We start from the raw sequence: 47,603 nt of genomic DNA, 5'->3' as shown, positions 1-47,603 counted from the left end.
GCAGTCAAGGCTGGCCGCGTTTTACGCGGCCACCGCAAGGCTTGGGCCTTGACCGACCCGAGTACGGCGGCATGCTCCGACGATCGGGGGTGCAAGGTGCACCGAGGGCTGGCGCAACTGGAAATACCCGACGCAGTCAGCTATTGTCGTCGTGCGCGGGCGACCTCGTGGCGAAGCGTGGTGCATCGGCTGAAAGCGCCGCCGGGCCGCCTTATTCGAGCCTTGCCGGACTGAGGCGCCCGCGCGCTCTTTCCTTTGGCGGGCGCGGGCGCCAAGCCTCGACGAAGTGTTCGTAACCCTTAGCAGTCAAGGCTGGCCGCGTTTTACGCGGCCACCGCAAGGCTTGGGCCTTGACCGACCCGAGTACGGCGGCATGCTCCGACGATCGGGGGTGCAAGGTGCACCGAGGGCTGGCGCAACTGGAAATACCCGACGCAGTCAGCTATTGTCGTCGTGCGCGGGCGACCTCGTGGCGAAGCGTGGTGCATCGGCTGAAAGCGCCGCCGGGCCGCCTTATTCGAGCCTTGCCGGACTGAGGCGCCCGCGCGCTCTTTCCTTTGGCGGGCGCGGGCGCCAAGCCTCGACGAAGTGTTCGTAACCCTTCTGGGCCTGCTCGGCGACACGCATCTCCTGGTTCCGAAGTTCCTTGACATTGTAAGCATAGGTCGGACCGCGGCGGTTGCCTTTCTTCTGCGGCTTGCCGGCCTGCTCCAAGCTGCGCATCTTGTGGGCGACCAGACTGGATCGCGCCCAGAGGTAGTCCTCTTGCTTCGTCAGCATATGCCAGACGAGCACCGTCAGCTTGCGCGCCACGGCGACGGCGGCAACCTGATGGCCGCGCCTGGCCCGGATTCGGACAAAGAACGCATGGAGCGGCCCCGGCGTCTTGGCGGCCGCCCAGGCGGCTTCCACCAGCATCGCGCGGGCATGGCTGCGTCCGACCTTGCTGATCCGCCCGTGATGTGCAGCACCGAGCCCCGACTGGCGCACGCGTGGGTTCAGGCCGAAATAGCTCACCAGCTTTTGCGGGCTGGAAAAACGGCCGATGTCACCGACAGCCGCCACTAGCCCGCCGGCCACCGCGAGATTGACGCCAGTGATTGTGAGCAGCCGTTTGATTGCCGCATCGTCGAGTGCGCTCTCGGCAATCTCCCGGTCAAGCACGCGGAGATCGTCACCCAGCCTGTCCAGTTCCCGGATATGGCGTTGGATCGCGGCGCGCTCGTCATCTGGCACCGGCTGACGGGTGAGCCAGGCACGACCGAGGCGCCCGAACAGGTCGGCATGAGGGCACCGCGGAGTCAGATGGGCATAGAGGATCGAATGCACCTCGTTCTTGATCCGGGTCCGATGCCGCACGACCTGGTAGCGCCGCGCGACCAGCCTGCGCATTCGCTCGGTGGCGGCATCCGGTGTCCAGATCTCCGGCAGGTAGCCGGCTGCGTACAAGCTGGCTAGCGTGCCGGCGTCGATCTTGTCGGTCTTCACGTGAGCGTGCGCAATCGCTTTGACCTGCAGCGGGTTGGCGATCACCACCCGCTTCACGAATGGCGCCAGCACCCGCGACACCGCCATGCAGTTGCCAGTGGCCTCGATGACCACCTCATCGGTGGCCAGAAGAGTTCTGCCGAAGCCTTCCAGCGCCGTTCGCGTCATGTCAACCCGGCCCACATGCCGCAGCTGACCGTCTTCCCAAATCACCACCTCGCCAAAGGTGCGGTGGGTGTCGATTCCGATTACACGTCGCATTCCTCTGTCTCCTCTCGATCAGTCAGAGGGGAGCGGCGGGCGACACGACAACTACGGATTCGCGCTCACAGCGCAACCGGGCGAGTCGCAGAGGCGGCCAGCTACAAACACGAGCTCGCAACTCAACGTGTGCATCGGCCTGCCCGCACCTTCGTGCTCCCGGTGCCTCTGTCCCGGAAGGTCGCACCATACGCCGCGCATCAGAAAAGCGCAGCCGGACATCGGCACCAAGAATCTCATACCAGTTACGAATCCGATCGAGAGCGTCTTTGCCACCGTTCGCCACCGCACGGTGCGCACGAAGGGCTCCCTGTCGTCGAAGACCGCCAGGCTGATGGTCTTCAAGCTGGTCATGGCCGCCGCCAAGACGTGGCGACGATTGAAGGGACAAAATCAGTTGCCGAAACTGCTCGCAGGTGCCAGATTCCAGGATGGGATCGAGGTTATCGAAACGAAGCCGCAAAGCGCCGCTTGATCAGCCTCGTCACCCAAATTCCAGCATAGCTCCTGAACCAGCACCGCAAGGCTGTTGATGCCGGCCCTGAAGTCGATCGGCTCGCTGAATGTCAGCGCCTAGCCTGAACATGACCCAACACTCCGATTACCGCTGCCAACGCATCCACATCACCTCATTTCAGTGCTAGCTTCACCCCGTTCGGCAGTGATGCGTTCACCTTGGCTGGAGAAAAAAGGGGCAAATCCTTTTCGGTTCTGACCGCCGCACTTCATCGCAAGTCGCCGGCAAATCCAGCGCAGCCGTGCTAGTCTGTCTCGATAAGGCCCGATCCGTGGCGCTCTGAATCCGAACCGGGATGAACGCCGGTGTGGGAAGCGGCGGGCTCGGCACCGGTTCCTTCTTCGCAGCCGCTGTTTGCGTCCATTTCCACAACAGGTTAGCATTGAACCCATGTTCGAGCGCAAGACCCGATACCGACGCGCCTGACTCAAGGCAGGCCGCGACGAGGCGGTCTTCGATACCGGGTTGTATCGGCGTGGCCCGTTGCGACCCACAAGCCGCACACGCAGTTTCTGATCCATCTTCTTCCATGGCTTGGCGTCCACCTCTTTTAGGTGGACACCTTGTATGGGGATTTCGTTGTCAAGGGGCCTTGGCACCGGTTTCGCGGCAAAGCGGTTAGGATCGCCATCACAGAACGGTTGGTTACTACCCGTGCGTTGATCCGCGAGCATCAAATTCGAGGGGAGCCTGCCTTTGGGCGCATCGCATCGCGCCGCAACCTTGTATTCGGTGGGTCTTCAAAAGACCCGGACCATGAAGCAGTCGTTGGCTTCAGCAGCAAGGCTCCGAGGCGGCGGGCCCATTCTCATGACGGCAAATAACGCCATGGTGTCCATCGGGACACCGCCACCTCGAATCGATACACGCGGGCTCTTTAGGCGGTTGATCCGTCAAGCGCCCTGCAGTGTGTTCAATTCATCGGGCGCAATGTGACGCCTGTCGGGATTTCGCCGACGGTAACCAATCGCCAGAGCGCAATGAGCAACTTGCGTGCGAGCGCCACGATCATCGTCGTTTTGCGGGCACCTTGTGCCGCTCGTGCCTGGTACCATTGCGTTAATTCACTATTTTCTTGGAATCTCAGGAAGCGCCAAGCCAATTGTATCAGCCCGCGTCGCACCCGGGCATTGCCTGCTTTGGCCAACCCCTTCTCGCGTCGTTTCGATCCGCTCTCGTCGGGGGAGCCTGTCAGACCAGCGTAACGCGCCACCGCCCGCCGGTCTCTGAGGTTGCGGCTAAGAACCTCGTGGACCAGCATGTCAGCTGTCTCAATCCCGACACCAATCACGCGCGCCAATAGTACAACCATTGCGTTATGCCCCGAGCCAGGCGCCTGCTCAAGCTGGGCAATTCTGGCTTTTTCAATCGTCGTGATTTGATCGCGCAGCATTGAAAGCCGAGCCATGTCGCGCCGCATCTCTTCCAGGATATTCGGCGGAAGCGGCTGTCCTTCCGGAGTGCGCAGGTCCGGCAATTTCTTCGGCGCCCGGCGAAGCTCGGGCTTGAAGCCACGGATGCCGAGCCGAGCCAGCGCCCCTTTCATGCGATTGACTATCCGCGTTTTCTCGCTGACTAGGTTCTCCCGCTCGCGGCTCGGCCGCTTGGCATCCTCTTCCGCCAGTGATGGGATCGCCACCATACCGCAGTGGCCACGCTCGCCACGCAGCCAGCCGAGGAACACGCGCATCAGCATGGCCGTGTCTAGCCTGTCGGTTTTCGCCCGTCGATGTTCACGGTTCACGGCGACGCTGGTCGAATGGATGACGTGAGCCTCTACGCCTCGCGTCTCCAGCCACCGGGCCAGCCAGAAGCCATCTCGCCCAGCCTCGAAGGCCAGCGCGACCCGGTCCATCGGTATCCCAGAAGCCTCAGCCTCCGATCGCCAACGCATGATTAGCTCGAGCAAAGCATTCGGATCGGGATCGAGTTTCTTGAGGGGGTGCCGCTGTATGCCGGGAAGCATTCCGGCCACCAGCCAGCTATTCTGACTCATCTCTATAACGATGAGCACAGTGCGCGCTTGATCTAAAACAGTAATTGATCGGCTGAGATCTTCGACTTTGGACATGGTAGGCTATCCTTCGGGTTGATCGCACGACGATGGTGCCACCTCGCCGCTTTCCCGCATAGCTTCTCATGTCTCAGCACACTCAACACCAAAAGGTACGGAAATTCTGCCAGTGTCGCGGCGGCTTTGAGTGGAAGCGGTCGAAAACTCATCGAGGTGCGCGGCGACGAAAAACCGAGCCGCATCAAGCCGGATACACGTAAGCAGTTGTCACCATTGATCCTTAGCCAACCAACCTTTTGCAAATCGGGCGTGGCCTATATATGTCCAGACATGCGCCAATCTTCGGCGACTATCAGCTCTTACCCGGCGACACCCTGCGCTGGTGCGGCGAGGTAACGGCTTCCAGATTGTGGCTATTCGCCAAGGGTCGGAAATGGTGTAATCGACCAACCGATCAAGTCGACGGCATGTCGAAGTATGGCCTCGGTCTGAGTGGGGTTAGATGAACTGGCGATGACATGTCCCAACCAATCTCGGTAGTCCCCCATCCTGATAATCGGTGTCTTGGGTTCAACATACAATTTGACCTCCTCGATACCTGGTATAGCAGCCGCCCGGCTAACGCCATTGATCCAATCGAGGGTGCCATCGCGATCAGGAAGCAGTATCCGCGCGGCCGCAGCATGCGAACGAGTTCTCCGCAAATCCGATTCCTCGCCGATAACAAGCTTGAGGTGCTCCGTGACAAGATCGATTCCATAAGCAAGCTGGACCAGTTGAGGATCGGGGAAGCCACCTGCCCGCGGATTGACTTCAATGACGACTGGGCCACGTTTCGTCCACCGGAATTCAATCCCCGTTGGCCCCCAGCCAAGCCCGAGAGCTCGCAGACAGCCTAGCGAAATATCGACGATACGCTCGTGCTCATGATCCGCCAGCGGAGCCGGGAAGGCGACCTCACTATAGACAAAGTGCGGTGCAGGACCAAAGCTAGCGGCAGCAATTGCCAATACCTCATTTCCCATTATTTTGGCATAATAATGAGAACCTTGCGCGAATTCTTCGACCAGGATCCTTGGCGAGGATCGCCATCTGTGCTTGCCGCCCAACAGATAGGTCGTATGTTCGGCTACCTCTTCAAGGTTGCGGCACAATCGGACACCGCTGCTGCCGATGCCCACGGCCGGCTTAACAACCAGCGGTAGGCCGATCTCCGCAGCAGCGCGTTCTACGTCCGTTGCATTCTCCACCAAGCGATATGCAGGTATTGGAACTCTGGCTTTCTCCAGGAGCTGACGTTGAGTGAATTTGTTGCAGCATCGTTCAATGGATACGGGGTTCGGTCCCGGTAGATCGAAGTGCCGGCAGAGGTTGCCAACTGTCGCATAGACCGACTCGTTGACAGAGGTAATGCCAGCAATGTCATAGGTCTCACCTAGCCGGGAACATTCGCGGATCAACGCATCGTAATTGCTTGTATCAACAGGGATTGCCTCACATCCCGCGGCAAGATAGCTGTACTGCGCTGGATCAGCCGACAGGGTAATTGGATGAAGCCCAAGACGCTGGGCTGCTTGAACGTAAAGCAGACCATTACCCGTTGAATATTGTATATCGCCTTCAAGCAGGATGAGGGCTCTTCTTGCCATTTGCGTTGACCTCCGTTGCGTGGCGTGCGGCAGTCGTGAACTTAGCATTCTCAGCGATTTGCGGTTGTAAAGATTCTGTAAAGTTATCTGAAACCTTGGCTGGCCAGTTGGAGGCTCGATTTGCCCTCGTTTTGGATTGAACGAGTAGCGATGGTGATTGAAAGCGTTCGGCGAACAATTTACGGCTGTGACGGCCCACCGATTCGACCGGTGGCGATTCTATTGCTTTGTGGTGATGCGGGCGCGGTCGCCAGTATACGAATTGCGCCTCGGTGCCGACGTTACGATTTGTTTGATGCCGTGCACAGGGGCCCAACAGCTACGGCTTCCAGCCCTGTGGGACTGTCAGAGACCATGGGCGGGTGGATAGCGCCCTGCTCTTTGACAGAGTGGAGTTGTTCACCCACCACTCTGGAAACAACCATGCTTGTAGTATCTGACCCACCCAGTGAGGCAACACGACAAGGGGCGCTTTGGTGGATACTGATCACGCCATTGCGGATTCGATGCCGGATCCAGGATCGAGAAACGTCCGCCGCCATCGCTAATTCAGACACCGATAGCCACCCGGGAATGTGGTGAGAGCGGGCTGGTGTAGACTGCCTCAATACGCGATGGCCTTGTCGGACGACCTGGACGGTGCGCACAGGAACGTAGCTGCGGCGCGGTGAGCGGAAACCTTCCTTAGTCAGTCTGGCCGCTATTGCCGTGTCGTCGAGCCCTTGATGAGCCAGTTCGAGCAGCGGACCTCCATCTCGGCGCCGCGAGACAGGGCGCTCAAGGCATGAACTCTCGGCTCGACCTCGCGTTCGGTAACTTCACCGCCTCGCCAAACGATGCGGATCGTAATCCGATCTCGGACCACCCGGATCTCGACCGTTGAAGACGCCGCGTGGGTGACCTCGACAAAGCCAAGCCGATCCGCATCCCGCTGCGGCGTGACCGCACCGCTCTTGATCGCCTTGCGCCGCCAGCCGAACAGCTGCGAGGTCGCCAGTCCAGCCTCGCACGCGATCGCCGACACGTTCGCATCGGGCTTCAGTGTCGCCTCGAGCAGCCGCGCCTTCGCTTGCGCCGACCAGCGCCGCCGCGGACGCTGCGGGCTTGCCTCCAGCCGGTTCGGAACCGCCTCAAGAACATGGAAACTTCTATCATCAGACATAGGCCTAGACATAGAAATTGACAGCGCAAGCTCCTCGGCTCCTTCAGTGTCATCATCTCTCGCCGTGCCAGATGGGATCAGCTTCACGCTTACACTTCAGATAATGCGGCAGAGGGCTTTGTGCCACGACATTGCTCAGGCGACAGGCGCGCGCGGGCATGCGGGACATGCATGCGCTACACGATACCCGATCCCGAAGATTTCACACGCCTGAGCGAAACCGAAGACTGGATGGAGGCGATTCCGGGAATCTTAGTCAGCGTCCCTGTCAGAAACGTCTCATACTCTTTTAAACCGGGGGTCAAAACGCGAAGGAGGTAGTCGTTGTCGCCCGTCATCAGCCAACAGTCGACAACTTCAGGATGCTTCATGATCTCGGTCTCGAAGGCGACGAGTGCGGAATCGATTTGGCGCTCCAGCTTCACAGACATGAAAATCGCGACTGGCAGACCCAGCTTTTCCTCGTCGAGTGTTACCGAGTATCCTGTGATGATCCCTTCGGATTCCAATCGGCGCAGGCGCCGCAGGCATGGGGACGGGCTGAGGCCCACCCTGTCGCTCAGATCCTGGTTGGTCAGTCGGGCATTGGACTGCAATTCACGCAGGATCTTCCGATCCGTCGGATCTAACTTGGCAGATGTCACCTGTAATCAGAGCCTTTTCGGGCGGTTTCTGTCTCAGGCATGGCAACTCTATGAGGGAATAGCAAGGAAATAGCGCCAAAGGTTCCGTATATTGCCGGGAAACACACTGCAGCAAGAGAACCGTGAAATGGCCATGGCAACCCGTGACCTCAAAATGCTCCGCCGACTAGAAAAGAAGACACTCTGGCTCGCCTGCTGGATGATCGACCAGGCGAACCGGCGCGAGAAGGTGGATGGCGTCAAGGTCGGTGGCCATCAGGCATCGTCAGCCTCTATGGTTTCGCTGATGACGGCGCTCTATTTCGACGTGCTGCAGCCGCAGGACCGTGTGGCCGTCAAGCCTCACGCCTCACCGGTCTTCCATGCGATCCAATATCTGATGGGCAATCAGACGCTCGAAAAGCTGGAGAACTTTCGTGGCTATCACGGCGCCCAGTCCTATCCTAGCCGCACCAAGGATGTGGATGATGTCGATTTCTCGACTGGTTCGGTCGGGCTCGGTGTCGGGATCACGCCTTTTGCATCATTGATCCAAGACTACATCGCCGCGAAGGGTTGGAGCACCACCGGCGATAGACCTGGCCGGATGATTGCGCTGGTCGGGGACGCCGAGCTCGATGAGGGTAACATCTACGAGGCACTGCAGGAAGGCTGGAAGCACAGTCTGCGCAATTGCTGGTGGATCATCGACTACAACCGCCAGAGTCTCGACGGCGTGGTGCGCGAGGGCCTGTACGATCGAATAGAGACGGTGTTCAAGGCGTTCGGTTGGGATGTCGTCACACTCAAATACGGGGCGTTGCAGCGTGCTGTCTTCGAAGAGCCCGGCGGCGAAGCACTCAAGGAATGGATCGACGCCTGCTCTAACCAGCTCTATTCGGCGCTTTTGTTCCAGGGCGGTGCTGCCTGGCGCAAGCGCCTGCTTGACGATCTCGGTGACCAGGGCGAGGTGAGTGCGCTGATCGATGGGCGTTCCGACGAGGAGCTATCGGAGCTAATGAACAACCTCGGGGGACACTGCCTCGAGACGCTGAGAAAAACCTTCAACGGAATCGACCACGACCGTCGGACAGCCTTCATTGCTTACACCGTAAAGGGTTACGGTACGCCGCTCGCCGGCCACAAGGACAATCATTCCGGGCTGATGACCTCTGCGCAAATGCAGGCCTTTCAGGAACAAATGAAGGTCCGGCCAGGCCGCGAATGGGAGCGGTTCGAGGGGTTGGACGGCTCGGCGGCCGAGATGCAGGCTTTCCTCGACTCCGTACCATTCTTTGCCATGGGTCGCCGGCGCTACCAGGCGGAGCGCATTGAGGTACCGCAGACCGTTGCCGTCAGCCCAGCCGCCGTGCGCGAGGAGATCTCGACCCAGGCCGCCTTCGGCCGCATACTCGACGGGATTGGCAAGTCCGACAGCGAACTAGCGGCCCGCATCGTCACGACCTCACCCGACGTGACGGTTTCGACCAATCTCGGCTCGTGGGTCAATCGCCGCCAGCTTTTCGCGCGTCGGGAGCTTGCGGACCTGTTCCGCGACCAGCGCATCCCGAGCGCGCAGAAGTGGGATTTCTCGCCCAAGGGCCAACATATCGAACTCGGGATCGCGGAGATGAATCTATTTCTGCTATTGGGCGCAGCCGGGCTTTCCCATTCCCTCTTTGGCGAGCGGCTACTGCCGATTGGTACGCTCTACGATCCCTTCGTGTCGCGCGGCCTCGATGCCCTGAACTATGCGTGCTACCAAGACGCCCGCTTCATCGTCGTCGGTACGCCGTCTGGCATCTCACTTTCAAGCGAGGGCGGTGCGCACCAGTCTATCGCTCAGCCGCTAATCGGCATGAGCCAGGACGGGCTAGCGAGCTTTGAGCCGGCTTTCGCCGACGAACTAGCCATCATCATGGCCTGGGCATTCGACTACATGCAGCGCGACGGGGAGGGCGATCCGGACGAGCGCACATGGCTGCGCGATGAGACGGGCGGCTCGGTTTACCTGCGCCTCAGCACCCGCCAGATTGAGCAGCCGGGCCGCAAACTCAACCCACATTTCGCCCAGGAGCTGATCGATGGGGCGACCTGGCTGAAGGAACCCGGGCCCAATGCCGATCTCATCGTCGCCTACCAGGGGACGGTGGCGACCGAGGCCATTGCTGCAGCTGGGATGCTAGCCGACAGGCGGCGCGATATCGGCGTATTGTCCATCACGTCGGCCGATCGCCTTAACGCCGGTTGGCAAGCCGCCCAGCGAGAACGTGCCCGCGGCAATCTGCATGCACTGAGCCATGCTGAGCGCCTGCTTGGCAAATTGCCCCGTCATTGCAGGATTGTCACCGTCATCGACGGCCACCCAGCGACGCTCTCTTGGCTGGGTGGGGTGATGGGTCACCAGACAGTCAGCCTTGGGGTAGAGCATTTCGGGCAGACTGGCACGGTGAAAGATCTTTATCGGCACTACGGGCTCAATGCGGGGTCCATAGCCGAGACGGCGGCGAGCTTAAAGTGGTAACCATGATATGGTGTGTCGACCGGCCACCCGCGCCTCGGCAGCGGAGAGTGCGCACATGCGGGTAGTTCATAGCCGTAGTGAGGCATTCGAGTTCGAACTCGAACCAGGTAGCTGGCGCTGCCGGCGCCGATCAGATGGCCCGTCATCCCTGAGCTTGCAGTCGATCGAATGAATGCTCGATCATATCCAGCATCAGCGTCCACGCCTGGAAGGCGAGGTCGAACATCGCTTTTGCCCTCTCACGGCCGTAGAGCTTGACCAGTGCGGCCGCACTCTTGCTAAAGCCAATGATCAACTGGCCGCCGTTGCCGGAGTGAAGAGCGCAAGTTGCCATCGTTCATATTATGATGCGTCATTGGGTTCGCCTGGGCCCAGGAAGGTGAGTGAACAGGCCAATCTGCTGAAAGGGAAACGACGACGTCTGCCTTAGGGGACGTCCGGATCGATCGTCTTCAACTTGTGAAACCCGCACTCGGCACCCATTTCCTGGTGAGGACTTGCGTCGATCGCTTGGCGGGTGATGGCGAGCACACGATCGCCGCGGAGATGAACGAGGAAGAGATCAGCGGGCTGCATGAGGTCGAGGTTCGCGATGCCAAGGGCAAGCCTGAGACCGTCGCGGTCGAGATCAAATACCGCCGCATGCATGTCCTGCCGCCGATCGGCAAGCAGAAGCGCTATCCCGCCCTCACGGTGCTGTACGCCCAGGAGCGTGAGGAACCAAAGCATCGGCCAAGGATCGACTGGAAGCTGATCACCAATCTGCCCGTGCATTCCCACGACGACGCCATCGAGAAGCTCGACTGGTACGCTATGCGCTGGAAGATCGAGACCTTCCACAAGATCCTGAAATCCGGTTGCAAAGCCCAAGAGGCACGGCTGCGAACTGCCGAGCGCCTCGTGAAGCTCATTGCTGTCTTCTGCATCCTGGCTTGGCGGGTGTTTTGGATGACCATGATCAACCGCTCACAGCCGCACGCTAAACCGGACCTCGCAATAACCGATGTCGAAATGAAGCTCCTCGATCATCTTCTTCCCGACAAGGATCCGACAGCCTCCCATGCCGGAACCTTATCGAGTTATCTGGTCAAAATCGCGCAATTGAGTGGCTATCTCGCGCGTGCCAGCGACCCGCCGCCGGGCAACACCGTCATGTGGCGCGGCCTTACGCGCCTCACGGACATCAAGCTCGGCGCAACCATCGGAGCCGAACTTATGGATAATTGAAAGCCTCACCGGACGCTTACCCCTTATCGCTGTTCACCGGAAACCAACGCTACGCCCTCTTTGACCCACTCATTACGCTCGGCATATATTTTCGAACTCAGTGAAAGTCGAGCCGGTGGCCTGCAAGTTTCACGCCGCATTGGCCTTCGTCAACCCTAGCGCTTGCCGCTCGAACAGGCGGCGGTAGATGCCACCGTCGAGCTGGATCAGTGTCGCGTGGTCTCCTTCTTCGATGACACGGCCACGGTCGAAGACGAGCAGCCGGTCAAGCGCGCGCACCATCGAGAGCCGGTGCGCAATGACCAGTGTCGTCCTGCCGACCATCAGTCGTTCCATCGCGTTTTGGATCAGCACCTCCGACTCCGAATCGAGGCTTGAGGTCGCTCGTCGAGGATCAGGATCGGCGCGTTCGCCAGGAAGGCGCGCGCGATCGCCACCCGCTGGCGTTCACCGCCTGAGAGTTTCATGCCGCGTTCGCCGACGAGCGTACCATAACCCTTCGGTAGGCGCGCGATGAACTCACTCGCACTGGCGAGCCGCGCCGCCTCCTCGATCTCGGCTTGGCTGGCGCCGGGCCGGCCATAGGCGATGTTCTCGGCAAGCGACCGGTGGAACAGGATCGGCTCCTGCTGCACGATCGCGATCTGCGAGCGCAACGAAGCCTGCGTCACCTTCGAAATATCCTCCCCATCGATCAGGATCCGGCCGCTGCTCACATCGTAAAACCGTTGGGTGAGCTTCACGAAGGTGGTCTTGCCGGACCCGGAGGGACCCACTAGACCGACCCGCTCGCCGGCCTTAATCGACACCGAAAAGTTGTTATAGAGGGGCGGTCGATGGTTGCCGTATTGGAAATGAACGTTCTCGAAATCGATGCGGCCATTGGTGATCCGGATCGACTTGGCTCCGGGGTGATCGGCGATGCCGAAAGGTTGGCTTTGGATTTCGACCAGCTCCTCCATATCGTTCACCGAGCGCTGCACGTTGCGGACATACATACCCACATCGCGCAGATAGCCCTGCAGCACGAAAAAGGAGGTGAGTACGAAAGCGATATCGCCCGGGGTTGCACGGCCGCGGGACCACAGAAGCAGGGCATAGCCGATCACCGCCGCCCTCAGCGCCAGGAGCGTGATGCCTTGGGTCGTGCCGTTGATCGTCTCCCGCACCCACGTCCGGCGCGTCCGATGCCGCCACTTCGCGATGATCTTCGCGAGGCGATCATCTTCTCGCACCTCGGTGCCGAAACCTTTGACCACCGCGTTGCAGCTAATCGCATCCGCGAGCGAGCCGCCGAGCCTTAGCTTGACGTATGTGATCATATCGCGCATAGATATGATCACATTGCGCAGGCGCCTTGAGACTGATCATGAGCGGCCCAACACCTATAGGCGAGCTGATCCTGCCCGATTAGTGCGGAAGCGCACGTCCGCCTGATCTAGATTTCCGAAATCCAGCAAAGCGCTGCTCGGCGACAGGCCGACGGTCGGACGATGACCTCCCTCATTTTATGGTGGATCATGATAGATGAAGAAGAAGCGTGCGACTTCTTGGGCAAAAATCCGGACATTGAGGTGTTGGAGGCCTTCGTCATCGACGTAAACGGCGTTCCGCGCGGAAAGTGGATCCCACGAGAGCGTGCAGTTGAAGTACTTGTCAGCGGTATAGCGATGCCACGTTCTGTTTACGCCCTAGATGTATGGGGTCGTGATGCAAAAGCAGCAGGCCTGGCTAACGGGACCGGAGATCCGGACGGCATCTGCCGCGCCGTCCCAGGAACCTTAGCCCGCGTGGATTGGTTGAGGCGGCCCACGGCACAAGTCATGCTCAGCATGTACAATGCCGACGGCGAGGGATTTTTCGCCGATCCGCGGAATGTCTTGACGAGAGTGCTAGAGCGTTTCGCCCGAATGCAGCTAACGCCCGTCGTCGCCACAGAATTGGAATTCTACCTAATCGATCCGGTGCGGTCTGCACTCGATCCGGTTCGTCCGCCGAATACTCGGGAGGGGCGCTGGCATACCGGCCAGACGCAGGTGCTCTCAGTGGCGGAACTGCAAGATTTCGAGTCTGTATTCAGTGAGATATCAACTATTTGCCGACAGCAGAACGTGCCTGCCGACACCACGCTGCGTGAGAACGGGCCGGGTCAGTACGAAATAAATCTTAATCATGTGCCCGATGCATTGCGCGCCGCCGACAACGCGGTCTTGCTTAAGCGAATAGTCAAGGGGGTCGCTCGCAAGCACGGACTTGATGCCACGTTTATGGCGAAGCCTTACGGCACACAAGCTGGCAGCGGCATGCACGTCCACTTTTCCATAGTGGATAGAGATGGACGCAACATCTATGTCGGTGATGATGGTCCGTCGGCCGAGCTCATGCACTCAGTCGGCGGGTTGCTCGCCTACATGCAGGAAAGTGTCGCGATGTTAGCGCCGCACGCGAATTCGTATCGCAGGCTGACGCTAAGCGAGAACGCGCCGACATTCGCATCATGGGGTCTCGATAACCGCTCTGCCGCTGCGCGCGTGATAACCTCGAGCAAGCCGGCCACTCGCATCGAGGCCAGAACGAGGTACGGATTTGTGCTAATACTGCAGGCCGCTCTTGTGGGGATGAAAGAACGCGCCCAACCGGGTGGCCCAATATCGGGAGACGCCCATTCGCCGGACATCGAACCTTTGCAGCGAAATTGGCATGCGGCGGTGCAAAGCTTCTTGAAGTCGGGCTTTGTATTGGCGGCTTTCGGGTCCGATTTCCGCAATCTCTATGCAGCCTGCAAGCAGCAAGAACTGCAGGAGTTTTCTCTTCGAGTGACGGACGTGGAGTACGACGCCTACATAAGGATCGTTTAAATGACGGTTGCGGCGGTTGCTCAAGATAACCCCGGCCACGCCCTGTCCTGGTACGCAGCGACGGCGAACGACAAGCAGGTCCGACCATCGCTTCAGGGGTCTGTTTCCGCCGATGTGTGCATTGTTGGAGCCGGATTCACCGGCATTTCCGCAGCACTGCAGCTCTCTGAAAAGGGCTACAAGGTCGTGGTGCTCGAAGCCCAGCGAATCGGTTTCGGTGCCTCGGGCCGCAATGGTGGGCAGATCGTCAATGGATATAGCCGCGATCTCGAGACTATTGAACGCCGCTATGGCCCGGAAAAGGCCCGGTGGCTGGCGCTGATGTCGCGCGAGGGCGGCGACATCATTCGTCAGCGCGTTCAGACATACGGGATCGATTGCGATCTGCGTCATGGCGGATTGTTCGCGGCGTTCACCGCCAAGCAGGTCCGTGAGTTCGAAAGGATCAAAGCAGGTTGCGAGAGCTATGGCCTCAACGGCATGGAGATCGTCGCGCCCCAAGACATCGACCACTACGTGAAGAGCAAACGCTACGTCGGTGGAATGATCGACAGGATGGGCGGGCATATCCACCCCCTCAATCTGGTGCTTGGTGAGGCTGCCGCGGCCGAGCAGCTTGGAGCACGGATCTTTGAGAATTCCCGCGTGGTTCGATTGTCTCTGAGAGGCAAGCCGATCGCTGCGACTGAATGCGGTCAGGTTGAGGCACAATATCTCCTTGTTTGCGGAAATGCCTATCTGGGCGATCTTGTGCCTTCGATCTCGGAGCGCATGATGCCGGTCTCCAGCCAGCTCATGGTGACAGAGCCACTCGATCCGGCGCTGATCCAGCAGTTGCTGCCGTCGGACTACTGCGTCGAAGATGCGAACTTCGTGCTCGACTACTACCGGCGGACCAGCGATAACCGCCTGCTTTATGGTGGCGGCATCGGCTATGGCGGCCAGGATCCGTTAAACCTCACGGGCATCATTCGCCCGAATATGATTAGAACGTTCCCTGAATTAGCCAATGTGCGAATTGATTTCGCTTGGAGCGGCAATTTCGCCCTGACGCTGACGCGCATCCCGCATGTCGGCCGCTTGGCGGAGAATGTCTATTTTTCGCACGGCGACAGCGGTCACGGGGTGACGACGACGCATCTGCTCGGCAAAATCCTTGCGAAGGCCGTGGCCGGGCATGCAGAACGGTTTGACGTGTGGGCATCATTACCGAGCCTGCCCTTTCCCGGCGGGCGTGCGTTTAGGGTTCCGCTGACCGTTCTCGGCGCGTGGTGGTACGGCCTGCGCGACCGCCTTGGGATCTGAGCAATGAGAATGGGAATCCTGCAGACCGGCTGGGGCCGGAGCAGCTCATCGGCTCATCGGGCAATTCGGCGACTATGACCAGCTGTTCGCGGCCCTACTTGACGGCGGCGACTTCGACTGCACGACCTATCGGCACGTGGTCGCGTCTTCCTGCCGACGTGAAGCGACGGACCGTGCTTCTCGTCGAGGACACCTTCATGGGTGCTTTCGATGGCGATGTCGTTCATGCAGCGCGCGACCTCCTGAGGGCGCTGGGCTACGAGGTTCATCAGATTACGGCGCGGCCCAACGGGAAACGCCTGCACGTTCTTGGAATGCTCGACCGCTTCACTCGGGTTGCGAGTTCGGCACGAGCCTACCACAGACGCTTGCTCGAAACGGGCCTACCTGTCGTCGGCATCGAGCCTGTCGCCGTCCTGATGCATGAGGTGGAGTATTGAATGGATTCAGCGACCGACTCCGACGGCGTCGACCGCCGGCCACGAGTGCGCTCTCTCGAGTCCTTCCTTTCGGCAGAGATTGAGGCGGGCAACATTGCTGCGCGAGAGCCGCGATCCGACGTCCCGTCCTATGACCTTTTTCTGCACTGCACGGAAAAGACGGCCAATCCACGCGCCTGCGCACAGTGGAAGCGTATCTTCTCGACGTTCGGCCTTCGCATCGAAACACCCACGACCGGATGTTGCGGAATGGCCGGCCTGTTCGGCCATGAACGGGAGAACGCTGCACTCTCGGAGCAACTCTTTGCGATGAGCTGGGCGGGGCGACTTGCCGACAAGGGCAAAAGTCGCGTTCTTGCCACCGGCTTCTCGTGCCGTTGCCAAACCAAGCGCTTCGTTGGCTTCAGGCCGCGCCACCCGGCCGAGGCTCTCGTCAAGCACCTGGCCGGGAGAGGACGCACCTGCTTCGCTTCCGCTCGATCCGCGAAGTTCTTGCGAGATCGGATCTCACATCGCCCACCTGTCGCCGCGGTGACGGCGACGCCCCATCCCTAACACCCGGAGGAAACACCATGACTTCGCACGCCACTCAGATCGCCAATTCGTCGCTCCCTGACGAGGTCGCCGCGATCCTCGGCCGCTGCGTCGACGCTACCGACCTTGCGGCTGGTGAGCTCGCCGTGAAATCCCCGATCTCAGGCGAAATGCTCGCCCGACTGAAGACCGTCGATGCCGCAACCGCCGACGAAGCCATTGAAAACGCCCATTCGGCCCTCCTCGAGTGGCGACTGGTGCCGGCACCGAAGCGCGGCGAATTGATCCGCCTTCTTGGCCTGGTGGGCCCGAAGCTGGGATTTCGGCCATCACTCGAAACCTGTTCATTGTGGGTGTTCTTGCCCGCATTTTCCTGCAGAAAATCAGGAAGGACCCAAGATGAACGAGGCTGGCACCCTCAAAGTGTTCATTCACAGCGTTCCCTTTGGGTATCCGCGCCGACGTTCTCCATCCGTTCGGCGACTTGGCCTATTTCGCAGCTTCGGGCCGATCAGGCCCGATAAGAGCGCATTTATGTGCCCGGCGATACAAATCCGGCTTTTGCGGAACCAGAACGAGCTCCGGGCAAAGCCGCTTCGCCTCGTTGATCGGCATGACATTCTTGACGCCATACGCTTTGGCTTCGCGGCTGCATGCGATCACGGCCATTCTGTCCGTTCCCTCGAAGGGAACGACACCGACCGGCCGACCGCGCAGGCGTCGGTCGCACTGCTGTTCGACCGACGCGAAAAAGCCGTCGAAATCCAAATAGAGCCGTTCGATGGTTTCCGGCTTTGCGCATGGTTGCTCCTGTTGCATGAACAAAAGCAGAACGCCCGCCGCTGGGTTCCCCGTCAAGAGGAATTTTTTCTTATGCGCAATTTGTCTGGCGCGCTCCTGCAGCATCCATGAATCGCAGGGCGTGATCAGTCAGGCCGAGAGACGTGCGGCTCCCCGCCGTCAAAACGGGATGCTGGACCACCGCAAGCTTATGATCGAGCAAAACCCTGAGACGGCCCCACGGCAATTCGAGTTCTTCGCCGCACGCGATTAACTCCATGTCAGCCAGGGCACTGCGCCGTTGATCATCCGTCATAGGCGGCGCTGCGTGCCAGTCTATCGAGCTCATTTCGTTTTCCAGACCTGATTTTCGTCCGCTTCCTACCTGCGGTATTCCGCGCGGGACAGCAATTTTTTTCACAAGTAGTGTGGTGAAAATCCAACGCTTGGTGCCCGCAGAGAAATGCCGCTCTCGACCGGCTACAGCCATCCGCGCTTGCTTGCGCCGTGGCTACCTCCCGCATCATGTCCATTAGGGAATGATGGTGAAAACCAGGTACTCTGGATAGCTGGTTCCCGTGGAATGGTTATAAAAATTCCGGCTATGTCACCGATGAGTGCCGCGTTTTTGCTTAGCATTTCAGTATAAGTGTGGCGCCGTGGAGCGTATAACTGCAGGCGGGAGGGGAATGTTCATGCGCATACGCCGCGTAGTAATAGAAAATTTCCGGGGTGTGTCCAGCGGGGTCGTCGATTTGCCGGGCCACACGCTGCTCGTAGGTGACAACAATGCCGGCAAGTCCACGGTGTGCGAAGCGCTAGAACTCGCGCTCGGCACGGAGCGACTTTTCCGGCGTCCGATCGTTGATGAGCACGACTTCCACAACGGCGAGTATCTGCACGATGGGAAGCCGGTCGTCATCCGCATCGAGGTGATCCTCCTCGGGCTGCCCGAGGAAACGCAGCGCAAGCTTTTTTCGAAGACGCGGCCCTGGAGTGAATCCAAGGGCGGCTTCGTCGACGTGCAGGGCGTTAAGCCTTCCGATCTGGACGGAGACGATATCGAGCGCGCGCTGCCCGTCGTCTTTATGGGTTGGTACGATCGCAAACTCGATGATTTCGACGCAAGGACCTACTTCGCCCATCCACCGACCGGAAAACTCGAAGAGGAAGCCGAAAGGCCGGGCGACGGCCTCGAAGCATTTGGGCGCGAATGGAAACAAAAATGCGGGTTTATCTATCTTCGCACGCTCCGGACAGGTCGCCGAGCGCTCAGCCTCGAACGCGGACGCTTCTCGATACGATCCTGCGGCTGGGCGACACGGGCAGAGAGTCGATGTGGGAGGATACCGTTCGCCGCCTGCGCGAGTTCACACCTCCCATCGGCTCCATCTCGCAGCTCAAAACGATCCGCGATCAGGTGCGCAAGCGCATGCAGCGCTTTATCGGCCTTGCAGATCATGAAGACGCAACCGCCTTCTTTGCCTCCGATCTGACGCGAGAGAACCTGCGCGAGGTCGTGCAGTTCTTCGTCCGCTCGAAGGGAAGCGACTACGCTGTGCCGTTCCACCGGCTTGGAACCGGCTCGATTAATACCCTAGTGTTTGCGCTTCTCACCCATATCGCCGATCTTCGCGGCAACGAATCCGTTATATTCGCAATGGAGGAGCCGGAGATCGCTTTGCCGCCCCACACGCAGCGACGTGTAACGCGCTACCTGCGCGCGAAGATGGGGCAGGCGATCGTCACCTCGCACTCGTCACATGTCATCAACGAGTTCGAGGTCGGTGAAATCTTGGCGATCGGCCGCTCAGAGAAACATGTGTTGGAAGGAACGCCCCTTCCCAAGGAAGGGATCAGATACAAAGCAATCCGGCATCACAAATTGCAGCTCGCCGATGTCGTTCTGTCCAGAGCCGTTATCGCAGGGGAAGGACCGACCGAGGTCGCGACTGTTATGGCGACCTCCGAAGCGCTTGAAAAGTATGCGCCCAAGGGAAGCTACGAACCATTGGACCTGACCGGCGTCACCCTCTTCGATGTGGGCGGGCAAGGTGATGTGCCGAAATGGGGACCTGTGTTTTCGAGTTTACGAAAGCGGGCTTTCGCTTTCCACGACAGGCCCAAGACCGCGTGGACCGACGATCAGAAAACGAAACTCGCCCTTTTCGAGGTCAATTGCGAAACTGCTTACAACGGTATCGAGGCGCTTCTCGCCGCTGAGGTTTCCATCGGGGCTCAGAAGAGTTTCCTCGCCGAAGTGTCCACATGGCCCGACTACCCACAGCATCGCGGCGCCCTGACAGCTGCTTCAACCGACGCGGAAGTGCGCGACAAGACCAAGGCCGTGCTGATCGACCGCAAGGGCGATGCATTCGCCCGCAGTCTGATCGAACATTGTCCGGCGCTGGACGCGTTGCCCAAGACGATTGTCGATTTCCTCAAGCAGGTGCATGAGACTATGAAGCTGCCCTCGTTGGAGGATGAAGCCGAGATCGCGACGGTTTCACGCTCCGCGAAGCCGCAGCGCGATGCCGGCGCGGCGCCGGAGGGCGGCACTCCTGGATGAAGTTTGAGATCGATCAGAAGCGGCGAGACGTTATTGCCGAGCCCGGACATGTGCTTGTGTTGGGCGGCCCCGGTTCGGGTAAAACCACGCTTGCGATTTTAAAAGCTCAAGCGCGCATGGCGAAACTCTCGCCGGGCCAGAATGTGCTGTTTTTGAGCTTCTCGCGCGCGGCCGTCCAGCAGATCCTTTTGCTCTGCAAGGACATTCTCTCGTCGGAGGAACTGCGGCGGATCGAGATCAAAACCTATCACGCCTTTTGCTGGGACCTGCTTCGTGCGCACGGGCAGGCCTTGCGCGGATTTCCGCTTGTGATGATGACACCGGGAACCGAAAGCGTGATGCGCACGCAATTTTCCGGTGATTGGCGGCGCGAGCGCCGCAGGCTTCTCGATGAGGAAAGCCGCATCTCCTTCGACGCGTTCGCCCATGCCGCAGCCCGCTTGGTGGAGGAGAGTAAGGTGCTCCGCGGGAGCGTCGCTGATCTCTACCCGTTTGTGATTCTTGACGAGTTTCAGGACACCGACGACGACCAATGGCGTTTGGTAGATGCGCTGGCAGCAGCGACTAATTGCGTGTTTCTCGCTGATCCCGATCAACGCATTTACACCTTTCGCGAAGGTGTTCGCTCCGAGCGTCTCGATGTTCTTCGCGGCAAGATCACGCTCAAGGAGACAGACCTCCAGACCGACAATCACCGCAGCAAGTTATCTGACGTCCTTCGGTACGGAGACGCTGTCGTGCGCGCCACGGCACCCACGCCGGCATGCCGTGACGTGTCCGTTGCATCCTACCGGCCGTTCGAAAACATGTTCAACTCCTCCGTCAGCTTTTATGTCGCGACGCTGCTTGGCGAACTGCGTCGTCGCGGTATCACCGAGCCTACTGTGGCTGTCCTTGCGCCAAGTAATGATCTGGTCGCCGACATTTCGGATGCGCTTTCCGCGCCGCGAAACTTCAGCGGCAAAGCCTACGGTCCTGTAGTGCACGAAATCGCATGGGACGCTGAGCTATCGGCTGCTGCCGCACTTTGCGTGGCATCCCTCCTTGAGCAACGATCTGATTTCTGTGCTGCCACCCGCAAAGCCTCGCTTTCGCAGGCCGCCTCCTATTGGCTGCAAAAGAAGGACTGGTGCGAACAACGGCCGCGCGACGGGGCGATCTCAAGCGGAAAGCGCGCCGCAACATTGCAGTCGGCCTGCGTGCAGATCGACACCGGCAAGGCAATTCGTGCTAGCGCCGCAGGTCTTCTGGCGGGCCATGCCCCGCCTCTTACGGGCGACCCAGTCGTTGACTGGGCAGCCTGCCGAGCCCTGCTGGCAGTTCATAAAGACTTGCAGGAGCTCGCATCGCAATCCCGCATGGTAGGCGTGGCCAGCGCCGTCGACCCAATCGCGCTCGCGCTTGGCCGCGTCTGGGCCGCCTCCGGAGACTACGCCGGTGCTGTTCGCATCGTCTCCGGGATTCTCGACCAGCAGCGTCTGATCGGTGCCGACAAGCCGCCGCGTGGTTGTGTCGTCATGACCCTCCATAAATCAAAAGGCAAGAATTCGACGGCGTTGTGATCATAGAAGGATTCCGAGGGGGAGAGCTCCTGCGGCCTCGCGAAGCGCCGGACTTTGCGGATAGCAGGCGAGTCTTGCGCGTTGGTGTCACGCGAGCGCGTCATCTGGTGCGGATAATCAGGCCGCAAGGTGCACCTTCATTCTTCGGGCCGTAGATATGCTCTGGGAGCGAGAAGGTGTCCCGCGAAAGGGCTGGAGCTGCGACGGGGTCACGGACCTGGGCACGGCCGACGGCCGCTGCCAGATGTGCGGGCGCGAGGAGATTCGCTACGTCCATCATATGTCACACGCACATTATCCCGAGGGGCTCGATGTCGGGTTCGTTTGCGCGGAGAAAATGGAGGACGACTACGTCAATCCACGACGGCGCGAACAAGACCTCAAAAACGTCGCCAGCCGCCGGAAGCGGTGGCTGACGCGCAAGTGGAAAACATCGCGATCGGGCAATCCTTTCATCAAGACAGACGGCTTCCACATCGTGGTCTACCCGCTCGGAGACGGTTCCTGGGGTGGTAAGATCACCGACCTGCGCAGCGATCACGTGGTTACCAACACCAGACGCTATGCCGATGCCGACAAGGCTAAGCTCGGAGCCTTCGACGGCATGATATTCCTCAAGGGGAAAATGGCCGATATCTCCGGGAGGGAATGATGGCGCACAAGGACGTTGGTCGCGCCCCTTGTGCATCGACTCCTTATTGAGCGGTACCTGAGTCACAGGTACGCAGTAGAGACTGCGACTTGCAACCATCGCGCCAAGGGCGACCTTCGACTTCACGTCTTGCGGCTTCGCCGCCGTAATAGAGCTAATTCTCCATCACGATTGTAATGACCGCGCTAGCCGGGCATGATCGTTGCAAATGCTTTGATTTCACTATCGTCCGGGGGGAGGATATATGTCTAAGAAAATACTTGTTCCATCGACCTCATCCCCTGCTATCGTAAACCTACCCGACATATCAGCACATTCGTCACCGATGCTCGAACTGCTGACAAGCGCGCTTGGCGTGCCGCGCAACGTGCTGGCCGACGACGAACAGATCGAACATGCATGGTCGCAGTTGCCGCGCCTCATCAAGAGGATTCCACCGGAATTGCGAGATGAACGCATCGTTAAAATGTGCGTAGCCGTCGCCAGTGGGCTTTTCGACGCCGCGATCAACTATGTCTGGAATGCCGCGATTTTGGAATTGCGCGAAAAGGTCCGGCGCTTTGGAATCGCGGTCGTTCCGCAGGTACTTGATGACAAATCTTTCGATGACGACGCTCTCCTCGATCTCAAGGACGCAGAACTTCTCGACTTATGCCTAAAGCTCAACCTCATCGGGGACGACGATTACTTCTTTCTCGATCAATGCCGGGCAACACGAAACAGTTTCTCCGCCGCTCATCCCGCCGAAGGGATCGTTGACGAGGACGAATTTCTCGCATTCCTGAGCCGGTGCCAGAAACACGCCCTTTCAAGCGCCCGTAACCCGAAGGGCGTCGATACCAAGACCATGCTGACGGCGCTCAAAACAGCCCGTTTCAAGAAGGATCAGCGGGAGGAATGGGAGCGCAGGGTACGCGAAACATACGACGCACAGCGGGAACTTATTTTCGTGATGCTGCATGGCATTTATTGCGATCCGGCCTCCGTGGAGCAAGCCCGGCTCAATGCTCTTTCGATCTGCGAGGCGTTCGGCGACGAATTCAGCCCAAGAACCCGCTCGGCTCTCGTCGACCGGCATCAGGAATACAAGGCCAAGGGTGACGAAACTCGGCAAAAGGCCTCGCTCCAGTTTTTCGAGAAGCTGGGACAGCTTTCGCTCCTGAGCGAAGCCGAGGTGCATAGCATCTTCACTGCCGCGAGCCGAAAACTCCTGACGGTTCACAACGGTTGGGACAATTTTCACAACGAGCCGCCATTCGCCGAACGGCTTGCCCGTCTCTCCCGAAAGAACCACGTGCCAGAGAGCGCCCAGACCACATTCGTCGACGCTGTCGTCACGGCCGGCACAGGCAGCGAATACGGTACGTCCCACGCCGCGATGCCATATTACCGAGAAATGGTGACATCGTTCTCACCGAACGAAGCCCGGCTGATGCTCGAAATACCGGCCGGTTCGTCACTCGTGGCTCGCCGCATCAAGTCGAATAAGCCATGTGAACGACGCTTTCGTGCACTAGTCGCCCTCGTTGACGCGAAGACCGTGCCAACAGCTGCCAAGAGCCTGTACAAGAAATGGCTTCCAACGGCTTGAGGAGCGTAGCGGGAGTTCAAGACCTTTCGCAAGCATGAGGTGAATATGTCTTTGGAATTATTCGTCAAACCAGCAAGATTGTTCGACACTGGCCATCGACGTCAATTCGCAAAACTTGTTCTGAGCGGTGGGCAGGTAATGTCTGATGGCCTCCCGGAGCGCGTCGCGAGTGCGCACTATCTCGCATTCCTTACTATCGACGGCGAACCGGTAGGAACTAACGCGGTGAAGAACAATCGAGTCCATCAACGAACCATCGAAAGGGACTCCGGAGTCGAACTTGCCGACGACGAATATCTCGGCGAGGTTGGTTGGCTATATGTTATCGAAGCGCGCCGCCGGATTCGCCTTGGCGACCTACTCACTTCGGCGATCTTGGCTGCTGCCGGCGGTCACGGCCTTTTCGCGACCATTCAATCCAAGAATATCGGTGCCCGCCTTCTTCATGAGAGGCATGGCTTTTATCAGGTTGGCAAATCGTGGCCGTCTAGCGAGCAGAAAGACATGGTGAATCTCTATATACGCGGTGGAAGGCGCGGTTGACGATCAACTGACCGGCAAAGGTCTACGCTCGTTTCGCCGTAAGCCAATAAAGGCTGCTGCGAGGATTCGGCAGGTTAAAGAAGGTCAAATCTTAGGCGCGAGCCAGTCCTTCGGGAGAACTTTAGTACCAAGCAAAAGGTTTTCACAACTAGTGCCGGGTCCTGTCACCAGAGGTGGTGTAGCTCGGCGGCAACGCAGCCGCTCGCGAGCGCGCCCTCAACAGCGCCGTAGAGAGCGAGCGGCTGGATCGGAGCGCTCTTCGACGCCGCTCAGCTTGAGATTGCCGCTCCTCGTGCAATTTCCAAACAGGACATTCTCCGGTCAACAGTGAGCCCCGCTAGCGCGGGCCGAAGTTCTTTCGCCTGATGGAGAAAGGGGGCGCTGCCCCCTCTCCCCTGCAAGGAGAAAATCGGTCTCCCCGTCCTTCCTTCGCGTGGGCCTAGCCCGCGCTTCGTGCAGGATCGCGCGCGGATCCGCATAGCGGATCCAGCGCGCCCCTTCGGCTTCGCCTCGGGCGGGTGATCCCCCTCCGATTTGTCTCCTTGCCCCCCTCTCCCCCGCTGTTCCGCACGAGCTCGGGAGCAGGAGCGGGGCTCCTGCCCCTTCGGGCAGGAAACCGCTTCGCGGGAAAAAGGGAAATCAGGAGAAATCATCATGACCGAAACCATCACCATTCCATTGAACAAGCTGGACGTGGACCCGAAAAACGTCCGCAAAACCTATAGCGCCGAGGGCATCAAGGAACTGGCCGCGACCATCCGAGCCGACGGTTACAGGCTGTTGCAGAACCTCATTGTCAGGAAAGGCGACAAAAAGGGCCGCTATTTCGTGACGGCTGGCGGCCGCCGACGCGCCGCACTCCTCCTTCTTGCCGAGGCGGGCGAGATCGCGAAGGACTTTCCCGTTGAATGTAAGCAGCGTGAGGCCGAGGACGCTACGGCGATCAGCTTGACCGAGAATCTGCATGAGCCCATGCACCCGGCTGACCAGTTCGAGGCATTCAACGCCCTTGCCCAAGAGGGCAAAGCAATCGCTGATATCGCCGCCCGTTTTGGCACGACCGAAACGATTGTGTGCAAGCGGCTGGCGCTCGCTCGCGTGTCGCCGGTGCTGTTGCAGATGTTCCGCGACGAGGACATGAGTTTTGCGCAGTTGTCAGCCTTCACCGTTAGCGACGATCACCAGCGGCAGGTTGAGGTATGGAGTGCCCTGCCCTCTTGGAACCGTGATGCTTTTTCCGTCCGGCGCGCGCTCACCGAGGAATTGGTTGCCGCGACGGACAAGCGTGTCCAGTTCATCGGCGGGCTGGCCGCCTATGAAGCGGCGGGCGGCGCCGTAAAGCGCGACCTGTTCGATGAACGCAACGCCGGTTATGTCACTGATACGGTGCTGCTGGAAAAGCTGGTGGCCGAGAAGCTTGAGGCGGCGGCCGAGGCGGTGCGCGCTGAAGGCTGGAAATGGGTGGAGTGCTGCACTTCCATGCCGGAAGGGCTTCACAGCATGGAGCGCCACTATCCCGAAGACGTGAGCCTTTCCGAGGAAGATCAGGCAGTACTCGACGCCGCGCAGGCAGAATATGACGAGCTTGCCGAACTGATCGAGAGCGGTGCCGCCGACGACGAGGCCGAGGCAAAGCTTGAGGAAGTCGAAAAGCGGATTGACGCCCTGACCGCCCGCACGGAAGCCTATAACCCCGAGGCACTGGCGATCGGCGGCGCTTTTGTAATGCTCGACTATTACGGCAGGCTCTCTATCGAGCGCGGTTTTGTGAAGCCGGACGATGCCGAGGCAACATACGAGGACGAGGCCGACGAGGGCTCGCCGTGTATTGCAGGCAGAGCAAAGCCCGCAATTCCGACCGTCACGCATTCGGCGGCTCTTATGGAGGACCTGACGGCCCACAAAACCGCAGCGCTGCGCATTGAACTGGCGAACAATCCTGACGTTGCCCTTGTCGCCGTGGTGCATGCCATGCTGTTGCAAGTGGCCTATCCGTACAATTCGGAGCAAAGCGCGCTTCAACTGTCGATCACCCATGAGCGGTTGAAGCCTTCGATGAAGGACGCCGAAAGCTGCAAGGGTCTTGCGGCGTTCAATGACCTGTCCGAAAACTACGGCCATCACCTGCCGGGCAATCCCGCCGATCTGTTCGATTGGCTGCTAGAGCAGCCGCAGGACACGCTTCTTTCGCTGCTGGCCTTTGGCGCCGCCCATGCGGTCAACGCGGTGGAGAAGAAGTTCACCGACCGCAAGAAGGGCATTGAGCAGGTCAATCAGCTAGGCCGAGCACTCAATGTCGACATGTCCGAGTGGTTCGAGACGACCGGCGACAGCTATTTCAAGCACGTCAACCGGACCACCATCGAGCTTTCCGTGGCCGAAGCTAAGGGCCGGGAGGCGGGGCTTTCCGTCAAGGCAGCGGCCAAAAAGACCGAAGCCGTCATGATCGCCGAGCGACTTGTCGCCGGTAGCGGCTGGATACCCGACCCTGTGCGGATCGCTGCCGCCGACGACGCGAGGCCTGTCGAGCACGAAACGGACAACGAGGATAACGAGCCGTTCCCCGAAGCGGCTGAATAGACATCAGCCGCAGGCCCGGTTGCGTCTTCTCCCGCGCGACCGGCCCCCTTCTATCAAAGCGCGGTCGAGGCCGCCGCGGAATGAATAAGGCCGGTTTATCCGGGCCTTATTTTCATTTTGAGGGGAGGCCCGAGCCCCCTCCCCTCAAACTCCCCTCCCGCCCTGGATAGCCGACATGGCTCGCCATGCCGGCTCTTTCCTCCTTATCGAGCCAATACGGTATACCGCCACAAAGGCGTGTCGAAATGTATTGCGCCTGAAAAGCACGGAAAATCAATGAAATCCGCCTACTGCGAGCCATCAGGCTATTCCGGCTGGCGGCGCGTGTAGCACAATTCTTGCGCCAAAACGGTTATTCCGGTTATGCTTCGCAAATCATCGGAATCAGCATGATTCCGACGGTGCGCATTCTAACGTTTTAAGACGGAGAGAAGACCGGCCCAGAAAAGAAAAACCGCTCCCGAACGAAAATCCGGAAGCGGGTTTGCAGTGAAAAAATAAGCCAAAACCTTTCTCGCAAACCCTCCCTTCCTTGTCAACTGAGAAACACCGCTTCGGTGAACGGGGAAGCTTTGCCTGGTCCCTAACAAAGGAGACGAGGACATGGGTGACCCCCATACGGATCGGCGGCCAAGCGGTCGCCGAATGACGCCACAGCGTGCCGATTACCGGCGACTGGCACAGTTGGCCGAGATCGGAACGGTGACGCGCGGCCAGCTTGCCGTGCTTGCACAAAACCTCACTTGCACAGGATTGATCAGCGCGACCGAAAGCCATCTTTTGGTGACTCTGGTCAACACGGCCCCGGCCGAGGCCTTTGACAAGTCCGGCCGTCCGATCATCTTCAAGTCCAACCAGCAGCTCGGCTTCGAGATTGGCCGCTCAGTCGGTCGTGTGAGCCGTATGCTGTCCAGCCTTTTCGACGCTGGCTTGATCACGATGCAGGATAGCGGCAATTACAAGCGTTACCCGGCGCGAAATGGCGATGGTGCGATTGTAGACGGTTGCGGCATCGACATGCGGATCCTCATCGCCCGCTATCGCGAGCTCGACCATCTCGTGCGGCAGGCCAAGGCCGAAAAATCGGCCGCGAGCGCAGCGTTGCGGCGCTACCGCGGCGCGCTGCGCAACCTACGCTATGCTCTGGCAACAGTTACGAGGCTGTCGGATCGCGCCCTGGCTCGCATTACGGGCCGCGTCGAACGGGTCGTCGCCCTTGTCGGCGTTGCCTCCAAGGCGCCGAGCGCCCTTCTCCGGCGTGCCTCGGCACTTTTCGACTGGTTTGTGGAGCGCCTGTTGCAGCTTCCACGCCGTTCAAAATCTGCGTCGGAAACAGAAAATCCGACATGCACGTATGCCGAAAACGGCATGCACAAACAGACTACAAACCCTGATCCTCTTGAAGAGGGTAATGATAATCGGCGTTCGGCTGACGCCGAACAACTTCATTTGCTAGAGGCTGGCTCCGCCAGCAAGAGGGCTTATGAACCAAGCCTGGGGGGCGGCTTGTGCCAAGTCAACGGGCGAAGGCGCCAGCCGCAGGCGGTAGTGGCATTGCAAGACCTGGTGCGGGCAATACCGGCCTTAAAGGCCTACGGCTTTGCCCTGCCCCGCAGTTGGGCCGATCTGGCGCGGCTCGTGCCGCAAATGTGCCGCCTGACGGGCATTTCCGATGATGCGCGCCGCCGCGCCGTCGAACAGATGGGCGAGCAGCAAGCAGCGGTCGCAATCGCGGTGACGCTGCAGAAATACGACCAGCAGGAAGTTAAATCGCCGGGCGGCTACTTGCGGGCTATGACGGACCGCGCCACAGCCGGCGAGCTTCATCTTGCCCGCTCGATTTTCGGGCTGGCAGCCCGTAATTCCATGGAGGCATTGAATTGAGATTTCGAACGATATTGGCGGCCGTGGCCGCAATCTGGTGCATGGATGCGGCGGCCGAGCCGTCGGCATGGTCCGGCCAGGCGCGGGTAATCGACGGCGACACGATCAGTATCCGTCAGCAGCGCATTCGGATTGCTGCGATCGATGCATGCGAACTCGACCAGACCGGCTTGAAGGACGGCCAGACCTGGCGTTGCGGTGTCATTGCTCGCAGTTTCCTTCGAAAGATGATCGACGGACAGCATGTCCGCTGCGAAATCATCGACCAAGACCGGTATCGCCGATTGGTCGGGCAGTGCTTCATCGGCGATGCCGATGTGGGCCTCGCCATGGTGAACGCCGGGCTAGCCGAGGCGATGCTGCGATATCTGCCGTCTTCCCATCCTATCAGCCTGGTCGAGTACGGCGAGGCCGAGAACCGCGCGCGTGGCAACGGTTTGGGGATCTGGTCGGCTGAGATCGAAAGTCCGCATCGCTATCGCCGCGCCAAGTCCTCAAAGATGCCTTAACCGCAGACGCCAAATTGGTGCTATGGAATGGCAAATGACGTGAGCCATATTGCTTCGTGTTTTGGCGCAAAACCCGGCAAAGCTCGTTGCATCGGTTCAGATAATAGCTAATATAGGCTCATTTCTTGTCGTGTCAGGTCGACAACGAACAGGGGGAATGTTGCCAAAGGAGTCATATCTCACGCCTCTGCGGTGGTTGCTTTTGACGCTCGTTCGCACGTCGACGCGGTTTGCGCAAAGCCGGAGAGCGCAAAAATTTCCCCGCCTGCGGCTTCCTCGCGCGCCAAATTTTTTCGCCGCCCGGCCTCTTCCGCTGCGCTCCAGCCTTCGGTGCACACCGCTTTCCGCCGTGCCATGTGAACGATCATCGCAACCACCAAAGAGGAGTGACTGACATGACCACCACCAACTACATCCAGTTCGATGCTGACGACCTCGACGCCGCCAAGGGCAAAGGCCTCATCTCCACCATCGAACGCGACCTGGACATCAACGCTGTGCCGTTCAGCTCGGATAACGAAAAAGCACCAACGCATCGCGTCTATGCCAAGTCGCCGCGCGGCCATGACATCGAGGTCGGCGGCATCTGGAAAAAGAAGAACGCGGAGGGCAAGCCCTACTACACGCTCTCGATCAAGCGCCTCAGCTTCAACGCCAATCTCGGCCGCTTCCCGGGCCAGGACGACCCGACTCTGCAGGCGATCATCGAATGGGAACCCCGCGATTAATCGCAGTAAAGCGCCCGGCCAAAAGCCGGGCGCCCACTTCAGAAACGCCGAAAATCACCCCAAAGTGCTGGATTTTCAGCACTTTTCTTGCTAGGGTGCAAAGCAACTGGAGTTTTGCTGATGAACATTCATTCCGCACGTCCGGATCGTTCTCCGGAGGCCATTGCCAAGCGCAAGAAGGCCACCGATCAGGCGCGCGCTGCCAACATCCGGCAGGGCTACACCCACGATCCTGTTCTCGAGGCGGCCAACGCCCGGTATGTCGCCGGCGAGATCACGTCGGAAGAATTTCGCGAGCAGATGCGGGCGCGTTTCAAGCGCGCCTGACGCTCCAACTCTGATTTGAACAAGCCGCCTGCGATCACGGGCGGCTTTTTTCATGAGGAATCGTATTGGCGGACGAGTCAAAGGGATCGTACACCTACCCCGACACGCCCGGCGATCCAGATCGGACTGGTGTCCTACGCAACAAGTTCGGGCTGACCAGACACTCCGAGCTGGGACCGGCCGACTATGCCATGACGCATATTCGACAGAGTGAGATTGCGGAGGGCCGCGGCCCGAGCGGCAATTTCGACAAGGAACATCTGAAGGCCATACACGGGTATATTTTTCAGGACGTTTACGAATGGGCCGGTGACACGCGCAACGAAAGCCCGATCGTCGACGGCCAGCGCGTCGAGCCGATCGGCAGCCTTTCCAAGGGCAGCACCTCATTCCTGCATGGCTCACGCATCGACTTCGGACTGGACGAGGCCTTAGAGCCTGAATCAAAAAGAATGGCTTGATATCAGGCTCTTGCGAGCCTGCGTGTGAGCAGGCGAATGTGGGCGACGTATATCCAGGCTTCTGCGGAAGCGATGGATTTCTCCCAGTCCTTGGCGAGCCTGCGGCATCGCCCCAGCCATGCGAATGTGCGCTCCACGACCCAGCGGCGCGGCAGAACCTCGAAGCCTTTGGCTTTATCCGTCCGCTTGATAATCTCCAGGGTGAACGTGCCGATCTTTTGCATCGCGCCCTTGAGCTTCGGTCCGGCATAGCCGCCGTCGGCGAAGACGTGTCGCAGCCACGGCCAGCGTTCGAGGATGGTCTTGAGGGCAGCCGGTGCGCCGTCCCGGTCCTGGATATCGGCGGCGTGGACGACGAGCCCGACCATCAGGCCGATGGTGTCGACAACGATGTGACGCTTGCGCCCGTTGATCTTCTTTCCCGCGTCGAAGCCACGAATTCCGCCGCTTTCCGTGGTCTTGACCGATTGACTGTCGATCACGCCCGCCGTCGGACTTGCTTCCCGACCCTCAGCCTCGCGTGCCGCCATGACGAGGCTGTTGCTGATGGTCCGCAACAGGCCCTCCTCACGCCAGCGATAGAAGTACTTCTGCACCGTTGAAAAGGGTGGGAAGTCTTTCGGCAGCAATCGCCACGCACCGCCCGACGAAGCCAGATAAAGAAGCGCGTTCACGACCTCGCGCAGGTCCGTCTTGCGCGGCCGGCCGATGCGGTTCGCTGACGGCATCATCGGCTCAATCAGCGCCCACTCCGCATCGGTCAGATCGCTTGCGTAGCGGGCGCAACGCCGCTCATAATGCGCACGGGTGATTTCAGTCCAGGCCATCGTGATCTCCATCGAATCTCGCAAATCCGACGGAATCACAACCTGCTGAAATCACTCAACTCTTTTTGGAACGGACACTTAAAGCCGATCCGCGATCCCAATGTTCTTCGCACTGGTACCCCGGAGCAATTCGCTGAGCGTGCGGGCCAGGTGCTCGCCGAGCTCAATTACGTGCATCCATTCCGCGAGGGCAACGGACGCGCCCAGGAGGCGTTCATTGCCGAACTTGGCCGCCATTACGGCCATGAGGTGGATTTTGCCGTCATCAGCAAACCGCGGATGATCGAGGCATCAATCGAGACCACAAACGACCCGTCCAGTCCGGCAATGAAGCATGTGCTGGAAGACTCTATCAATCCGAACCGCCGCGAAGCGCTTCGCGCTGCATTTGCCGACCTCGAACGGTGCGGCGAGAAGCCGTTTGAACACAATATCCGCACGGCACGGCCGGGAGAGGAAATCACCGGCCAAATCCTCGGCCATGACGATAGAGTCGCCAGTATCGTCACAGATGAGCGGATCATTGCCGTCGACCGCGCAGACTTGCCCGAACACTTGTCCGACGACAATACAGAGGTCTCTTTTACCGCCCGCTCTGACTTTACCCGCCTGGGACGCGAGCAATGGGCCACCGAGGCACACATGCGGCCCCACCAGGCCGAGCAGCCACAGCGGGACAGAAGCGCTGGGCTGAAGGCCATCGAGGCCGAAATGGCGGCGCGGCGAGACCGTGAGCGAGACGACGACGATCGCGGTTGATGACCCCAGCCCCTACAACAAGCTGAATTCGTCGAGCTGGTCGATTTCCGATGCGTTTCGGCGCCGTCTCTGTCCGTTGGGTGATTTGACGGACAAGCTACGATAGCCCCTCCCCCATGCAACCGCTGTCGCGGTCCTCCACTCCGTTTCGGCCCTACAGGTGCATGGGCTCGCTTCGGCTATCTCCGTTCTTTGCCGTCAACCAACGGAATGGAGACGGCCATGCAGAGCATCAAGGACACTTACCAACGGATCACCGATACCATCGTCGAGCGGCTTGAAGCCGGCACCAAGCCCTGGATCCGCCCCTGGCGCGGCAGCGTCCGCCACTCACTCATCCCGCGCCGTACGACCGGCGAAGCCTATCGCGGCATCAATGTCCTAATGCTGTGGGTGTCCGGTCAGATGTTCGGCTACGAGGAAAACACCTGGATGACCTATCGCCAGGCGCAGGATCTTGGCGGGCAAGTCCGAAAGGGCGAGAAAGGAACGCTCATCGTCAAGTACGGCACGTTCACACCAAAGGAGCGCGAAGACGACGAGGATCGCTCGATCGCCTACCTCAAGGGATACACCGTCTTCAATGTCGAGCAGATAGAGAACCTGCCTGACCGGTTTGCCAGCCCGGCCGAGGAGCTGCCGAGCGTTCCTGTTCCGCACCTGGAAACCGTCGAGGTTTTCGTCAGAAACACCAACGCGAAGGTCAACTACAGCGGCACAAAAGCCTGCTATCGACCGAGCAGCGATGACATCCTCATGCCGGGCCGTGACCGGTTCGATAGCCAAGTTCACCTATATTCGACCCTGCTGCATGAGCTCTCGCACTGGTCCGGCGCAAAGCATCGCCTGGACCGTGATCTCAGTGGCCGATTCGGAACGGAAAGTTACGCCGTGGAAGAGCTCGTCGCTGAGCTCGCGGCATCATTCCTTTGCGCCGACCTGGGCGTGGCGCATGATCCGCGCGACAACACAGCCGCCTATCTGGCGAGCTGGCTCGCCGTCCTTAAGAATGACAAGAGGGCCATCATCACGGCCGCTGCGAAGGCACAGGCCGCTGCCGACTGGATGCACGCCCAGCAGTTGCATGTAAGCCAGCCTGAGGTGCAGGGCGGGTCGCTGTAGACGCTCTGTGCCGACTCATTTGGCTTGACCATAGAGACGATGATGACTGCTCATTGTCGTTTGGCACGTATCAGTTGGTACCAGGCGCTATTGGCGCCCTCGGCTCCGATAATTGGTCCTCTCTGTTGCTACATTCCGCGCGATCGTTGCCGACTCCGGAGAAGTTGCCGATTAGCGAGTACTAATAATTCTCTGTGAGCAGCGGGCCCGCCCCCGCTTGCCCGCCACAGATCGGGCCCCCTCAACCCGATCGGGCCCGCGCTCTCCGCCCGAGGCGCGGGCTTGTTTTAGAACGAAAGCAATCGAACTGCTGCAATCGTCATTGCAGGACAACATTCCCGGATGGGGGTGATTGCCAAGGCGCCGTCCCCCTGCCCTGCCCAGTATCCGAAACTTTCGGTGGGGTCTCTTGGCCAACATAAAGTTTCACGTGACCTCGTTTCCCCCTAAGTGGAAGGCGTGAGAGGCCACTTGTGACGGCTTCCAGCACGGTCTGATGATCGGCGATATACTTGCGAAGACTGACTGACGGCTGCAGAAAGCAGGAAATTTGTCCGCTGACAAAATCGGCAAATTGTGTAGCCTAATCAATTGCATGAATCGGATCACGTGATTCCGCTGCGGCGAGGCCGTTAATCTTTTGTTAACTTAAAATTTCTTGCCGGATCGAACGAATCGGACATAATGACGGTTGCTTAGCGTCTTTTCGCCAAAAATCGTTTTTAGAGAGTCTCGATCGAATGAACGTGAGTTCGCCCGTTCCCACGAAAATCCCGTTGCTGTTCGAGAAAAGCATTCTCGAACAGGGCGACCAGATATCGAAGAAGCTGCACCTACTCTCGATGCAGCGCTTCCCTCCCCATGCAAAGAAGAATCTTCGATCGTTCTCGCTGGCCGAGGTTGCCACTTATCTTGGGGTCTCCCAAAGCCATCTGAAGAAACTGCATCTGGAAGGCAAAGGCCCGGTGCCTGAAACCTCAACGTCGGGCAGGCGGTCGTATACTGCTGAACAGATGCTTGAGCTGCGCCAGTATCTCGACCAGTACGGGCGATCCGACGCCCGAATGTATGTTCCCCATCGGCGGGCGGGCGAGAAGCTTCAGATCCTAGCTGTGGTCAATTTCAAGGGGGGCAGCGGTAAGACTACCACCGCTGCCCACCTCGCCCAATACCTTGCGCTGACCGGGCACCGTGTCCTAGCTGTCGATCTCGACCCGCAGGCGTCGCTTTCCTCATTGCATGGGTTCCAGCCTGAACTCGACCAGACGAAATCGCTTTACGACTCGATTCGATATGACGACGAGAAGGTGCCTCTCTCGGAAATAATCAAGCCAACAAATTTCCCGGGCCTCGATATCGTCCCTGCGAACCTAGAGCTGCAGGAATTCGAATACGACACGCCTCTGGCAATGACGGACAGGTCTTCGAATGTGGGCAGGGCGTTCTTCACGCGCATCTCGACGGCATTGACGGAGGTCGACGATCGCTACGATGTCATAGTCATCGATTGTCCGCCTCAGCTTGGGTACCTGACGATCACCGCACTGACCGCGGCGACGTCAGTGTTGATCACGATCCATCCGCAGATGCTCGATGTGATGAGCATGGGCCAGTTTCTGCTGATGCTCGGGAACATCCTCGAGCCGATCAGGGCGGCGGGTGCCGAGGTGAATCTGGAGTGGTATCGCTATCTTGTTACTCGATTCGAACCCACGGATCAGCCGCAAGCGCAGATGGTGGCGTTCCTGCATACGCTGTTTGGCGAATTCATTCTCAAGAACCAGATGTTGAAATCAACGGCGATTTCCGATGCGGGGATTACCAAGCAGACCCTCTATGAGGTCGAGAAGAATGCGATGACCCGTTCCACATACGAGCGGGCAATGGATGCGCTGGATGTCGTAAACGGCGAAATCGCCGACTTGATTCATGAAGCATGGGGGCGCTGACTTTTGTCCGCTGACAAAATCGGATCTTTTCCGAATGCATTCAATGGACTAGGCGCTATCTGGAGGTAGACAAATATGGCGCGTAAGAATCTTCTTGCAGGCCTCGCAGAAAAGGAGGCCGACGACCAGGTGTCGTCCGCCTCCAAGGCGGCATATCCGATCCGAGGCGCTTCGAAATCCATGATCCGCTCGGTCAACGAGTTGGCCAAGCAAGCGGATGCGTATCTTGAAGGCGAGCATGTGGTCGAACTTGATCCAAACGTTGTCGACGGGTCGTTCGTTTCCGACCGCATGGGCGACGACAAGGAGCAGTATCAAGAATTGCTGGAAGCGATCCAGGAGAGGGGGCAGGATTCTCCCATACTTGTTCGTCCGCATCCCCGTACCGACGGCCGCTACATGATCGTTTTCGGCCATCGCCGCGTCCGAGTTGCCTGCGAACTGGGGCGGAAGGTGAGGGCTGTCGTCAAGGAGATCGACGACAAGACTCATGTCATTGCCCAGGGTCAGGAGAATTCCGCCCGGGCAAATCTCAGTTTCATCGAGAAGGCGATGTTCGCAAAGCGCCTTGAGGACCTGGGATATGACAGAGACGTTATTTCCTCGGCACTGGCCTCGAACGCCGCTGCTGTCTCGAAGATGGTGTCAGTTGTCACAAGGATTCCGGCATCCGTCATAGGCAAGATTGGATCAGCTGCGTCTGTCGGCCGCGAGCGGTGGGTCGAGCTGTCCCTTCTTGTCGGCAAGAAATCCGACATAGTTAATGAAATCGTGTCCGAACCCGAATTCGGTGAGCTGGAAAGCAACGGACGTTTCGAAAGGTTGCTTGCGGCCCTGAATGCGAAGGGGAAGCCCGTTCGCAAGGCCAGTATGAAGCAAGAGGCGCAATCCTGGGCTGCCGAGGACAAATCAGTTAGCGTCAGTGTCAAGAAGGCAGGCAAGGCCGTTACGATAGCCGTGAAGGAGACGGATGGCAGCCGCTTTGGAACGTGGATTTCTGACAATCTGGGCGACCTTTATGAGGCGTTCAGGAAGTCGGAGAGAACAGCAACAGGAGACTGAACCGCAAAAGAAAAAGGCCCCCGACGGCGAACCGTGGAAGCCCTTCTCGATCTTTAGCAAGCCGAGAATCTCATTTCCACGAATCAGTGTCAAGAGTTTTAAGCGTCGATTCGGCGGACGGATTTCTTTTGCCTAGTTGAAGGCGAAGGAAGAAATGGAGACGGGTATTGCAACGACGCCCTTTGGGCGGCGGCGGATGTCGCTTGCCATGCTGGCAGCGCAAAACGAGTCACGGGAGATCCCCAAGGGCAGGGTCGTCGACAAGTGGCAGATCTACCGGAACCTCTGCGAGGGCAAGAGCATCATCGGCATCGGCGATCGCGCCCTGGCCGTCCTGAACGCGTTGCTGTCATTCTATCCTGACAGTGAGCTGAGTGAGGAAAACGGCCTCATCGTCTTTCCCTCGAACGCACAGCTGTCCCTCAGGGCGCACGGCATGCCCGATTCCACATTGCGGAGGAACCTGGCGGAACTGGTGAATTGCGGTCTAGTCATCCGTCGGGACAGCCCGAACGGCAAGCGTTATGCACGCAAGGGCAGGGGTGGGGAGATCGAGGAAGCATTTGGCTTCTCGCTGGCGCCGCTGCTGGCCCGTGCTCAAGAGTTCGAGGCGGCGGCCGAGCGTGTTCGCGCCGACAACAGGGCGCTCAGGCTTATGAGGGAACGCATTACGCTACACCGCCGGGATATCCAGAAGTTGGTCGAGGCGGCCGTTGAGGAAGACGTGCCGGGCGACTGGGGAGGCCTGTGGAGGCGTTTCCGCGGCGTTGTGGAGACAATTCCGCGCCGAGCCCGCATTGCCGAGCTTGAACCTATCGTGGCCGATCTGGCCGCGTTGCGTGACGACGTGGATAAGCTGCTGGAAATCCATATGGAATCCACGATTTCGAGCGGCAATGAGTCCCAAAGCGAGCGGCAGCAATCTGATTCAAATACCGACTCTATTTTTGAATTTGAACCTGCTTTGGAGAAAAGCGGGGCGGCGGCCGAGCCACTAACGAGGACCGCAGAGCCCGTGAAAACCTATCCGCTGGGGCTAGTGCTGAAGGCCTGCCCGGAAATTGCAGACTACGCCGTCGACAGCATCGGCAACTGGCGCGATCTCATGATCACCGCCGCCCAGGTGCGGGGATATCTGGGTGTCTCGCCGTCAGCGTATGAGGATGCCTGCCATGCCATGGGTCAGGAGATCGCCGCGGTGGTGATTGCCTGCATTTTGCAAAGGGCACAGCACATCAATTCCGCGGGCGGCTATCTGCGGGTGCTAACCGAGAAGGCGAGGGCAGGGGAGTTTTCGGTCGGGCCGATGCTGATGGCCGCATTGCGAGCGAACGGCGTGACAGCAAAGATGACAGGGTAACCGTCGGCGGATCGGTTCGCACTGATGCTGGGGCTTGCATGGCGCATCATGTGAGGCTATATTGTGCCTCACATGGAATGGAGAGTGAAATGCTAGCGTTCGGAAATGTCGCCGACGTGTTGGGGCTGCCCGTTAAAGAGGTGGCGGCGCGGTCGCCTTTCGGGCTGATCTCCCGGATCGAGAATGGACTTCCCATTGGGGCGCTCGAGCGCGTTGCACGTCTTCTGGCGCCTGGCGATGCTCAGTTCAAATACCGGCTGATCCCCAAGGCGACCTACGAGCGGCGCAAGATGGTACATCGCCTCTCGTCGGACGAGGGTACACGATTGGCCCGCGTGGCGCGCGTCTGGGGCCTTGCTGTCGATGTCTGGCAGAACGAAGAGGAAGCGCGCGATTTCTTGTTTCGGCCGCACCCGATGATTGAGGACAAGCGACCGATCGACGTCGTTATCCTGAGCGAGTTTGGCGCCGAAATGGTGGTCGATATCCTCGGAGGTCTGAAGTACGGCAGTGCTGCGTGACGGCGCAGACTCTCGATCGCACGCTATCGTCCTTTCGCATCGGCGATCCGGCCGGCACCTACCCGATCTTCGACGCGACCGGCTCGACAATCGCGCCAGGGCGATGGAACACGCCCGGAAGTCCTATCATCTACACCAGCGAGCACTATTCGACGGCCCTGTTGGAAAAGCTGGTGCATGGCAGCGGCCGACTGCCGCCCAACCAGCACTATATCGAAATCACAATCCCGCGCGGACTGAGCTACGAGGTCTTTTCCCAGCCGTCATTGCCCGGCTGGGACACGATGCCGGCGACGGTGAGCAAGGGATTTGGCGAAACCTGGTGTTTAGAACGGCGCAGCGTCATCCTGCTGGTACCGAGTGTCGTGGCGCGTCTTGATTGCAATGTGCTGATCAATCCGGCGCATCCGGAGTTTTCAAGGATCCAGACAAGTCTGCACCAGCCCGTCTACTGGGACCGGCGGCTGTTTGGCGCGTAACGGGGAGGGGCTTTCTGTCGCCTACAACCCCGAGGCCTTGGTGAGATTGACGCGGAACCGGTCACGTCGGCGCTGGTATTTGCGCGTCATCTCGGCCGAGGCGTGGCTGAGCTGCTTTTGCACATAGCGCTCGTCGACCTCGGCCGACGAGGCAAGGCCGGCGCGCAGCGAATGGTCGGAGAACTTTTTGGCTCCGTTCGCCTTCCGACCGGTCGCCGCGCACGCCGGCGGCAAGCGCGGCTGTCTCGCAACCAATAGTCTTGGAGCTGACGCCGCAAGCTGCGATGTGTCGGATCGATCTGCGACTCAGACGATTATCCGCGCCGCCCGCCCGAGCGTGCGTTCGGCATCGTTGTAATAGTTCGACGCCTGCTGCACGGAGCGATGCTGTGACTGCTGCATGGCTTCGGGCAGCGGAATGCCGCGGCGGGCGGTTTCGGTGAGGTAGCCGGAGCGAAGGCCGTGGGCGGAAAACGCCATCGGATCAAGCCCGGCCTCGGCGATGCGGCGCTTGAGGATCAGATTGACGGCCTGCGGCGTCAGCGCGCGCTTTTCGAGGTTGCCCCAACGGTCGATGCCGCGGAAGACGGTGCCCTCGGTGATCCCAGCGTGCTCGAGCCAGCCTTTCAGGGCCAGCACCGGCCGGCCGACGAGCAGCACGAAAGCGTCGCTGTCGGCCTGCGTCGTCTTGGTCCGGCCGAGCCGGATCGACAGACAGGGGAGTTTTTCGCCGTCGGGTGCTTTGGGATCGGCCGGCACCGGCTCTTCCTCGACCAGCTGTTCGACGCGCAGAGCAGCAATTTCGCTGCGGCGGCGGCCGCCGGAGGCAAAGGCGGTGATGAGAAGGGCGCGGTCGCGCACGTCGACGAGACGGTCGCCGGCGCAGGCCTTCAGGACGGCGGTCAGAATGTCGGCGGTCACGGCTTTCTTGCTCTTGCGGCCGCGCGGACGGGCGCTGGCGCGCACCGCCAGTTTTATCGCGCTCTGCAGCCCCGGTGCGTTGAACTTTCCATGCAAACCGCGCCATTTGGTCAGCGTCGACCAGCTCGACAGCCGCCGGCGCACGGTCGCCGGCGCATGCGGGCCGTCGCTGCGCAACAGCGCTTGCGCCTTCAGCACGGCGGTCACCTCCCCCGGCATGCCGTGCGCTGGATCGGTTGCGCGCCGGGAAGAGTCCCACAGATGGTGGGCGACGAATTTGATCAGCAGTGCTTCCGGCGCCGGCCAGGGCAGCGAAGATCCAGTGGCGGCGAGCGACCAGGCCTCGAGATAGCCGAGGTCGGAGGCGAGAGCGCGCAAAGAATTTGCGCCGATGCCTTCCCTGGCCAGGTGGCGCAGGGTTGCGACGTCGTCGTCGGTCAAAAGCCCGGCCAGAACATCGCGGCGGTCGAAGGGCAGCACGGAGTCCAGCGCGTCGAGGGCTTCGGCCCGCCGCGCAACGCTGGCGGACTTCGCTACGCCGAAGAGCGGGGCCGCGGAGTCAGCCATTGGCGAGGGGTCCGAGGATCTCGACGCCTTCGGCCCGTGCCGCCGCGGCCAGCTTGCGGTCCAACGTGGCGAGCGGCAGCGTTCGCTCCACCGCCAGTGACAGATAGGCGGTATCGTAGGCGCTCAGCGCGTGGCGTGTTGCCAGCGCCAAAACAGATCCGTCACCGCCCGCTCCCACATCCTCGAGCGGCAGGCGCCGCAACCGGGCCATCGCCGCGATCGCCTCGCCCGGCGCAATGCGCCCGCGGCGTTCGGCCATCAGGACGATGCTGCGCGCCTCGTGCCAGAACAGCGACGGCACCGGGCCTTGTGCGGTCAGGGCGCCAATCAGCGCTTCGGCCGCCTCGCTGTGCTCCTCCGGAAGCAGCCAGGCGGCGGCAACGGACGCGTCAAGGACGAAGGCCATCAGAAGCGATGGCCTTCATGCTTCCAGGCCAGAATCTCCTCGGTCGTGACGGGCTTGGCCCGGGCCCGCGCGGCGCGGACTTCCTCGATCAGGGTGCCGAGGTCGTTGGTCTTGGGGATCCGGCTCAGTTTGGCGATCGGGTCGTTGCCGCGCGAAATGATGACCTCCTCGCCGGCTTCGACCTTGGCCAGCAGATCGGACAGGTGTGTCTTGGCCTCTCCGACCTTGACGGTGATGGTCATGGTTTTCTCCTGGGGCATGGGCGCTGTCGTCGAGCGGCGCGTGGAACAGCACGACGATCGGCATTTTGGACGACGCTAGCGCGCTTTTTGCGTGTTGGTCAAGCCTTGGTCTTGTGACTATCGATAAGCGGTCATTATCGATAGTCATTTTTGTGAATTCCTGAATATGATGTGAGTGTCGCTTTTACTTCCCAATTTCAATTGAAACGCTAAGGTGAAAATCCTGCTCTTCCGAACCGCTATTCGGCGGCCGAAATCGGGGGAGGGGAGGGGGCTTTTCAGAGCCCCGACGCCTTGGTGAGATTGACACGAAACCGGTCGCGCCTGCGCTGGTACTTGCGTGTCATCTCGGCGGAGGTGTGGCCGAGCTGTTTCTGGACATAGCGTTCGTCGACCTCGGCCGAGGACGCCAGGCCGGCGCGAAGCGAATGGCCGGCAAACATCATTCCGCGTTCGCCCTCCGGCAGATCTCCACGCACGCCGGCGGCCAGCGCGGTCCGCTTGACGAGGCGGGCGACCTCCTGGTCGTTGAGCCGATCGGCACCAACGGACTTGCCTTGCCCGGTGACGCGCCGGAACAGCGGCCCGCGGGCGATGCGCGCGAGCTTGAGCCAGGTCTCCAGCGCGACCACGGGGCAGGTCGTGTCGGACGAGCCGCGCCCGACCTCGACCTCGCGCCAGCCGGTCTTGCCGCGCAGGCGCAACAGCATGCCCTTGTCGAGGATTTCGATCCAGCCGGAGGAATCCTCGGTCTGGTCGCGGCCGACGTCGAGGCCGACGACTTCGGAGCGGCGCAGGCCGCCGCCAAAGCCGAGCAGCAGCATGGCCCGGTCGCGCAGGCCGCGCAGGGTGCCGCGGTCGAGCGTTTCCAGCATGGCGATCAGATCCTCGGGCAACACTGCTTCCTTCTGGCGGGGCGGGGCTGCGTGCTTGTTGCGGATGCCGGCCATGACGGTGGCGATATGGCGGTCCTTCCTGTCGAGCGGCTGGCCGCGCTGCGCATAGTTCCACGTCAGCGAGGAGAGCCGGCGCTCGATCGTCGAGACGGAGTTCGGCTTCTTGTCGCCGGTCGCCTTACCCGAGGCGCATGCGGTGACGTAGAGCCCGACCACCTGCGGATCGGGCGGAAACATCTCGAGGCCTTGACGCCGGCACCAGCTCGCAAACTGCTTCCAGTCCGAAGCGTAGGCGCGGCGGGTATTGGCCGAGCTCGCCGCCTCGACGTAGTCGCGGGCGCGATCGGCCAGCGCGTCGAGATGCGCCGGCAGGCGGGCATTGGCGACGACCGGAAGAGCGGAGGGGGCGTCGGCCGAGGGCTGCTCCGGCGCGCGGCCCATCTCCATGACGACGTCGATGATGTCGGGCAGGTCGTCGGTGCTCGAGCCGTTGGGCTCGGCCGAGGGCGCCGCCGCGGTTTGGTCGACAGCATCCTGATCGACAGGGGGCGCCGTTTCCTGTGGTTGAGCGGAGCTGCGCCGAGCACGATTTTCGGGGTTTTGATCGACGAGAGAGGTTGTTGCTCGCGCTTCGTCAACGGACGGCAAGTCATTGATCTGGCGCGAATCATCTTCGGAGTTCATTGGCGGATTCTAGCCGAATCACCGGATTTTTCGTGACAATCGAACGGACGAACCTTACAGCGAGGCCGCCGTGGTTCATGGGCCGGACAAGGACACGGTTGATGATGCCGCCTGGCCGGCCTGCTGGATCATGCCTTACCCGCTGCGCGCTCGTCTTCGTATTCCAGCTCGCGCGCTGCTTTCGGAATCAAGGTCAGCCATACCGGACCGACGCGTTCTATGGCCTCCGCGAGCGTGTAGTTCATTTCGGCCAGCCAGTCGGGCCGGTTTAGCACCAGTGCAGCGGCTAGCTTCTCGCTTGTAGACAAGACTCCAAACCCGCCGTGTTTGGCGTCCCGTGATTTGGTGATGATGTGCTGCAATTCCTGGTCGCTCACAGACCCGTCCTCCTCTGGCCGCTCTTGAGTATAGTCTGTTTTGGACAACGGCCGCACCCTGCAAATCAAGGCCTACCCGCATCAAAATCCACGTGGGTTCGATCGGAACGGGCTTTCTTGCCCCTTAGAGTGTCATTTCGCTCTCTCCCGGAACCGACCTCGACTACGCGCAGTCGCACAAGGGATGCGCGAGATTTCGTCCGGAAGCCCGATTGTCGTGAATTTCGGCGTTCTGCTCGACGGGAGAGGCCATCCGCTGGTCGCTGTCCGGGAATTGGCCGCAAACCCGGTCCGCTCAATGAACGCGAATTCTCGTCGATCTGGCGTCAAAACGCGGCCGTCCGGCGGTGAAACGCGAGCGACAGAGGCTGTCACTCTTCCTAGATGAGTGGACTGTATGTCATTGTTTTGTAACATTCTTCGCTCATCCTAGTTCGTTGGATTCGTCCAGAATAGGTGGATTCATACCATGATTTGGTGGACGAAGGCGAGGGCGACGGAATGGGTCGTAACCCCGACAAGCTCGCGGCCGACGATGCCGACTGGGGCAGGGCGGTAGAGCGCGAGGCTATTATTCGCCCTCTGGCGTCTAAGGGTCGCTTGTCCCCTGCCGATATAGGCCTTGCGTGCCGTCAGCTTGGTGTAAGGCGGGCACGTCTTTATGAGCTTCTCGGACGATACCGGGCCGCTCCTGTGACGAGTTCGCTGCTTGGCCACAATCCCGGTCCGGCGAAAGGACGCCGGCGCCTGTCGGAAGACATGGAGGCGCTCATCGAGACCGCTATGCAGGACACCTACCGCAAGCGGGAGAAGCCTTCGGTCACCGCCCTGCATGACCGTGTTCGAGAATTGTGTCGCAGCCGCGGGGAGGTCGCGCCCTCCTGGAAGGCGGTAAGAGCCCGCGTGAAGCTTGCCGATCCGCGGCTACTGATGCGTGATCGGGAAGGGGCAAAAGCCGCGCGCGAACGGTTTGATCCCGTAGTGCACGAATATCGCGCCGATCATGCACTTCACATCGTCCAGATCGATCACACATTGGTGGATCTGTTTGTGGTTGATGCCGTGCATCGCCGGCCCCTTCAGCGGCCCTGGCTGACGCTGGCCATCGACGTTGCAAGCCGCATGGTGGCGGGGTTCTATCTCACGCTAGAAAATCCGTCATCGGTTTCTGTCGCGCTTTGCATCCAGCATATGGTGATGCCGAAGGAGCCTTGGCTCGAGGCTCGGAATGTTCAGGCGGCGTGGCCGGTTTTCGGCCTGCCTGACGTGATCCACGTCGACAACGGCAAGGAATTTCATGGAAGGGCGCTGGCCAGAGGGACGGCGGAGCATGGCATTGCCCTTGAGTACCGGCCCGTCTTGCGGCCGCACTATGGGGGCCATATCGAGCGACTGATCGGCACGATGATGGGTGCGGTCCACCTGCTTCCCGGCACGACGTCGAGCGACGTCGCCGCCCGCGGCTCCTACGATCCGCAAAAACATGCCGCAATGACGCTCGACGAACTGGAAGAGTGGCTCGCGCTTCAGATTGTCGGTCGCTACCATGCCGAGATCCACGGCAGCCTGCAGCTGCCGCCGATCACGATGTGGAAGGACGTCGTCGCAGCACGACCTGAACCACTCCGTCTGCCTCATGACGTCGACCGGTTTTTCCGTGATTTTCTGCCCTTCGAGGAGCGCAGCATCCGGCGCGACGGCGTGCATATGTTCGGGCTTCGTTATTGGGACGATGTCTTGAGCGCCTGGGCAGGCAGGTATTCGCGCCGGATGCGCGTCAGATACGACCCGCGGGACCTGTCATGCGTGTTCGTGGAGGGGCCTGACGGCACCAACTGGCCGATACGCTTCGCGGATCTCAGCCGCCCGCGCATCACGCTCGGCGAGCATCGTATGGCCCGCGCAGCGCTGAAGGAACGTGGCGTCAGGGCAACCGATGAACAACTGATTTTCGAGACCATCGAGGAGCAGCGTGCTCTCGTGGAGGCGGCTGTCCGGGAAACCAAAGTCGCGCGACGTCGCGTCGAGCGACGTGCCCGATCGCTGGCGGTGAAAAGCGGTGAGAATTTGGGCGATCGGGAAGTCGAGCTCGATCAAGAACCGGACGGCAACCTGCCTCCGTTGACCGTGGAGGAGTGGTCTTGAGCGACTACGCGCACCTGCTCCCGGCCTATCGGTGTCAGGCTGCTTTGGCTGATGCCGAGCGCATCGCCTGGATTCGGGCAGATCGATGGCTCGAAACCGCTCAGGCGCGCGCGGCGCTGGCGCGGCTTGAGGACCTGCTGTCGTATCCTGCGCGCGACCGCATGCCCTGCTTGCTGCTCTATGGCGACACCGGCATGGGCAAGACCAAGATCATCCGCAAATTCATGCGCGATCATCCGGCCTGTTTCGATAGAGGCACAGGTATCACGACGATGCCGGTGGTTGCCATGCAGATGCCGGCCGAACCGCTGGAGCGGGACGTCTATGGCGAATTGCTTAGCGCGCTCGGCGCGCCGGGGCCGATGACGGACTCCACCTATCGTCTGAAGGAGGTTTGCCGGAGCCTTTTGCGCAGCATGTCTGTGCGCATGCTGATCATCGACGAAATCCACGCCATGCTTGCCGGCAGCTTCCGCCAGCAGCGCATATTTCTCAACGTCCTCCGCTTTCTCGCCAACGACCTGAGGGTTCCGCTGATCTGCGCCGGGACCAATCTGGCCCGGCAGGCGCTGCTGACTGATCCCCAGCTCGCCGAGCGTTTCGAGGCCTTCCACCTCGACCGTTGGGCCGATAATTCCCAGCTATCACAGCTTCTGTCGAGCTTGGGCGGGATTCTGCCGCTGCGCCGCCCGTCGGAGCTGGGAACGGCTGCCGTCCGCCGAAAAGTACTCGACCTGACCGACGGCGTGACCGTGCGGATCTTTCGCCTGATGGAGACGGTGGCGGTCGAGGCGATCCGCAGCGGTAGCGAGTGCATCACCGTCGGCAGTTTCGACGGCGACGATCTCGTCCTGCCGCTTGTGACGATGACGCGCCACATGGAAAAGGGGCTGCAGCGCCGGGCGAGCCGGTGAGGCCCGTCCGCGTGCTGCCCGTTGCGCCGCGGCCATTCGACGACGAATTGCTTTCCTCCTGGCAGGGGCGCGTGGCCTGCCGCTACGGATGTACGTGGCGCGACATTGAAAGTTGGCTCGATCCGGACATCCATCCGGGACGGCGAAGCGGTCTGATCGGGCAGGACTTCGACCCCGGCGACGCAATAATCATGCTTTGGGCCCGCGCCTGTCGGATGGATGCGGGCCGGCTTGCTCAAATGGCGCTGCGCCGGCAGGCGCGCGCGCTCAACTGGTACATCCAGGATCGCTGGCACCAAGGCGTTTGTCCCGCGTGCCTCGACGAGGATCACGCAGGCAACCGGGATCATTATCTTCGCCGCGCGTGGGCTCGGGTCGAGGCGATGGTCTGTCCCCGGCATTTGATCATCCTGCAGGACACGTGTGGCCGTTGCTTCGCCCGGGCGGGCTTTCGCTTCGACTGTCGAGAGGGGAGGGCGCGTCTCGCCTGTGGGATCTGCTCGGCTCCTGTGCATTTCGGCGGCGTTGGCGTGGCCGTTTCGGAACGGGAAAGCTTCCTGCTTGAACTCGCCGACACCGTCGCATCGGCCGTCGATGAGGGACCGCAGGGGACGGCGGCCAAAGACATCATGCGCGCCGCGCTGTTGTTGTGGGCGCCGTCGCGGCCAGGCGGAAAGCCTCTCATCGCATGGCTGGGATCCCCGCGCCCGAGAAGCAACGACATGCCGGCCGATTGCACTGACCCGCTCGCCACCGCGGCATTGCCAGGGAGGATGGCAACCCTGTTCGGGATCGCCCGGCTGCTGGACCTGGCCGATGCCAGAAGCCGCATCGGGCCGCCGCCTGCCTTCCTGATGGAAAAATTCGCGCAAGATGACCTGTCGCCTTCTGCCGCGCAGCGGGTCGTGCGCCGGCCGCAGAAGGTCGAGTGCCCCGCCGTCACGTACACGCCGCGCTCGGACGCCGAATATCGTGTTTTGGCCGACGAGATCCTTGCCAGCGGTGAATGGAGGGCCGTGCAGGGCGCTGGCCGCATCGTACGAGAGCAGGCGCTGGCGCGCCTCATGACCGAGGCGCTGGATCGGGCACCACGAGCCCGAGCCGACGTGCCCGGTCCAGCAGCGCCTTGACCGAGGAAGCTTGCCACTGGCGCCCGCCACGCGGCGTGCGCTCGTGCATCCGTTCCAACTGAGCTCCGATTTCGAGCAGGGTAAGATCCGGGTCGGCGAGCGCAATACCGGCGACGAGGGTCATCAACCGGTCCTCCGGCGGACGGCGGCGGGCACGTTTGATCAGGGCGGGTTCGGCGATGCGCTCGCGAACAAGCCGATGCACCGCGCGCCGTAGTCGCTCGATCGTCCAGTCGTGGCCTTTTCGGTTGAGCACCCGCACGACGTCGTCCCAACTGTGCTGCGGGCGCAAGCGGCGTACGGTCGGCAACCAGGTTTGCGCCGAGCTGTCGACGACGGTCGAAAACCGCTGATAAACAACGACAAGAGCTGAAGCGCTGGAGAGAGCAAAGGCGGTCGCCCGCGCGCTCTTCAACTAGCGCTGTAGCGGGCGACCGCCTTTGCGGCGTGGTGC

General features: G+C 60.3%; 42 protein-coding genes and 7 pseudogenes. 30 read left to right on the top strand and 19 right to left on the bottom strand.

Features of this window, described 5'->3' with window-relative positions; translation table 11 throughout:
• Nucleotides 1–513 precede the first annotated feature (513 nt).
• Nucleotides 514–1,731 carry an IS110 family transposase gene (locus EN786_RS33400; RefSeq protein ID WP_189524348.1) on the bottom strand — a complete coding sequence of 406 codons (1,218 nt, stop codon included), beginning with the start codon at nt 1,729–1,731 and terminating at the stop codon, nt 514–516.
• Between the two features lie 265 nt (nt 1,732–1,996).
• Between EN786_RS33400 and EN786_RS33395 the strand changes: the two are divergent.
• Nucleotides 1,997–2,224, top strand: a pseudogene (locus EN786_RS33395) (IS256 family transposase); the annotation flags it as partial.
• A 91-nt stretch (nt 2,225–2,315) separates the two neighbouring features.
• On the opposite strand, the pseudogene EN786_RS38995 reads toward EN786_RS33395, so the two are convergent.
• The 5 genes and pseudogenes from EN786_RS38995 to EN786_RS33370 all read right to left on the bottom strand — a co-directional run bounded on the left by EN786_RS38995 (nt 2,316) and on the right by EN786_RS33370 (nt 7,735).
• Nucleotides 2,316–2,787: pseudogene (locus tag EN786_RS38995) on the bottom strand (transposase).
• A gap of 392 nt (nt 2,788–3,179) precedes the next feature.
• Nucleotides 3,180–4,337, bottom strand: coding sequence for an IS110 family transposase (locus EN786_RS33385; RefSeq protein WP_135909636.1), 1,158 nt, complete (start codon nt 4,335–4,337; stop codon nt 3,180–3,182).
• A gap of 356 nt (nt 4,338–4,693) precedes the next feature.
• Entirely contained in the window at nt 4,694–5,929 is a 1,236-nt protein-coding gene (locus tag EN786_RS33380; protein WP_128346727.1) for an acetyl-CoA carboxylase biotin carboxylase subunit family protein, read from the bottom strand.
• 700 nt (nt 5,930–6,629) lie between these two features.
• Nucleotides 6,630–7,178: a transposase gene (locus EN786_RS38990; protein ID WP_245493476.1), complete on the bottom strand. Its 549-nt coding sequence runs from the start codon at nt 7,176–7,178 to the stop codon at nt 6,630–6,632.
• 89 nt (nt 7,179–7,267) lie between these two features.
• Nucleotides 7,268–7,735, bottom strand: a complete 468-nt coding sequence (locus EN786_RS33370) for an Lrp/AsnC family transcriptional regulator (protein ID WP_128161149.1) — start codon at nt 7,733–7,735, stop codon at nt 7,268–7,270.
• A gap of 133 nt (nt 7,736–7,868) precedes the next feature.
• On the opposite strand from EN786_RS33370, the gene EN786_RS33365 reads away from it, so the two are divergent.
• Complete coding sequence (locus EN786_RS33365; RefSeq protein WP_128346728.1) at nt 7,869–10,238, top strand: 1-deoxy-D-xylulose-5-phosphate synthase N-terminal domain-containing protein; 2,370 nt, start codon at nt 7,869–7,871, stop codon at nt 10,236–10,238.
• 142 nt (nt 10,239–10,380) lie between these two features.
• Here EN786_RS33365 and EN786_RS33360 read toward each other — a convergent pair whose 3' ends face one another.
• Entirely contained in the window at nt 10,381–10,572 is a 192-nt protein-coding gene (locus EN786_RS33360; protein ID WP_128161147.1) for a hypothetical protein, read from the bottom strand.
• A 125-nt stretch (nt 10,573–10,697) separates the two neighbouring features.
• Between EN786_RS33360 and EN786_RS33355 the strand changes: the two genes are divergently transcribed.
• The gene (locus EN786_RS33355) at nt 10,698–11,465 is read left to right on the top strand and encodes an IS4 family transposase (RefSeq protein WP_245493475.1); all 768 of its coding nucleotides are present in this window, start codon (nt 10,698–10,700) and stop codon (nt 11,463–11,465) included.
• Nucleotides 11,466–11,594: 129 nt separating this feature from the next.
• Here EN786_RS33355 and EN786_RS33350 read toward each other — a convergent pair.
• A pseudogene (locus tag EN786_RS33350) lies at nt 11,595–12,766 on the bottom strand (ABC transporter ATP-binding protein); the annotation flags it as partial.
• Between the two features lie 219 nt (nt 12,767–12,985).
• On the opposite strand from EN786_RS33350, the gene EN786_RS33345 reads away from it, so the two are divergent.
• From EN786_RS33345 to EN786_RS33325, 5 genes are all read left to right on the top strand, one after another.
• A complete protein-coding gene (locus tag EN786_RS33345) occupies nt 12,986–14,323 on the top strand; it encodes a glutamine synthetase family protein (RefSeq protein WP_128346899.1) in 1,338 nt (445 codons plus the stop codon).
• Nucleotides 14,324–15,628 (top strand): FAD-binding oxidoreductase, encoded by a 1,305-nt coding sequence (locus EN786_RS33340; protein WP_128346898.1) that lies wholly within the window; start codon nt 14,324–14,326, stop codon nt 15,626–15,628. It abuts the gene before it with no gap.
• Nucleotides 15,629–15,825: 197 nt separating this feature from the next.
• Nucleotides 15,826–16,068: a hypothetical protein gene (locus EN786_RS33335; protein ID WP_128346897.1), complete on the top strand. Its 243-nt coding sequence runs from the start codon at nt 15,826–15,828 to the stop codon at nt 16,066–16,068.
• Complete coding sequence (locus EN786_RS33330) at nt 16,069–16,623, top strand: (Fe-S)-binding protein (RefSeq protein ID WP_128346896.1); 555 nt, start codon at nt 16,069–16,071, stop codon at nt 16,621–16,623.
• A gap of 17 nt (nt 16,624–16,640) precedes the next feature.
• Entirely contained in the window at nt 16,641–17,126 is a 486-nt protein-coding gene (locus tag EN786_RS33325; RefSeq protein ID WP_135909635.1) for an aldehyde dehydrogenase family protein, read from the top strand.
• Here the strand turns inward: EN786_RS33325 and EN786_RS33320 are convergent.
• Both EN786_RS33320 and EN786_RS33315 read right to left on the bottom strand, forming a co-directional pair.
• On the bottom strand, nt 17,092–17,508 hold the full coding sequence (locus EN786_RS33320; protein WP_245493536.1) for a hypothetical protein: 417 nt from the start codon (nt 17,506–17,508) through the stop codon (nt 17,092–17,094). The two genes, EN786_RS33325 and EN786_RS33320, sit on opposite strands and share 35 nt — an antisense overlap.
• Complete coding sequence (locus EN786_RS33315) at nt 17,474–17,872, bottom strand: hypothetical protein (RefSeq protein ID WP_135909633.1); 399 nt, start codon at nt 17,870–17,872, stop codon at nt 17,474–17,476. Before EN786_RS33315 ends, EN786_RS33320 begins: the two co-directional genes overlap by 35 nt.
• Before the next feature lie 205 nt (nt 17,873–18,077).
• On the opposite strand from EN786_RS33315, the gene EN786_RS38985 reads away from it, so the two are divergent.
• The 9 genes from EN786_RS38985 to EN786_RS33270 all read left to right on the top strand — a co-directional run bounded on the left by EN786_RS38985 (nt 18,078) and on the right by EN786_RS33270 (nt 29,272).
• Nucleotides 18,078–18,878, top strand: coding sequence for an AAA family ATPase (locus tag EN786_RS38985; protein WP_246688801.1), 801 nt, complete (start codon nt 18,078–18,080; stop codon nt 18,876–18,878).
• Nucleotides 18,815–19,951 (top strand): AAA family ATPase, encoded by a 1,137-nt coding sequence (locus EN786_RS33305; RefSeq protein ID WP_135909631.1) that lies wholly within the window; start codon nt 18,815–18,817, stop codon nt 19,949–19,951. The genes EN786_RS38985 and EN786_RS33305 overlap by 64 nt, the downstream gene beginning before the upstream one ends.
• A complete protein-coding gene (locus tag EN786_RS33300; protein ID WP_135909629.1) occupies nt 19,948–21,513 on the top strand; it encodes a UvrD-helicase domain-containing protein in 1,566 nt (521 codons plus the stop codon). The genes EN786_RS33305 and EN786_RS33300 overlap by 4 nt, the downstream gene beginning before the upstream one ends.
• Nucleotides 21,514–21,850: 337 nt before the next feature.
• Nucleotides 21,851–22,165: a hypothetical protein gene (locus EN786_RS33295; protein WP_210214581.1), complete on the top strand. Its 315-nt coding sequence runs from the start codon at nt 21,851–21,853 to the stop codon at nt 22,163–22,165.
• A gap of 325 nt (nt 22,166–22,490) precedes the next feature.
• A complete protein-coding gene (locus tag EN786_RS33290) occupies nt 22,491–23,756 on the top strand; it encodes a hypothetical protein (protein WP_128346916.1) in 1,266 nt (421 codons plus the stop codon).
• Nucleotides 23,757–23,801: 45 nt separating this feature from the next.
• Nucleotides 23,802–24,299 (top strand): GNAT family N-acetyltransferase, encoded by a 498-nt coding sequence (locus EN786_RS33285; RefSeq protein WP_128346917.1) that lies wholly within the window; start codon nt 23,802–23,804, stop codon nt 24,297–24,299.
• A gap of 654 nt (nt 24,300–24,953) precedes the next feature.
• A complete protein-coding gene (locus tag EN786_RS33280) occupies nt 24,954–26,879 on the top strand; it encodes a ParB/RepB/Spo0J family partition protein (protein ID WP_128347082.1) in 1,926 nt (641 codons plus the stop codon).
• Between the two features lie 603 nt (nt 26,880–27,482).
• Nucleotides 27,483–28,763: a plasmid replication protein RepC gene (gene repC, locus EN786_RS33275; RefSeq protein ID WP_128347125.1), complete on the top strand. Its 1,281-nt coding sequence runs from the start codon at nt 27,483–27,485 to the stop codon at nt 28,761–28,763.
• Between the two features lie 41 nt (nt 28,764–28,804).
• The gene (locus EN786_RS33270) at nt 28,805–29,272 is read left to right on the top strand and encodes a thermonuclease family protein (RefSeq protein ID WP_135909650.1); all 468 of its coding nucleotides are present in this window, start codon (nt 28,805–28,807) and stop codon (nt 29,270–29,272) included.
• A gap of 179 nt (nt 29,273–29,451) precedes the next feature.
• On the opposite strand, the gene EN786_RS33265 is transcribed toward EN786_RS33270, so the two are convergent.
• Nucleotides 29,452–29,640, bottom strand: coding sequence for a hypothetical protein (locus tag EN786_RS33265; protein ID WP_128347186.1), 189 nt, complete (start codon nt 29,638–29,640; stop codon nt 29,452–29,454).
• Between the two features lie 27 nt (nt 29,641–29,667).
• Between EN786_RS33265 and EN786_RS33260 the strand changes: the two genes are divergently transcribed.
• The 3 genes and pseudogenes from EN786_RS33260 to EN786_RS33250 form a co-directional block, all read left to right on the top strand.
• Nucleotides 29,668–30,000, top strand: a complete 333-nt coding sequence (locus EN786_RS33260) for a DUF736 family protein (protein WP_095483088.1) — start codon at nt 29,668–29,670, stop codon at nt 29,998–30,000.
• Between the two features lie 120 nt (nt 30,001–30,120).
• Nucleotides 30,121–30,327 carry an antitoxin VbhA family protein gene (locus EN786_RS33255; protein WP_135909627.1) on the top strand — a complete coding sequence of 69 codons (207 nt, stop codon included), beginning with the start codon at nt 30,121–30,123 and terminating at the stop codon, nt 30,325–30,327.
• 65 nt (nt 30,328–30,392) lie between these two features.
• Nucleotides 30,393–30,767: pseudogene (locus EN786_RS33250) on the top strand (cell filamentation protein Fic); the annotation flags it as partial.
• Nucleotides 30,768–30,790: 23 nt separating this feature from the next.
• Here EN786_RS33250 and EN786_RS33245 read toward each other — a convergent pair.
• Nucleotides 30,791–31,615, bottom strand: coding sequence for an IS5 family transposase (locus EN786_RS33245; protein WP_135909625.1), 825 nt, complete (start codon nt 31,613–31,615; stop codon nt 30,791–30,793).
• Between the two features lie 117 nt (nt 31,616–31,732).
• Here EN786_RS33245 and EN786_RS33240 point away from each other — a divergent pair.
• The 7 genes and pseudogenes from EN786_RS33240 to EN786_RS33210 all read left to right on the top strand — a co-directional run.
• Nucleotides 31,733–32,374: pseudogene (locus EN786_RS33240) on the top strand (Fic family protein); the annotation flags it as partial.
• A 222-nt stretch (nt 32,375–32,596) separates the two neighbouring features.
• Nucleotides 32,597–33,496: a zincin-like metallopeptidase domain-containing protein gene (locus tag EN786_RS33235; RefSeq protein ID WP_135909623.1), complete on the top strand. Its 900-nt coding sequence runs from the start codon at nt 32,597–32,599 to the stop codon at nt 33,494–33,496.
• 740 nt (nt 33,497–34,236) lie between these two features.
• Nucleotides 34,237–35,445 (top strand): plasmid partitioning protein RepA, encoded by a 1,209-nt coding sequence (gene repA, locus EN786_RS33230; RefSeq protein ID WP_135909621.1) that lies wholly within the window; start codon nt 34,237–34,239, stop codon nt 35,443–35,445.
• Nucleotides 35,446–35,520: 75 nt separating this feature from the next.
• Nucleotides 35,521–36,507 (top strand): plasmid partitioning protein RepB, encoded by a 987-nt coding sequence (repB, locus tag EN786_RS33225; protein WP_128346934.1) that lies wholly within the window; start codon nt 35,521–35,523, stop codon nt 36,505–36,507.
• A gap of 154 nt (nt 36,508–36,661) precedes the next feature.
• Nucleotides 36,662–37,867: a plasmid replication protein RepC gene (gene repC, locus EN786_RS33220; RefSeq protein ID WP_128346935.1), complete on the top strand. Its 1,206-nt coding sequence runs from the start codon at nt 36,662–36,664 to the stop codon at nt 37,865–37,867.
• Nucleotides 37,868–37,956: 89 nt separating this feature from the next.
• Nucleotides 37,957–38,388, top strand: coding sequence for a DUF2384 domain-containing protein (locus EN786_RS33215; protein WP_128346936.1), 432 nt, complete (start codon nt 37,957–37,959; stop codon nt 38,386–38,388).
• A complete protein-coding gene (locus tag EN786_RS33210) occupies nt 38,385–38,867 on the top strand; it encodes an RES family NAD+ phosphorylase (protein ID WP_135909619.1) in 483 nt (160 codons plus the stop codon). The genes EN786_RS33215 and EN786_RS33210 overlap by 4 nt, the downstream gene beginning before the upstream one ends.
• A 21-nt stretch (nt 38,868–38,888) precedes the next feature.
• On the opposite strand, the pseudogene EN786_RS33205 reads toward EN786_RS33210, so the two are convergent.
• From EN786_RS33205 to EN786_RS33180, 6 genes and pseudogenes are all read right to left on the bottom strand, one after another.
• A pseudogene (locus tag EN786_RS33205) lies at nt 38,889–39,105 on the bottom strand (integrase); the annotation flags it as partial.
• Nucleotides 39,106–39,173: 68 nt separating this feature from the next.
• Nucleotides 39,174–40,355, bottom strand: a complete 1,182-nt coding sequence (locus EN786_RS33200; protein ID WP_135909617.1) for a tyrosine-type recombinase/integrase — start codon at nt 40,353–40,355, stop codon at nt 39,174–39,176.
• Nucleotides 40,348–40,761 (bottom strand): type II toxin-antitoxin system VapC family toxin, encoded by a 414-nt coding sequence (locus EN786_RS33195; RefSeq protein WP_189379828.1) that lies wholly within the window; start codon nt 40,759–40,761, stop codon nt 40,348–40,350. Before EN786_RS33195 ends, EN786_RS33200 begins: the two co-directional genes overlap by 8 nt.
• Nucleotides 40,761–41,003, bottom strand: coding sequence for a type II toxin-antitoxin system prevent-host-death family antitoxin (locus EN786_RS33190; protein WP_128347123.1), 243 nt, complete (start codon nt 41,001–41,003; stop codon nt 40,761–40,763). The genes EN786_RS33195 and EN786_RS33190 overlap by 1 nt, the downstream gene beginning before the upstream one ends.
• A 278-nt stretch (nt 41,004–41,281) precedes the next feature.
• The gene (locus tag EN786_RS33185; protein WP_246688802.1) at nt 41,282–42,340 is read right to left on the bottom strand and encodes a tyrosine-type recombinase/integrase; all 1,059 of its coding nucleotides are present in this window, start codon (nt 42,338–42,340) and stop codon (nt 41,282–41,284) included.
• 371 nt (nt 42,341–42,711) lie between these two features.
• Complete coding sequence (locus EN786_RS33180; protein WP_126092836.1) at nt 42,712–42,960, bottom strand: hypothetical protein; 249 nt, start codon at nt 42,958–42,960, stop codon at nt 42,712–42,714.
• A 759-nt stretch (nt 42,961–43,719) separates the two neighbouring features.
• Here EN786_RS33180 and EN786_RS33175 point away from each other — a divergent pair.
• Genes EN786_RS33175 through EN786_RS33165 form a run of 3 tightly spaced genes read left to right on the top strand, consistent with a single transcriptional unit; the run spans nt 43,720 to nt 47,149 of the window.
• Complete coding sequence (locus EN786_RS33175; RefSeq protein WP_245493514.1) at nt 43,720–45,105, top strand: transposase family protein; 1,386 nt, start codon at nt 43,720–43,722, stop codon at nt 45,103–45,105.
• Entirely contained in the window at nt 45,102–46,019 is a 918-nt protein-coding gene (locus EN786_RS33170) for a TniB family NTP-binding protein (protein WP_210238915.1), read from the top strand. Before EN786_RS33175 ends, EN786_RS33170 begins: the two co-directional genes overlap by 4 nt.
• Nucleotides 46,020–46,030: 11 nt before the next feature.
• On the top strand, nt 46,031–47,149 hold the full coding sequence (locus tag EN786_RS33165; RefSeq protein WP_189524345.1) for a TniQ family protein: 1,119 nt from the start codon (nt 46,031–46,033) through the stop codon (nt 47,147–47,149).
• Here the strand turns inward: EN786_RS33165 and EN786_RS33160 are convergent.
• Nucleotides 47,082–47,477, bottom strand: a pseudogene (locus EN786_RS33160) (recombinase family protein); the annotation flags it as partial. The gene EN786_RS33165 and the pseudogene EN786_RS33160 overlap by 68 nt on opposite strands.
• Nucleotides 47,478–47,603 lie beyond the last annotated feature (126 nt).

The sequence above is a fragment of the Mesorhizobium sp. M4B.F.Ca.ET.143.01.1.1 genome (assembly GCF_004792275.1).
In the GTDB taxonomy this organism is placed as follows: domain Bacteria; phylum Pseudomonadota; class Alphaproteobacteria; order Rhizobiales; family Rhizobiaceae; genus Mesorhizobium; species Mesorhizobium abyssinicae.
Note: the sequence above shows the minus strand (reverse complement) of the source record. Positions and strands in the feature narration are given on the sequence as shown.

Bases quoted from the DNA above. Each gene is read 5' to 3' on its own strand.
- EN786_RS33285 (WP_128346917.1), top strand. From the start codon at position 23,802: ATGTCTTTGGAATTATTCGTCAAACCAGCAAGATTGTTCGACACTGGC.
- repC (WP_128347125.1), top strand. From the start codon at position 27,483: ATGGGTGACCCCCATACGGATCGGCGGCCAAGCGGTCGCCGAATGACG.
- repA (WP_135909621.1), top strand. From the start codon at position 34,237: ATGAACGTGAGTTCGCCCGTTCCCACGAAAATCCCGTTGCTGTTCGAG.
- EN786_RS33260 (WP_095483088.1), top strand. From the start codon at position 29,668: ATGACCACCACCAACTACATCCAGTTCGATGCTGACGACCTCGACGCC.
- EN786_RS33365 (WP_128346728.1), top strand. From the start codon at position 7,869: ATGGCAACCCGTGACCTCAAAATGCTCCGCCGACTAGAAAAGAAGACA.
- EN786_RS33245 (WP_135909625.1), bottom strand. From the start codon at position 31,615: ATGGCCTGGACTGAAATCACCCGTGCGCATTATGAGCGGCGTTGCGCC.
- EN786_RS33385 (WP_135909636.1), bottom strand. From the start codon at position 4,337: ATGTCCAAAGTCGAAGATCTCAGCCGATCAATTACTGTTTTAGATCAA.
- EN786_RS33175 (WP_245493514.1), top strand. From the start codon at position 43,720: ATGGAGGCGCTCATCGAGACCGCTATGCAGGACACCTACCGCAAGCGG.
- repC (WP_128346935.1), top strand. From the start codon at position 36,662: ATGGAGACGGGTATTGCAACGACGCCCTTTGGGCGGCGGCGGATGTCG.
- EN786_RS33320 (WP_245493536.1), bottom strand. From the start codon at position 17,508: ATGCTGCAGGAGCGCGCCAGACAAATTGCGCATAAGAAAAAATTCCTC.
- EN786_RS33280 (WP_128347082.1), top strand. From the start codon at position 24,954: ATGACCGAAACCATCACCATTCCATTGAACAAGCTGGACGTGGACCCG.
- EN786_RS33330 (WP_128346896.1), top strand. From the start codon at position 16,069: ATGGATTCAGCGACCGACTCCGACGGCGTCGACCGCCGGCCACGAGTG.
- EN786_RS33215 (WP_128346936.1), top strand. From the start codon at position 37,957: ATGCTAGCGTTCGGAAATGTCGCCGACGTGTTGGGGCTGCCCGTTAAA.
- EN786_RS33335 (WP_128346897.1), top strand. From the start codon at position 15,826: ATGGGTGCTTTCGATGGCGATGTCGTTCATGCAGCGCGCGACCTCCTG.
- EN786_RS33200 (WP_135909617.1), bottom strand. From the start codon at position 40,355: ATGGCTGACTCCGCGGCCCCGCTCTTCGGCGTAGCGAAGTCCGCCAGC.
- EN786_RS33195 (WP_189379828.1), bottom strand. From the start codon at position 40,761: ATGGCCTTCGTCCTTGACGCGTCCGTTGCCGCCGCCTGGCTGCTTCCG.
- EN786_RS33295 (WP_210214581.1), top strand. From the start codon at position 21,851: ATGGAGGACGACTACGTCAATCCACGACGGCGCGAACAAGACCTCAAA.
- EN786_RS33325 (WP_135909635.1), top strand. From the start codon at position 16,641: ATGACTTCGCACGCCACTCAGATCGCCAATTCGTCGCTCCCTGACGAG.
- EN786_RS33270 (WP_135909650.1), top strand. From the start codon at position 28,805: ATGGATGCGGCGGCCGAGCCGTCGGCATGGTCCGGCCAGGCGCGGGTA.
- EN786_RS33255 (WP_135909627.1), top strand. From the start codon at position 30,121: ATGAACATTCATTCCGCACGTCCGGATCGTTCTCCGGAGGCCATTGCC.
- EN786_RS33315 (WP_135909633.1), bottom strand. From the start codon at position 17,872: ATGGCTGTAGCCGGTCGAGAGCGGCATTTCTCTGCGGGCACCAAGCGT.
- EN786_RS33380 (WP_128346727.1), bottom strand. From the start codon at position 5,929: ATGGCAAGAAGAGCCCTCATCCTGCTTGAAGGCGATATACAATATTCA.
- repB (WP_128346934.1), top strand. From the start codon at position 35,521: ATGGCGCGTAAGAATCTTCTTGCAGGCCTCGCAGAAAAGGAGGCCGAC.
- EN786_RS33360 (WP_128161147.1), bottom strand. From the start codon at position 10,572: ATGGCAACTTGCGCTCTTCACTCCGGCAACGGCGGCCAGTTGATCATT.
- EN786_RS33300 (WP_135909629.1), top strand. From the start codon at position 19,948: ATGAAGTTTGAGATCGATCAGAAGCGGCGAGACGTTATTGCCGAGCCC.
- EN786_RS33340 (WP_128346898.1), top strand. From the start codon at position 14,324: ATGACGGTTGCGGCGGTTGCTCAAGATAACCCCGGCCACGCCCTGTCC.
- EN786_RS33265 (WP_128347186.1), bottom strand. From the start codon at position 29,640: ATGATCGTTCACATGGCACGGCGGAAAGCGGTGTGCACCGAAGGCTGG.
- EN786_RS33185 (WP_246688802.1), bottom strand. From the start codon at position 42,340: ATGGGCCGCGCGCCGGAGCAGCCCTCGGCCGACGCCCCCTCCGCTCTT.
- EN786_RS33190 (WP_128347123.1), bottom strand. From the start codon at position 41,003: ATGACCATCACCGTCAAGGTCGGAGAGGCCAAGACACACCTGTCCGAT.
- EN786_RS33235 (WP_135909623.1), top strand. From the start codon at position 32,597: ATGCAGAGCATCAAGGACACTTACCAACGGATCACCGATACCATCGTC.
- EN786_RS33345 (WP_128346899.1), top strand. From the start codon at position 12,986: ATGATAGATGAAGAAGAAGCGTGCGACTTCTTGGGCAAAAATCCGGAC.
- EN786_RS33305 (WP_135909631.1), top strand. From the start codon at position 18,815: ATGCAGCGCTTTATCGGCCTTGCAGATCATGAAGACGCAACCGCCTTC.
- EN786_RS33290 (WP_128346916.1), top strand. From the start codon at position 22,491: ATGCTCGAACTGCTGACAAGCGCGCTTGGCGTGCCGCGCAACGTGCTG.
- EN786_RS38985 (WP_246688801.1), top strand. From the start codon at position 18,078: ATGCGCATACGCCGCGTAGTAATAGAAAATTTCCGGGGTGTGTCCAGC.